Here is a 57,671-nt window from a genome sequence, read left to right on the forward strand (position 1 = left end):
AATGTGGCTTTGAATCCGTAATGCGCCTGGAGCGCGATAAACGCTTCCTGTTCCAGGCGATGCCGGCCCTCCAGAATTTTCTCTACGGCTGTTTTCAAATTGTCCAAGAGGCCTTCGACCGGCACACCTCCCAGAAATTCAAAAGCGTGTACAAAGCCATCCAAAAAAGCCTCCTGTTTCTGATGGGCATAGGCTCGGACAAAACGTAAACGGCTAGATGAGAGCTGGAGACAAAACAAAAAGATTCTCTGCGTCCGCCCGCTCAGGATGATATCCGCCTCACCCCAGTCGAACTGGAATTGAAGGCCCAATTGAAACTCAAGGGGGATGAACACCTCCTTCTGTTTTTGCCTTCTCCGAGCAACGAGTTTACGAATGTTAGAGGCAGATCCTTTGAAGTTGTATTCTTCGACCAATCGTTGATAAACTCTCGCCGCCGTATGTTTCTGTTTGACCCAGTGTTTTTGATCCTCAAGGAGCCACTGATCGATGACGGGCAGAATGCGTTGAGTTTCCTCTGAGTATTCTTTCTTCCCGTACGAACGTTGCCGAACCGCAAGGGTCGGAGGCTCCTTCTGTTTGAGATATTTACTCACCGTATTTCTTGAAATCCCTAAATTTCTCGCAATCTCACGTTGAGAAAGGCCTTCAACCTCCTTCATAATTTTGATACGATCATAGAGAGCCATATCGATCATCCTTTTTTCCCTCTCCCTTATGTAGAATTGCTGGTTACTTTTCTATCATAGGAAAGATGGGCTAAAAATTGGAAATCATGTGGCTCATTTCTATGCGATCATTTTGCCTATAAATGGCTCAATTCCAAGTTATCAAAAACATCTGTACGGTAAATAATCCCCACTTGTAAAAACTACGATGATCCGTATATCATTTATTTTTAGATGCATAGCAACGTTAGCCATCATTATTGTTTGTCACAGAAGAACTGGATAAGCTTATCTAAAGCTTTACTGATAAAAATATTACCTTCGGAGATATTGTCACCATGCCCACCAGAAGAGTATTCAACTTTGCAGATAATGCAGGGAATTATTTTGCGATCTTGGAAAGAAAGTTAGGCGTCAAATACTCCAACTTTTTTGACTAAGTATGGGTTATATATTTGACGCTTACCTTAAGACGAATACAACTGGAATCCTCATCGAATGGCGAACAAGCTGTAACTTTTTGGGATAATCTTATCCCGTCAGTTTTATTCTAACACTTTCAGTGAATAATATTGGTTAGAATGTGTTAGAATATGTGTTAGAAAAGTGGGAGGAATTCAAGATGAATTTCACAGAAGGATTAACACTCGAATTGAAACGACAAGTTATTGATGATATTCGGAAAACAGTCGTCGCTTTCGCCAATACGGATGGAGGGGCAATTTATATAGGAATTGGGGATGACGGTGAAGTTATCGGTATACAGAATCCGGATAGAGAAATGCTAAGACTGACCAATTTGATCCGAGATGCGATTAAACCTGACGTTACACTGTTTACGTCCTGCAACATTGAGAATATAGAAGGAAAAGGCGTGATAAAGTTAACCGTGCAGAAGGGAACGGAAAGCCCTTATTATCTTTCAGGAAAAGGAATGCGTCCGGAAGGTGTATTTGTCCGCCAGGGTCCTTCTTCTGTGCCTGCTACCGAAAGTGCCATAAGAAGAATGATCATGGAAACTGATGGTGACAGCTATGAGACCATGCGATCACTTAATCAAGATTTAACTTTTGAAGCTGCAAATAAAGAATTTATGGCGAGGCAGATCCTTTTTGGAACCAATCAATATAAAACCTTAAATATAGTCAATGCAGATGGGCTTTACACTAATCTCGGCATTTTGTTGTCGGATCAATGTGTGCATACCATTAAAGCGGCAGTTTTCGAGGGGACAGACAAAGCTGTATTTAAAGATCGCCGTGAATTTGACGGTTCTTTGCTGAGACAACTTAATGAAGTTTATGAGTATATTTCCCAGTACAATCATATTCGGGCGGAATTTTCCGGACTTCACCGTGTAGATCGGAGGGACTACCCCGAAGATGCCTTGCGGGAAGCCCTGCTCAACTCTTTAGTTCACAGAGACTACGCCTATAGTGCAAGTACTTTGCTCAGCATTTTTGATGACCGGATCGAGTTTGTTTCCATTGGCGGTCTTGTCAAGGGGATCTCAATTGAAGATGTGATGCTCGGAGTTTCTATGACACGAAATGAAAAATTGGCCCGTATTTTCTACCGTTTGAAGCTGGTGGAAGCCTATGGAACGGGCGTTCCCAAAATTATCAGGAGCTATGACGACTTTCCTATAAAACCAAAGTTTGAAGTATCCGATAATGCATTTAAGATAACTCTTCCCAACAAGAACGCGGTCATTAAAATAAACCAGTTGTCTGAACAGGAGCAGGCGGTGATGGATCTGATTGAGAAAAAAATAAAAATCAGCAGGAGGGATGTAGAAGGCATCTTGCAGGTTTCGCAAACCATGTCCGGTCGCGTTCTAAAACAGCTTGTTAAGAAGGGATTTCTCCAAACTCTGGGAAGAGGCAGAAGCACTGCCTACATCCGGACAAAGTGAGTTTCGTAATCAAAGACAATGATCTAGGCAGATTGTATGATCATCAGGTAACTCATGTCATTCAAATGACCCAAGTGAGGATAAGCTTTTAGCTTCCTCACTTTTTCTTCCCAACCATAAATAAACATTTGTGCCACATATCCTGCGCAATATCGTTGTTGCGGATCGCCGGCAGTTCTTAAGTATTAAATAAACGTTTGGTCAAACATTCATGATTCAGCATCCCGCTGCTCTTTTCCTCTTAAAAGGAACATTAATCCGGCAGACAGAAGGCCAATACCACCGATGGTCAGCCAGCCGGAAGCGATAGAAAACTTCATTATGAACTGGCCCATCAGTAAAGGCCCCAGTGTGTAGCCCGCTCCGGTAATAATCGGAATCAGCGCGCTTACTCTGCCCCGGTGAGACGCCGGGGTATAATTGGCAACAACTATCGGAGAATTAATCGAAATCAGGATCTCCCCCACCGTCATGATGAAGATCGCCAGATAAAAGAGCGGCAATAAATGAATCAGACCGAAAAGGCCGAACGCAAAGGCATAGCAAAGTCCGCCAGCAGCAATTACGCCAATGGGCTTAAGGAACCGCGTCAGTTTGGAGAGGATTGGTGTCAACAGGATCACGATCATTCCGTTAAAGCTCGCCAATGTTCCATATAGTGCGGCCCCATTACCGCCAAACAGACTTACCATCTGCAGCGGCAGCGTAAAGCCCCATTGCGCATATTCAAACTCAAAAAAAAATAAAATCAGAGCAAAATAAATTAAGATCCGCCTTCTTAATAAAACCCGGAACACGGATCCTTCCATATCTTTCTCCAGCGAGCGTTCTTCCCCGAAATCAGCAGATGGAAACCGCCCTTTCGTCTCCCCGATAAACAATACGACAAGTATCATTGATATAATTGTTGTCAGACCGTCCCCAATAAAGACAAGAGGAAGGTAATTCTTAAACAAGATTCCTCCGATGATCGGACCGACTGCGAAACCCAGGTTCCAGCCCATATAACTCAAAGAATAGGCTGATTTACGGTTTCCCGGGGCCGTGATATCCGCCAGTAGCGCATCATAAGCCGGTCCGCAAATCGAGTAGAGGATTGAAGAAGCCATCAGTACATAGACCAGCCTCATGGACGGTTTCATAAAGCCGCAGGCAAAAAGAGCCAGCGCACCCAGGCCTTGTGAAATCAGAATGATATTTTTTCTCCCAATCGTATCGGCCAGTTTCCCTCCCAGAATCATTCCCGGTGCATAAATGACGCTCAACAGAGTAATGTAGAGCCCTGCCGTATCGCTTTTCATCCCGATCTTCTGTGTCAGGATCAGCACAAGCAGCGGCTGAACAAAACTGCCAATGCTGTCAATGAAGCGGGATAGAAAAATAATATAGATTTCTTTGGACAAACCACGATAGGCGCTAAAAAGAAACATTTTAATCTCCATTTCAATGATAAAATTTGAGAAGAGACTGCAGCTGTCACTTATTATATCAAAATATTCAAACAAGAATTTTCAAAGCATTAATTTGTAGCAATCTTAATTTAAAAGATAGTGGAAATCAGAAAACCATTTCTGCACTTCCATTGTCTAATAGATATAGAGATTATGAAGAACGCTGGTGAGCATATGTTGGGAAAACATTTTCACGGGACAAAGCGCCGAAATGATCAATGGATCCTCTGATCTTCAAAATCATTAATTATCCGTCCAGAATTTACGGTAATGTTCAAATAAAAATAAAATAATTTCAGAGATGATAAAAGCAGCCCTTGTGGATACTCTATGAGCATTCACAAGGACTGCTATTTATTTAACTCAAACGATCCGCAGGGCAACTGTTTGAAGTCACCGTTCAGTTTCTCACTTGTGTGTGCCCTGAGAGATTCAAGCTTTTCATATCGCCCGATGCATTATGCAGGTGCTGATGCTTTAAAGTCGGAAAAACACTTTTGTCAAAAACCCCAACCAGCGTTCCCTGAAAAATAAGTGCAAAAATAGTACCGATATTAATCGCATAAACATGCTGCTGTTCAATCCAGCACAGGATGACAATAACGATTGGCGGGGCGAAGGTCAGCAGCTGAGCAATGGTCGCATTGCCTTTAAAGAATCTAAAACGGATAATCTGCATTAAATCATCGCAGGGATGAAGAATCAGATTAACCCGCTGATAGATAGAGATTCCCATTGAAATAAAACATATGCCCACTAAATCCAAGATGATCCGAACAGTCAAAGGCAATTCATTGATCCCGAAACTCAACAACAGTTGAGTGATCAGACCAATCAAATAGCTAAACGGAACCATAAAAATCAGATTGCCCAAAATACGGTGCCATTCGATTTTATGAATGATAAGCGTATTGATAATGACAACGGCCACACCAAAAGCAAAGAGCATCACGTCCAAAGGTATACCCGTGAACTGCGTTACATTGACTGAAGAAGCAGTCCATAAAGCACTCCCTAAATTCAACGAAACGGTTAAAGCATTTCCAAGCGCATTCACAAAAATTGAGATAACAAAATAAACGATACTTTCAGTAATGGGTAACTGTTTTGCTTGATTGATCAACGCTAAAATTTCCCTTCCGAAATCATTTCGGGTTACTGCCCGGCTCTTATTTTAGAACTCTTTTAGAGTACAGTGAACATTTTAATACTTTTCGTTCAATAAAACCCAAAATGATTTGGCAAATTCTCGACGATCAACAAACTTTTAAGGTTCCCTCAAGTTTTTGAATGCACACCATTCATTATCTTCACCCTTAATCGGATGTGAAAGGCTTACAATCAGCCCTTAATCCGTTGCTTTTCACTCCATATGCTTGCTTTCCTCGGACGACCCGCGAGCCTCCTCGTCAATACTTCGCCCCGAGGTCTCGTCCGGATCGCTGTTCAAGCAGGAATCTAATACCTTCCTTTCCAATCAACGAATAGTGAAACCAGCATTGAACTTTACGCAACCTAACCTATAACTAAAGACATGCAGGAAACGAACAGCAACAATAGGAATGAAGAAATCATATTCATATCTGTAACAAAATTAAACAAAATCACTCCGTTTTTTAAGCGCTCTTTTTGATCGTTTATTCGGCTGATAATTCACTGCATAAATACCCGTACATACCAAGATAAGTGCAACTGCATTTTTCCATTCGAAAATATTTTCTCCCAGGAAAATGGCCGATAAGATTGCTCCGGATACCGGAATTAAAAAGTTGTAAATCGCAATTGGGCCTACTTTATTATATTTTAGAAGTATCGTCCAAATAGAAAAGGCGACCGCCGAAAGCAATCCGAGATATAACAAAACAAGTGTGGAAACTACCGTAAAATGCGTCATATAACCCTTGCCCGAAAAACCCATAAGCAAGAGGACAATGCCGCCGATCAGTAGTTGGTAGCCTGTCACAATAACCGAGTCCATCTCCTGGCAAATCTTTTTCCCATAAATAGCTGAAACAGAGAAAGCAAGGGCCGCTACCGTCACAAATCCTTCCCCAATTATTTTAAAGTTAAAGTTCAAAAGGTCACTGCTGAAATTTACCAGTAAGACACCAACAAACCCAAGAATACAGCCCACCGTTTTTTTGAAATTAATGCGATCATCTTTATAAATAAAATGAGCAAAGATGACGCTGAAAAAAGCGGATGTGCCATTCATGATCGAAGCCTTGACGCCAGTGGTATGGGCAAGCCCTATGTAGAAAAACACATACTGCAGAGTTGTTTGCGTTAAACCTAAAAGGACAAGGGACATGATGTTTTTCCATGTGAGCGTGAATAAATGCTTGGACGTACATAAAGCAACAACTAAGACCATCAGCCCGGCAATGATAAACCTGTACCCAGCAAAAGACAGCTCGGAGAACACATTATTCGTGCTTATTTCAAAGAGAGCGTATCCGATTTTAACCCCCGGGTAAGCACTCCCCCATAAGATACAACAGAACGATGCGAGCAGAATGACGGCCTTTTTGTTTGTAAAAAATTTTTCACTGTCCAATTTTGTCAGATCCTTCTTCGTGAGTAGTGTGCTTTGCCGGAATCTTGCATTATGCATTCAATCGAGTATACTCACTCTATTATACGATACAGGACGTATACATTTCAGACGATGTTCATAATATTTATGATGCGGTCCCAAAAACGTGCTACTATAGATTTAATCAACTATCGGATACACAGAATTTTTGTACTTTGACCGTGGATTGAATGGATGGAGGCTAACAACGTTGGAGAACAAGAGCATTATCGTCATCGGTGCCGGCATTTCGGGACTGGCGGCTGTTTATTATATGAAAAAACAGCTGCCACAGGCCCGCGTCACTTTACTGGAAGCTTCGGACCGGATCGGCGGAAAGATCAAAACAGTGCACCGGGACGGATTTGTGATTGAATGCGGCCCTGAAGGTTACATGGCCCGCAAGCCTACACTGACAAACTTGATCAAAGATATTGGCCTTGGAGATCATCTGGTCCATTCAGGAACAGGTACATACTACATCTATGTCAACCATCGTCTCAGAAAAATGCCGGAGGGTTCTGTCATGGGTATCCCGACCAGAATGCTTCCTATGGTGACGACAGGTTTGATCAGTCCGCTCGGAAAGCTGCGCGCAGCTTTGGATTTGCTGATCCCACGAGTTTATCACGATCAGGATCTTTCACTTAAGGAATTTTTTGAAAGGCGTCTTGGATCGGAATTGATCACTAACATGATTGAGCCCCTGCTTTCCGGAATTTACAATGGCAGTCTGTCGGACATGAGTCTGGAGGCGACGTTGCCGCAGTTTGCGGCCATCGAAAAGAAACACAGAAGCCTGATTCTGGGTATGAAGAGCATTCAGCCGCCGAAACAGGCCGGAGCGTCGAAGAAAGCAGAGGGACGGTTTTTATCGCTGTCATGCGGGCTGGATGTTCTGACGGAAAAGCTTGCTTCCTATGCTGATGAAATCAGGCTGAAAACACCTGTCGAGCATGTTGAGCCGGGGAAAGTCACACTGGACGATGGGACTTTTTTGAAAGCCGATAGCATTATTTTGGCGACATCACCAAAACAGCTGGGACCACTGCTTGATTTCCCGGAAGCCTGGAACCTGAGCAATGATAAGCGGACAACAACGGCTACTGTGGCTTTCGCTTTTAAAAAAGATGAAGTGGAATCGCTTGACGGGACAGGTTATGTCGTTTCCAGAAAAGAAGGACTGCATATCACGGCGTGCAGCTTCATGAATTACAAATGGCCTTACACGGCACCGGAAAATTACACGCTGATCCGTACGTACGTCGGAACTGCTGAAGACGCGGCAGTCGTTGAAGAAAGCGATGAAGAGATTGAGAAAAAAGCGCTGACCGATCTGAGAAAGGTCGGAAAGGTCGGGACACCTTTGTTTTCTGTCATCACCCGCCAGATTGATAATATGCCGCAATACACCGTCAATCACAATCAGCGTGTTCAGGCATTTGAACAGGCGCTTGGTAAAATCAGAGGAGTTTACGCATGCGGCGCTATGTTTCACGGCGTCGGTCTGCCGGATTGTGTGGACAACGCGATGCATGTGGCCGAAGAAGCAGCCGATGAGATGAAAGAGAGTGAGAAAGCAGCAACAAATTTATGAATCGGCAAATACCTCTTTGCTGCCTGGTTCGCGGGATGTTCCGGCTATGTTCCATGGTAAAATGTTTTCAAGTCTTTCCTTCGTTGTCAGCCTGTTCCAGCTCCCTGATGCGCAAAAACCAGCTTCTCCTGTGTTTGAAAGTACAAAAAAATCGAGCCATGGTCGACACCCGCATTATTAGCGCTCATTTAAGTTGAAGGTTGAAAAAAACCTTTCTTTGCATAAATCTGTTCGGCAGCAATTAATATAGTTCCGCAGGTTTATTTTCTTTGCCGTTCCGGTTAACAGCCGCAACATCTTCCACGAAACAGGCAAACAATCGGGAAAAATTTTCTATCAATGCTGACAAACGTTGTGATACCCATGTTGGTTGCGTTGCAATAAAGTTTGATTAAAACTCATTTAGTCCGTTTATAACTGTTTGGGCCTTTTCTTTATGTAAATCAGTTTTTCAATATCCTGTAATTCACTGTCGCTTTTCACTGGATAATGTATCCATCCCCCTTCTCCACACGGATAGCGATTTTCCCATAAAGTTTGCGTTTTAGGAAGCATACTTTCTAATTCTTGATACAATCTTTTGAGTTCCTGTTTTCCGATAGTGATCGTAATCGTGAATGACTCCTTTTCAGAAAATAAATAACAGAGCATTTTGCTTCTATGACTATATTTGTAACCCCAACCATAGTTATTTCCAAAAGGAAATTTCAGCTCGCGAATTAAATCATAATGTCCTGTTAGAAAGCTCTCAAATGTATTTAATCGTTATAAACCTATAGTGCGATCGTTTTGTTTATGAGGTATTGATTGATAAACACCAGCCTCAAGAAATTCCTGCCATAGTCCGCCAACTTCTCTTCCCAGATTCGGATTATGATTACTTGTTCGAATCTTCAGTCCCACCACTGATTTTTCTTCCAACTGCACCATCTCATAGTCCATCGTTGATACCTCGCTTCATTCGATGATGAACTCAGTATAGCAGTGGTAATATGACAACTATCTGTCATATTATAAATATTTCTTCAAACCTTCTTCAAATTTTCTTTTTATGATCTCACGAATATGTATTGGCTCTAAAACTTCAGCATAACAGCCATATGACAGGATATAGCCATAAACCCATTCATCCTCGGGAAAAATCACCGCAACCGTAAAATATCCATCTTCATGTTTCCGAATACACGTTGGATCGAATTCATCATAAATCCTGTAAGCAACCTTTTCATCAAACTTTATGACAAGTGTGACGTCCCTTGCATGCTTGGATTTGAAGTATTGTTCAATATCGTTGGCGATTTCTCTTTCAAAGATTTCATTCAATGGTTTGAGATTCTTCATTCGAGTAATTTTGAAAAGCCTCAAATCTTTTTTCATTCGGCAATAACCATAGAGATACCAACTCTGTCCTTTAAAAAGTATTTTTAGAGGTTCAACCGTCCTCTCGGTTTTTTCGCCGTACGAACTAAAATAATCAAAAGTCACAGGTGTTTGATTCAAAATAGCTCTTTTTAACACGGTAAATTTTTGACGTTCATTGCCACTGCTGCCCCAGTGGGAAAAATCAACGTCTATCCAATTCGTACTTTGTTTGTTGAAAAGCGCACTTAATTTATTGAGCACGGAATCTACATCAGGCACTTCCAGGGCACGAAGACTTTGCAGGCTCATCAATACCTCATTCTGTTCCTGATCAGAGAGGAGAGATTTATTCAGCACAAAATTTTCGAGCAGCCGAATGCCACCTCCTTTTCCTTTATTTGTATAAATCGGTATACCTGAAGCAGAAAGTGTATTGATGTCACGATATATCGTCCGCACAGACACTTCGAAATACGCAGACAACTCCTTGGCTGTTACCTGCTTTTTATCAAGTAAAATATAGATGATCGCAAACAACCGATTCATGTGCATAGGACATCACCCAAAGTTATTATATGTCACAAATATTTACAGAGCATTCCATAAAAATGATATTTTTCAAAAATCTCTTCCAAATGCTGGCCCTCATACTTCTAAAATTCAACTTGAACGTATCTAGAACTAGACCATTAGAAATCATTAGAGTACCCTTCCTTTTCTTAGCGTCCAAATCATTGAAATGGCAACAAAGCTAAAAACGCGGACTATCAATTTTTTAAAGAATGACACTTGTTATAGCGTCTGCATCATTGACAAACTGCTGCATAGACATCATTTGCATGATCATCATTCTAAGATACAAGCACTGTGCAGAGTGGGAGTACAGAAGCCCGATAACCATCGACATTGTTTGTTTTAACTGCAGACTGTTTCGTTAATCAAACGTTTGATGAAGGCCGCTTCAATCTACCGAAAGTACTGCTAAACCGGGCGATGAGGCTCTCATAGGAAGGCAGAAAAGATACGTGAGGAAGCAAAAGAAGCGGCATTCAGTCACCGTACTTGAAAGCAATATCGAACCTTACAGACATATACGATATCAGAACCATCTATGTAGAATGTTTGAAGCATCGGGCTGTGCCGATGATTAAAGAATGAACTCTGAAGTAAGCGGGTAAACTGGCAGGACAATTTTGACCGAAAGTAAAAAATTGAAGGCGATTTAAATCCCGACCGTAGCATAACGGACTTAAAACAAAAAAGTTCTTCACCGGTGATCTTACTATCTCAGTAAGGAACTTTTTATCTATAAAGATTTTTTGTCTTTCAAAGCAGCATAGGCAATTGCACATTTAGTGGTAATAATTAGAGGGTTCTGTCAAGAAAATCACGGATCAATTTACCGATCTGAGCAGCATGCGTCTCAAGTGCAAAGTGACCGGTATCCAGTAAATGAATCTCGGCTTGTGGCATGTCACGCTGGTATGCTTCGGCACCTGCGGGAATAAATGAGGGATCGTTTTTTCCCCAGACAGCGAGGAACGGGGGCTGGTACTTTCGGAAGTAAGCCTGAAATGCCGGATAAAGTTTTACATTGTTGCGGTAATCCAAGATTAGATCCAGTTGAATTTCCTCCGCACCCGGACGTGACATATAGGCGATATCAAGAGTATAGCCGTCAGGTGAGACAAGACTTGGCTCAACACCGCTGAGGTATTGAAAGTCCCGAATAGTTTCCGGTGTGAGTGACTCCCGGCAGGCTTCACGATTTTCCGCTGAGGGTAAGGCCCAATAGTTTTTCCAGGCGCCCCATGTTGTACCAAATCCTTCTTCATAAGCATTGCCATTCTGACTGATCACCGCCGTAACCCGTTCGGGATGGGCTACCGTGATTCGATATCCTACAGGCGCGCCATAATCAAAGACATACATCGCATAATGGGCGAAGTGAAGCTTTTCAGTAAACGCGTCAATCACACGGGCAAGATGATCAAACGTATAATCAAACGTATCTCGGGAAGGGGCCTCAGTGTTTCCGAATCCCGGCAAATCTGGAGCGACTACATGATAACGGTCAGCGAGTTCAGGGATCAGGTCGCGAAACATGTGACTAGATGTGGGAAATCCGTGCAGCAAAAGGATATTCGGAGCATCTTCAGGACCAGCTTCTCTATAAAATACTTTAACATCGTCAATCGTTTGTGTGTGATAGGTTACATTCATTCTGTTTCTTTCCTTTCTTTTTTAATCCATCGTTTCCTGATTATGGAGAAACACGTGATAACCGTAATAGTGAACACAATCAGGTTACTTGTCTGATAATTTTACACAGAAACTTTATCGCCTCTTATGAATAAAATACTATTCATTCCTGTAGCGGGCAGCCTTCATCCTGTTGCCGCATCGTTTCATGGAGCACCACTTCCGCTTGCCGGTCCGATCAATGAATAAGAGCATGCATTCAGGATTGGCACAGCATTTCATAAACCGTAGTTGATCATCTTCAATAAGTTTCAGAACATCAACAGAAATAAGAGCAGCCAGAGATTCCCGGCATCCGCCGACGGGATAAGGATGGATATGCTGTGAAATCATTCTCAGTGTCAATGGACATGCATCAATTTTCTGTTCTGAACATTTTACCAGTCGTTCCGATACATCTCTGCCGTTCACCGCATCTTCAAAGCACTTTCTAAGAAAAGAACGGTAATTTTTTAAATCGTCTAATACCGCAAATGATTCTTTACGAATCTTTTCCAGATAATGATCATCAATAAAAGGCACATACCCTTTTGAGGCAAACAACCAGTCGGTAAGATCTGTTTCATTCAGAATATGATCACGTATTTTACCGTGGCTCATTGTTTGCGTATTTACCAGATCCAGTGCTAAGTGACCGGAAATAAGCGGGAACTTTTCCATCATCTCCCCTCCTGCTTTCAATTTATATTAAAAAGAGCTATTTGTCAATCAATTATGACTAATAACCTCTTGATTGATTATATGCGGTTATTCTTAAAACCTATCTGTTAATGAGATCCTGCACTGCTATTTTGAAGCGCGGACGCATGTTGTCCATCCGGTTTCAGCGGATGGATCAGAAAGCGAATCTGTGTGACGGATCTACCTGTTTTCAGGGTCTGGTAGGAAATACTGAATTCACCGGTTTGATTAACGTCCTCCAGAGAAGGCTCAATGACCCTTCTCTTCAAGTCCACCCAACGTTCCAGCTTTCCCTTTTCCACATCGGTCAAATAGCGAAGCTGATCCAGCGTCAGAGTGAGTTCAGGCAATGTCTCATGGATCTTGAACAGCTCGTACAGTCTGGAGCTATACTTGCTTTTTAAATGATTGTCCATGTCCATGGCTTTATAATCCATTGTCTGAAAAATATCATGCAGACAAACAATGTACGGATACAGGCTGGAGCTGAGGACGACGATAAACTCAGATTTTGCCTGATCGAATGCCGCGCTCTGAATCCAGCTCGTCAACACATCTTCTTCCCGCCCTGTATCGTTTGAAGTAATCCAAAAAGGATAACTCCTGATTTTCAGCAAGTTCGCTTTAAGAGTCTCAATACCATTCGTTTGATCCGGCCGGCCAAATGCCGAGCGAATAGACGATTCAGAAAACTGAACATACGGCCGGTCCGTTTGAACGGTGCAGTTTTTTAAAAGATAAAAAAGCAACCGATTTTCTTCCAAACCCATTTTCTGATGCGTCATTTTGAAAAGTTTCTTGGCTCTGACCAACCAGTAGACTCTATCTTTTATTGGTTTTAAATGCATTTTACCAGTGAATGATTCATTTTTCAGATTCATTATGATTGTTTCCTTTCCCAATCTGTGCTACTCTCTAAAAGTGACAAATAAATTATATATAATATATTTGTCACTTTTAATCAAACGGCGGGAGTGATTTGAACATGTACTTAGCATGGAAAGAGATGCACCACAGCAAAGGCCGCTTTTTCTTCATGATGGTGATTATTGCCCTTTTATCCTATCTCGTTCTGTTTGTCTCAGGACTTGCAAACGGCCTGGCATCGGACAATGCATCCGCTATTGAAAAATACGGAAACAGGACATTTATCCTGCAAAAAGACGCTGATAACCGGATCAATCGATCCGCTCTGACTTCCGGTACGGTGACCACGCTAAGGGACAAACTTGGCCGCGAGAATACCGTCTTGCTGGGCATTCAAACAACGACAATCAATCAAACCGGGAAAGAGCAGAAGATCGATGCGTCGTTCTTCAGTGTAAATCCGTCCGGGTCATTCAAGCCTGAGTTAGCCGCAGGCAGACAGCCTTCAGTTAACTCTACGGTTGATATTATCATAGATCGCTCCATCGCGAAAAGCGGCATCCATCTGAACGACACAATCATGGAGCAATCCAGCGGACTTAAATTCAAAATAATCGGTTTTACAAAAGCAGCAACCTATTTGCACACGCCAGTTGCCTACGTCAATGCCAGGCAATGGAACATGATGATGCAAAAGGAGACAGGTGGAAATGCACGGGCCAATTCCGAATATACTGCCGTCCTGACGCCTGATACAAGCCATGAAATCGATCGGCTGACCCGGAATGCCGGACTCAGCCAGAAAATAAGCGGTGCCTCTCTGTCAACGATCATTCAGTCTCTCCCAGGTTACTCTGCCGAGCAGGGTTCATTGCTGATGATGATTAGTTTTCTCTTCATCATTTCAATCTTTATCCTTGGCATATTCTTTTATATTATCACGGCACAAAAAAGTGTACAGTTTGGCATTTTGAAAGCAATTGGCACAGGAACAGGCTATCTGATGCGCAGCCTGATCTTTCAAACCCTGCTGGTGCTGCTATTCAGTCTGGCAGTCAGTCTGCTGCTTACCTGGCTTACAGCAGCAATTTTACCGGCGGGTATGCCTTTCTCGCTACCAGTTGGGACGATTATAAAAATATTAGCTGCTTTTATCGGCGTCAGCGTATTCAGCATTGTGATTTCGATTTACCAGGTGATAAAGATAAACGCGCTCAGTGCGATCGAAGGGAGATAACGGCACAATGGATAAAGAAAACATTCTGACTTTCAATCATGTCGGTAAAACTTATCCGGATGGAGAAATGCCTCTTAATATTTTAAAAGATATCACATTCAGCTTAAAAAAAGGTGAATTTATCGGACTTGTCGGCCCGTCCGGAGCGGGGAAAAGCACCCTTCTCTCACTTGCGGGAGCGTTGATCTCCCCCAGCACCGGAGACATTATCCTGAATGGTGCGTCCATCTCTTCCATGTCGGCAATGGAACAGACTGCGTTGCGGCTGAAAGAGGTCGGCTTCATCTTTCAGAATGCCCATCTTGTCCCCTATCTGACCGCCCGGGAGCAATTGCTTTTTGTCGCAAGGTTGCTTAAGGAACCTAAAAAAAGCCGGATCAGGCGGGCTGATGAATTGCTTGACAAGCTTGGACTTTCCAGTCGATTTCACTATTACCCGGATAAATTATCAGGAGGAGAGAAGCAGAGAGTAGCCATTGCCAGAGCAATGATGAATCAGCCCTCATTGGTCCTGGCCGACGAACCAACGGCCAGTCTGGATTACCAGCGGGCAAAAGAAGTAGTTGAATGGCTTCATCAGGAAGTGACAAATCACGAAAAGGGCGTCCTGATGGTCACCCATGATACACGAATGCTCGATTTATGCGATCGCGTGATCCGTTTGGAAGACGGGCATATCACAGCGATTTCTTAGGATGCTTGCTGATTCACACTGATCTAACAGAAAAGAGACAAAGCCATTGCGGCTGACCCGTTTTTTTTCTAGTGAATCTGCCCCAATAAATTTTGACATTAATCTTATTAAACCAGCATAATAGTCACCTTTGGTTTTGATCATTTTACAGTTCATTTGTCTTTGGAGGCTGAAAGTCCACTTTCTCTTATTTTTATGGAAGTGGACTTTCAGCAGTTATTGATCAAAAATTATAACAACGGCTAAATGCTGGACAAAATACTTCTACAATTATATCACTGTAAGGTTTAGATCAAGTTTACATTCCTTCTTACATATGTTGATAATAACTCAACTGTACATTGGATAGGAGGGATGGCGTACCATGTCTCAGAATTCAAATATCGGGACATTAATTCGGTCATTATTGAAGAAACATTCGCTTTCGATGCGGCAGCTCAGTGCGCGAACCGGAATCGATACAGCAACCATTTCTCGCATCGTTAATGGCAAACAGCAGGCAAAGTTAAGCCACTTACAGCAATTTGCTAATCACCTGGATATTCCGGTAAAAAAATTAGTGGACGCCACCATTTTTGATGGTACCCAAACGGCCGCAGATGCTCCGGCAGATATCTATCACTCCGTTGGTTCAATTCAAAAAGTTCTCGGGTCATCCTCTTTTTTTGATCAAGAATTCACTGCCGAACGTGTGAGTCAAGAATTAGTGAAGTACGAACAGTATGCAAAAACAGCCGAGGGAGACCAGATCATCCATGATGAGTTTGGTTCAAAGGTAAAGCAAGTCAATGGTACCGGACCCTTTATTGAGCAATTACAGCAAATGTTTGATCAATACTGTCAGGAGAAAACTTCAGTCGCGGTGCGCGCCATACTGGGAAGCGCGCTCCTGTATTTTATTTTATCTACAGATGTTATTCCGGATTATGTATTCCCAATTGGCTATTTAGACGACGCGATTGCCGTACAACTGGTACAGCAGCACCTGTCACAGATGGATCATCCGGTATAAGTTAACCCCCATTAAACTGAGCACGTTTTGCCACGTGTTGAGAAACGTTTCTTTTTCTTCAATGCGTGTTGTTAGGGCCAGGCACATCCCTCAACACCTGGGAATATCCTACTTAAAAATATCAATTTATTTAATGGGATGTGTTAAGCAATGGATAAAATGCAAGCAACGTTGACCTCATCAGATGCTCATCAATCTAAGTTTCGAGAAATTGTTACAAACAGGAAGAAAGGTTGGAAACGGTTGGCTTTGCTCATTTGGGCCCTCATGGGACCTGGTCTGATTGCAGCCATGGCGGATAATGATGCCGGTGGGGCGATTTCTTATGCCGTGACAGGCGCAGAATTTGGCATCGGCCTTTTTGTTCCTTTAGTTTTATGTCTCGCCCCTCTGACCTTTACAATTCAGGAGATGAGCATGCGCCTTGGAGCTGTGACTCAGGAAGGATTCTCAAGGCTGGCCTTGAAGCGCTACGGGCGATTCTGGGGTTACTACCACATTACGACCCTTGCTTTTGAAAATCTGCTGATTCTTGTCACTGAATTTATCGGGATGACGGCGGGACTTGTTCTCTTAGGCCTCCCCCTATGGCTGAGTACCGTTCTTTGCTTATTGCTGGTTGTCATCTTTGCTCTTTTTACCGGATACTGGACAAAAGAACGTGTGGCACTGTTTGTGGCATTGCTTAATGTAGTTTTTTTAGTGGTCGCAGCGATGACCCATCCGAGTCTGGCCGCCATCGGTCATTCTTTTGCAGCGTGGAATGTTCCAGCAGCCCTTCAGGGTGGTGTGATTTGGTACATGATCGCGACCATTGGAAATGCGGTTGCTCCGTGGATGGTCTTTTTTCAAGGAAGCGGCACTGTTGACAAGGGTGTAACATCACGTGAACTTTGGCTTGGGCGAATAGACACAGCAATCGGCATCCTCCTCCAAGTGATTATTGCAGCGGGGGCTATTATTGCCGGCGCAGCTCTCTTTGGGCATGTGCAAAACATCAGTAATGCAGGACCGTCTGATATGATCAGAGCGCTCAATAACGTCGTAGGACGATGGCCGGCGATCCTGTTCGGGTTCGGGCTGTTCAATGCCGGTTTTCTGGCTTCAATAACGGTTTCTCTTTCTTCTTCCTGGAGCATTGCGGAGCTGTTCGGCTGGTCTAAGAGCCTTAATGACAAAGTATGGGAAGCGCCGAAATTTTATGCCGTTTATATCGGCAGCCTGGTTCTTGCAGCGTTCGCTATTCTGATTCCGAACTTGCCGCTCAATTATTTCTCAGTGGTCGCACAGGTTATCGGCGGCATTCTGATGCTGCCCCTGCTCATTTTCATGGTCTTAATGACCAGTGACCGGGAATTGATGGGAACGCATAGAACTAGAATATTCGGTAGAATATGGAGCTGGGTCATGGTTAGCTTGCTCATCGGATTGACTCTAGCCAGTTTTTGGCAAACCTTTTTTTAAAAAAGCAGAAGTCTTGTAAAGTGAAGACATAACTGCTGCAGACGAAGCCAGATTTTCATCTCGCATGAGTTTAAATCGGATTTTTTGACAGATGTTTTTTAGTAAAAAGCTTGTGTTGACATTCTGGCAATGTTTCTTTGGTATAATGTCACTTTTGTAGATAAATAAGGTTTGTAAGTAATAAGCGAATTGCTAAATCACCAAAACCGAGTTGTCACAGGATATGAAGATAGGCATATGGTGTAAGTGAGCTTTAAAGTATTAGAAATCACTTACAAGGAGATCTAATCTGAATGAATGAATTCTATTCCTATGATCAGCCTCAGGATCTTGAAAATATCGATCAGCCTTATTATCCAGATGACTTAACCTCCTATCATGATCGTCAGACTGGTATGCCTACTATGCCTTATCCGATGCAGCCACCACCAGCCACACCTTATCCGTCGCAGCCCTACCCGGCACAACCCACATCGCCCGCGCCTTACCCGGCTCCATCCCATCCGGCGGCGCCTTATCCATCGCAGCCGTACCCGACTTCTCCATTTCCGGGATATCCACCGTATCCCTCTGCACCGCCTCATTATGGTGTGCCGCGCCCAAGGCCGCCCTATTGGGGAGCACCAACCGGCGTACCTCGTTTTTTTTAAGTAAAAAGCACTTTTTAGCATGAAAGCAGAGTAACAAACGAGTGCTTGCCCGTGATTTTTATCTAAACAAAAGTTCTTTACTGGTGGGTTTAGTCATCCTAGTAAAGAACTTTTTCCAATAATTTGAGCTTGTTCTAATATTGTTTCCAGAAAAGAAGTGGTGTCAAATGGATAAAGAACATGATGTAACTTATATGATATTTTTTGGACACTGGTCGTATGCCCGTCCAACTTCATTCGAACTATGTGCATCAGAACCATATACAAAACCGATTCCTATGGATTTCGCCAGCTTTACAATGTCCTCCGCTGGATAGATTTCTCCACAGTAAGGTTTATAGAGACCTGCTGTATTAAAATCCAGCTCATAGCCGCCGCTCTGCACAGCGTCGAGTATTTGTAAAATCTGATTTTTCCCTTCAGATGAAAAATCTGTATCTTCTTTATCAAACTTTTTTCTGAACTTCTGGCACAAGGTAATGTGTCCGATTCGTTTTGGCTTGTAAGGGCCTAAATCTGCAGTAACTGATTTCTGAAGATAACTCAGATAGACGGATTGGGCCTCTCTAAATCCACCGTAAAAGCCCACGATTCCATCCTGATAATCATCACTGCTGTAATCAATGGAACGCCATCCCCCCTTGCCCGGCAAAAAATGCAATGACAATATGCTGTCCCCGATCCGATCACTGTATTCATTCAGAAAATCCGTTGTCCAGTTTTCAAAGCCGGGCAAATAGTCAACCTCAAAGCCAATATTTATCTTTATCTCAGACTGATATTTCAGCTTCAGGCGATCCATTTTTTTAAAATATGCGCCCACATCACTGAGGCGAATACCTGCCGTGTCAATAGCCCTTCTGATTCCGGAACACCTTTTCATAAATTCAAGCGGCAGCGGTGCATGTTCCGTAATCGAGTATTCATCAAATCCCTCTTCAATCGCACGGATAATAAACCGTTCCGTATCCTCGTGAGTCCCATGAGGACAAAATTCGGTATGTGTATGTCCGTCTTTCTTCAAAGTCAGGCCTCCATGTTTCATTTCCTTTTGCCTATAAACCAAAAGTCAGGCAAGGCCAACAAGATCCCTTTTGTCGACATACAACGTTTTTTCCTCGCCAACTTTGGAATGGTTCTGAGTATCATTGATTTTCTCCATATACAGAGTTACGTCTTCTATTTGGAATGTATAGCGTACGATATTGCCGAGAACGTTAATGTCTGAGACCTTGCCCGCAAGTTCGTTACTTTTTAACCCCGGTTCTGTGTACACGGCTTCAGGACGCAGCGCGTAGGAATTGCATCCTGTTGTCAAAGTCCCTTCCCCGAACAGCTTTTTAACCTGTCCCTTTGACAAGACATTATAATTTCCAATAAAATTAGCGACAAATTCATTTTCGGGATGCCTATATAAATGTTCAGGCTCACCGAACTGCGAGATAGCCCCCTGATTCATCACATAGATCCGGTCGGATATATACATCGCTTCTGCCTGGTCATGGGTGACAAAAATCATCGTCATACCCAGACGTTTCTGAAGCTCACGAAGCTCCTTTCTGAGCTGCTGCCTAATCTGCGCGTCAAGTGCGCTGAGCGGTTCATCCAGCAGCAGAATTTTCGGCTCAACAACCAGAGAACGAGCCAGCGCCACCCGCTGCTGCTGACCGCCCGACAGTTCATGCGGGTAGGCCTCTGACTTTTCACTCAGGCCCACCATGTCCAGTGAACGAATGACCTTTTGCCGTATGACTGATTTTGAATACTTCTTCATTTTCAATCCGAAGGCGACATTGTCGAATACTGAAAAATTGGGGAACAGGGCATAAGATTGAAAAACCATACCCACTTCCCTTTTTTTCGGACTAACATGTGTCACATCTTGCCCGTCAATCACGATGCTGCCGTCGTCGATTGGAAGCAGGCCGGTAATCGCTCTTAACAATGTTGATTTTCCGCAACCGCTCGGGCCAAGCAACGTAACCAACTCACCTTTCTCAAGCGTAATATTTAAATGGTGCAGGATCCGTTTATTGCTTATTGTTAAGGAAAGCTCCTTAATCGTTAAAAAGTTCATTCGAAGCACGTCCTTTCGTCTGCGTAGCTCTACGGACCTTTTTATCGCGATCAGATGATGACACATAGGGTTTGTGCGACGTGATTTTCACAATAATTGCACTGATAATAAGAAGCAGTAAAAAGTACGATACAACTACTGCGCTTGACAGATGACCATTGATCTGCATCACTCTGAGCATATAAATCCGTATGGTTTCGAAATCTCCTCCGAGCAGCATGTTGGTAATTTGAAATTCTCCTAAAAACGTAGAAAAGGTCAACAAGCTGCCGACCATGATGCCAATTCTGATGTTCGGCAGCAGGACTTTGACAAATGCCTCCGGCTTGGAAGCACCCAGAATTTCTGCCGCTTCCATCAATGTTCTGGCATCTACTTCCCTTAAACCGTTGTGGATGCTTTGGTACATAAACGGCAGAGAATAGATAAAGATTCCTCCGGACAGAACGACAGTAAGCGGAATAAAGCCGGACGAATATGTTTTGAGAAGGCCTGTGGCCAGGACGACACCCGGAATAGCATAGGGCATCAGCACAGTCGGTTTCAAATATTTTTCAAGATCGGGCAGATAAAGAGTAATTATGACGATACTTGGCACAACAATGATCAATACGGCGATCAGCGTGCCAAATGTCAGCAGACAGGATCGGACAATCGCTTCAATAAAACGCGGATCACTGTACAATTGTCCATACCACTTAAGTGTCAACCCAGAGGGGAAAATCGATTTTCCCCATTCTGTCGAAATAGAATACACAGCCGTCAGTAAAAATGGCACACACATAAAGGCAACAAAAAGTGTCAGGATCAGATTCGACAATGTTTTTCTCCTGATCATGACATATCCCTCCGAACGAGCCGCAGAAAGTACTCATCGACAATCAGGATAGCAATCATCGTCATAGCAAATAAAACAGCCATGGCGCCGCCAAGCTGTGGCTGGGCGAAAATATCTCCAGAAACCATAGCAGCAATTCTTGTAGTAACAAGATTGATGTTGCTTCCTACAAGAGCATAGGCGGTTTCGTAAGTCCCCATAGCGTTGGCAAATAAGATAATGAACGTACCAAAAACACTTGGCATGATATGCGGCAACCCAATGCGTATCCAGAATGACGTCGGACCTGCCCCGAGCAATAAAGCTGCTTCCTCCCATCTGTCGTCGATGCCTTTGAAAACAGGATAGAGAAACAATGCACCGAGCGGAACCTGAAAATAGATATAGGTTACAGCCAAACCCTGCCAGGAATATAAATTAAAGCTGCTCAGAAGAGGCACACCGATTTTTGACAACAGCAGAGTCAGAACACCGGCGTTTCCAATTAAAATAATGAAGGCAAACGCAAGCGGTACTCCCGCAAAATTTGCAGTCATATTGATGAACAGCATCATCCGATCCTGTACCCTCTGGTCTGACCGTGCAAGCGCATGAGCTACAAACATAGCCAGAATAATTCCGACCAGACTGGACACGATTGAAATAATAAAACTATTTTTAAAAGCTTCGTAGTAAAAAGGCTGTGTCATGATGGTCAGATAGTTCTGAAAGGTCCAGCCTGTATCGTCCTGATTGGCGAAACTTGCCCGGATCATGATCACCAGCGGTACGGCAAGGAAAAGGATAAGAACACCAAGAAACGGAAAAAGGCAAGCAAAAGCCTGCCTTTTTATTTTTTTGTTCAATTTTTCACACCCCCCGGCTTATTCATTTATTTTCATGCATTCCTGGAAAGTCCAGCATTTTCATATCTTCTGAAGGGACAATACCGAGCAGGTCGCAAATCAGCGGTGCAATCATCAACTGCGGCAGATCTTCTTCAGCCTGTCCGGTCTTCACCTTGTCTGAAATAATGTATAGCGGGACGCGACGCACAGCCTCTCTCGTACCACCGTGATGGCCATATTCATCTATCCCATGATCAGCCGTGACGATAATCTGATAACCGGCTTTTATCCACAGTGGCAATGTTTCCGCTAAAATAAGATCGGCTTTATCCACACTTTGCCGATATTCTTTCGAATCGGACGTGAACTTATGCCCCGTATCGTCGATGTTCATGGAATGAACGTATAGAAAATCCGGCCGATATGTCTTTAACAGATAATGTGCGTCCATAAACAGATGAGAATCCGGATACTGATCTTCAAAATAGAACATACCGTGCTGGATGGCCTTCTGTTCATTGTTTTGCAGGCGATCCTCGAAAAAGTCGAATGGAGCCCGATTGAACAGTTCGCTGACCCAATAATAGGCAGCGGCAGCCGTTTTCAGTCCCTGCTCGGATACCAGGCTGAAGACACTTTTCTTATTTGACAGCCTCACGCTCAAGTTCGTTACAATTCCATTTTCACATGGAGGAGTCCCTGTCAGCAATACCTCATACATCGGGCGTGAATTGCTCGGCAATTCTGATCGAACAGGGCAGCGGAAGGCCATTTTCTTTTCCACCAAATGTTCAAGGAAACCGAGCTCCTCAATTGCCGTATCATAGCGGCAGCCGTCCAGTGTGACCATAACTAGTTTACTGTTTGACATTGGCCAGTACCTGTTGCTGCCAGAGTTGAGGAAGCGTCTGAGCTGTTTTATCCCAAACACTCATATCTTTCAAAGGAACCACATTTTTATATTCAGAATCCGGAAGAAGTTTAGCTTTGATGCTTTCCGGTATTTTTACATCACTGCGGATCGGGCGCGCGTAGCCTTTTGCCAGATTTATCTGTCCTTTATCGGAAAGAATATATTCACGGGCAAGTTTTGCAGCATTCGGATGAGCGGCATTTTTATTGATAACAGTGGAATAACCGAACATTAAAGATTTATCTGTCGGGATCGAAACAGTAAAGCGGTTTTTATCAATCTGATCACGATAGCCAAGTCCAAGAAAATCCCAGATAATGGCTACATCGATTTCACCTTTTTCCAAGTTGGGAATCGTTGCATCGGTCATCGAAAGACGTCCCTGCTGCGCAATTTTTTTAAAGAAATCAATGCCCGGTTGAATGTTGCTTGGACTGCCGCCATTTGCTTCGGCGGCTGCCAGAACAGTCATTTGCGACATGGCAGCTTTCGTCACGTCACCGATTGAGATTTTATAATTACCCTTGAGCAGGTCCGCCCAGGTCTTCGGAGGGTTCTTCACATTTTTGGTATCCGTCATAAAGGCGATCGATCCGGTGTAGCTGACTGCGTAATAGCCATCGTTGTCCTTTGCCCAGCTTGGAATACTGTTCCAATAGGACGTTTTGTAAGGTACGGTCAACCCTTTTTGTTTGGCCAATACTGCAAAGTTCATTCCAACGTCACCGATATCTGCGGATCCGCTCGATTTTCCTGCCTGAAACTTGGCTAATTCTTCAGCACTTGACATATCGGTATCGGTATGTTTAATTCCATATTCACTTGTAATACCCTTCCAAGTATCGGCCCAGTCGGCCCAGGAATCCGGCATACCAACACTGGTAACAGCTCCCTCTTTCTTTGCAGCACTTGTAATTGAAGAAAGCGACTGATTGCTACTTCCGGAAGTACTGTTGCTTGAGCCGCACGCTGACAAAATACTTGCAATCATAATTCCCACCAGAATGATAGAGACACAACGTTTCATTTTCATTGCCATTCTCCCTTTTTTGTTTTATATTTGTTTTGTTGCTTTAACACTAAAAATAATACATTCAAATTGTAAACAAACATGTAAATAAACATTAAGATGTTGTAAAATAGCATCATTACATTTTCTATACTCAAAATGGAGGTGTCCGGGATTGAATGAGACCGCGGAACATAGAAAGGAGAACATCTTAATTGAATTAAATAATAACGGGAAGGTTTTTGTCGCTCATCTTGCCGCAACATTGGAAGTGACACCTGAAACAATCAGGCGCGACCTGTCTGATCTTGAAAAAAAACATTTGTTGAAGCGCACCCACGGAGGTGCCATCCCGTTTACCGGTCATTTAATAGAGCCAATATTTGAGAAAAAGAGAAAAATGGAGCTTAATGAAAAACAGAAGATCGGGAAAAAAGCGGCAAAAACGATCAAGAGGGGGGATACCATCGTCATTGACACCGGCACGACAACACTGGAACTTTGTGCCGCCATTGAGAATGTAACAAATATAACGATCATCACAAATTCACTTGCAGGTGCTTCACTGCTCACAAAACGACTGGAACAGAAATATTTTTCCGGTCAGATCATTATCCTCGGCGGTGCCGTCAATTCAGCCCAATACTCTATTGTGGGCAGTCTGACCGCACAAATGCTGATGCCTTTTAAGGTAAATAAGGCCTATATATCCTGTGGGGGAATTTCGGAACAAGCTGTCAGTGACTACAATATTGAAGAAGTTAATATTTCCAAAATCATGATGTCCCTTGCCGATGAAAACTTTGTACTAGCCGATCATACGAAACTCGGCAAGCAAGCCTTCTATAAAATTAACGAATTGTCCCACTTTGACAACATCATTTGTGACGTTGGTCCTGATGAAAAATGGAGAGAACAATGCAATCGTAATCAGATCTCCTGGATTTAGGCATGAACCCGCCCTCTGGTTTTCAAATTTCATAACAAAAGAGTTCCTTGCTAATGGATTGATAGTTTCCATCTTTAGTAAAGAACTCTTTTCTGCGTACAGATTGTTCTAAAGAAAACTAACCGGCGCATTGGTATAATAGTTAGCAGTTAAGCAAATCCAGAGACCCAACACAGCAATCAAGGAAGCAAGCAGAATCATTCCACCAAAACAGATTGCGTATAAAAGCGTGCTGCCGCGGGAACCATCATTAACGCAAAAGCCCAGCAGCACCTCTCAATCTGGATCATCATACTGGCAAAAATTCAAACTGTTAATCCTGTTTTTTGGCGTTTCAGACTTTTGATTGTTTTTAAGGCCCGGCGATGCGTTTTCTTATTCGGGCTTTTCAATTCTCTTCTTGCTCTTGAAATTTCAGTTTTTTGCGGCATGTCCTTTCCCTCCTTGGTATAAATATCCAGATACACTGGATGCAGTATCGGGGAGAAAGAAAACACGTTATCTCTCCAACTCCGCCATCATTGATTATTTGCCGGTTTGTGTTGCTTCAACTTGTTTCAATTCACCCATCATCCATGTTTTATAATTTTTCCCAGTCGGCAGTGTTTCCGTTACATTGATCACAGGGACGCCGTATTGCTTGCACAGTGTCACCATTTTGTCCACGGTCGGATCGATATTCTGAATATTGCAGACAAAGAAGGCAATTCGTTTTCCCTTGATATCCTTCTGCATGTCGGCGATATCTTTCGGGGACGGATCCGATTCCTGATCGACAGCAAGTGCAAAGTGATTATCAGCTACTTTATAGCCCAGTGCATCTAGCGTATAATCGAAAACCGGTTCGGAAACATCAACGGACTTGCCGTCTGAATTTTTGCTCAGGTGAACAATCTCATCTTTTACGGGCTTGATGCTTACAATAAACTTTTTGGCATTTTCTTTAAAAAGAGCGGCGTTTTTAGGATCAATTTGCCCCAGTTTAACAGCCACATCGTTTGCCAGTTTCGGCATTGCATCTGGTTGATACCATAAATGCTCGTTATCCCCATCTTTTTTGTTCATCAGATCTTCTCCGACACGAATGACGGCTTGGTTGCTACCGTTCTTAATCAGGTTATCCATCCACCCGTCATACCCAAGGCCGTCATAAACAACTAATTTTGCCTGATTCACCGCTTTTGCTGCTTCCGTAGTCGGTTCATAACTATGTGGATCCACGCTGGGTTTATTAATTAAAGACGTGACATTGACTTGATTGCCTCCAACTGCTTTAATTACTTCCCCATAAAAATCTTCTGCGGCAACTGCATTAATCTTAGCGGTGCTCCCGGAACCCGCCGCATTTGAATGACCGCATCCAGTTAGAATTCCTATTAATAAAACAATGCAACCCATTAATAAAACAAATCTGCTGACAAACTTTTGTTCTCTCATTCTCCTGAACTCCCTATGTCACCGACATCTCTATTGTATTGAAACTATTTTATTTGATAGCGTATTAGCAAATAGAAATCATTACGATTTAACTTGTCTAATAAATAATCAATTTTATTTTAAAAACTCTCCTCAAGTTTCGACCAGTTGCTGTTAAATTCCGACTCCGTCAAAAGGCAACGTTCCAGATCCTCAATAATGTCATGCGGCTCTAACTCCGTCCCAATGAAAACAAGCTTTGTATGACGGTCGCCGTATGCATTGTCCCATTCCTGCAGCACTTCAGGGTGAGAAGAAAGAATCTGCTTCTGCTCCTGAATGGGCAGAGAGGCAACCCAATAGGTGACAGGTTCCAGGGAGACGGATGGTCCGGCCTGCGACAACAGCATCGCCGTGCTGTTCCGCGTCGCACACCAGGCAATCCCCTTGGCCTGGACTATATTCTCAGGGAGATCATTCAGAAAACGGTTCAGGCGTCCCGTATGAAAAGGATATCTTCGGGCATAGACGAATGAAGATATCCCGTATTCCTCGGTCTCCGATGTATGATGATCCGTTCCATTCGTCAGCTCCTGAATCCATCCGGCTGCAATGATTGCTTTCTGATAGTTGAAGAGGGATGTATTCAGAATTTCCTTCGGATCCACTTTTCCCTGCACAGTGCGTATTATTCTTGCTTCAGGTTGCAATATCCGAATGACGTGTTCTAGTTTAGAAAGGGTTCGTTCGCTGACTAAATCGCATTTATTAATGATCAGAACATCACAGAACTCAATCTGATCAATTAGAAGATCGGCAATTTGCCGATCATCGTGCTCACCGATCCCCTGCTTGCGATCAACCAGGGAATCTCCAGACTGAAAGTTTACCATAAAACGATAGGCGTCTACGACAGTCACCATTGTATCCAGGCAGCAGGACCGGGTCAGGTCAATACCACTCTCTTGATCAACATAGGAGAAAGTTTGGGCGACAGGTACCGGTTCGCCAATACCCGTCGATTCAATCAAAACATAATCAAAACGGCCTTCCTTTGCCAAGTGGTCCAGTTCAATAAGCAAGTCTGTTCTCAATGTGCAACAGATGCAACCATTTGACATCTGGACAAGTTTTTCATCTGTTTTTGAGAGCCCGCCTGCTTGTTCAATCAAGGCAGCGTCAATATTCACTTCACCCAGATCATTAACAATCACAGCCACTTTAAGTCCCTGGCGATTGTGCAAAATATAATTCAGAATTGTCGTTTTACCTGAACCCAGATAGCCACTCAAGATCGTCACCGGAATTTTCTTCGCCACAGATCAGCCTCATTCCTCTTGGAAATCTAATAAGTTTACCAGCTTGCTTTTCTGACACCTGGAATCTGTCCTTTATGCGCATACTCCCTGAACGCAATGCGGGACATCTGAAATTTTCTCATATAGCCATGCGGCCTTCCGGTTAATGGACAACGATTGTGCAGCCGCGTCGGGGATGAATCACGCGGCAATTTAGCCAGGGCTGCATAATCACCTCTTGACTTCAGCTCACGCCGCAAACCCGCATATTGAGCTACGATTTGCTCACGTTTCTTTTCTTTGACCATTTTCGATTTTTTGGCCATCAAAAGATACCTCCCTTACTCAATTAAAATGAATCGTAATAATTACGATTTGCATTTTTGATTAAACCATACTTTTGTCCTTTATGCAAGAGATAAGGGAATATGTAATAAAAATGATGCAGGCCGAGATAAAAAGTGACGCATTCATTTTTAATCGTTACAACCCTCTTAAAATGCATAGCGATCCCGCTAGTACATCAATTCTTAATTAGACTGACCGATTCAGATGAAATAATGATTTTAACTCCTAATCTCTTCGCAATTTTAGTCAAAATATCCAATGGGATATGATCATAACCGTTTTCGATTCGGGAAACCATACTTTGTTTCGTGGAAAGCAGATCCGCCATCTCCTTCTGAGACAACCGTCTACTTTTGCGTAGTCGAACGAATTGATCGGCAAGATCGCAGCGACTATTTTTCGAGATGGAATTTCCCTTAACTTTTAAATAATCTTCCCAGGGTCTTTTTGCTTTAGCGTTCCCCGCATTTCTAAATTCTGAAGGAAAGTTCATTCTCAACAGTCCTTTCATTACATTATATAAAAGCCCCCAGTGACGAACGTTGGGGACTTCTACGCTATGAATCAATAAGAATATTTAGAGCTGCTCATCAATTAGGCAAATGTTTGAAAGAGTAAAAAGATGTTAAGGCAGATAACTATTCCGGCGACTACCCATGCCAGAGACGTTGTCAGCCGGCGGTTAACGAGCTGACCCATGATTCTTTTTTTACTTGTAAAGATAACAAGTGGAATAATTGCCAGTGCGATCCCAAAGGACAGCACAACCTGACTCATCACCAGTGCATTCGTGGCGTTCGCTCCCGTCACAATAATAGCCAGCGGCGGAATCATCGAACAGACACGCCGAATAAAAATCGGAATTTTTTTATGGATAAAACCCTGCATCATAATATCTCCGGCCAACGTTCCGACTGACGAACTGGAAAGCCCGGCAGCCAGCAATCCGATGCCAAATAGCAAGGAAGCCCCAGGTGCAATGTAGAGGCCAAATTGTTTGAAAGCCACATTCAGATCGGAAATGACGATGTGTCCGTGGAAAGTTGAAGCAGCGACTGCAAGCATAATCGCGTTGACTAAACCGGCAATAACCATCGCAATCAAAATATCGATCAGTTCAAAATGGAAAATCTTTTTCCTTTCTCCCGGCGTCTGGCCAATCACTCGTCTGCTCGTCAAGCCTGAGTGCATGTAAATGGCATGGGGCATCACAGTCGCCCCCAAAATACCGGCAGCAAGCAAAATACTATCTGTTCCTTGAAAACGTGGAACAAAACCGGCCATCAGAGGCCTGAATTGCGGTAATGAGAAGGCAATTTCGCAACTAAAAGCAATGACAATAATAAAGACCATGGTGGCGATGGCCATCTCAAGAGGGCGAAAACCTTTGACCTGAAAAACTAGAATAAGTAATACGCTGAGGGCGGTCAAAATAGCTGCAGGAATCATTGGCAAACCAAAGACGAGATGAAAACCCAGTGCTGCGCCGATAAATTCAGCCAAATCGGTCGCCATGACCATGATTTCTCCCTGGATCCAATAAAAGACTGCTACGCCAGGTTTCCATTCATCACGCAGGATTTCCGGTAAATTCCGCGAAGTTGCAATCCCAAGTTTCGCCGATAGGGTCTGAATTAGAATTGCCATCAGATTGGATACAATGACAACCCACAGCAACAGATAGCCAAATTGTGAACCGCCCTGAATGTTTGTCGCATAGTTTCCGGGATCAATATAAGCTACCGCAGCAATAAAAGCCGGGCCAATAAAAGGTATTGCCTGCTTCCATCCCTTCTTCTGCCCAATCGCCGTCTGAAAGGATTCGGACTGCTCTCCCCGTTTTCTTTTTGGTAGTGTCCCTACTGTCGCTACACCATCGACTGCAGAAACGATCGACTGTCCATCTTCCTTGTATGACATTTTATCGGACCTCCTCTTCGCTTGATTCATTTTTGTTTCTCTAGGGAAACTTTACTTCCTGTATTTAATTTACGCCCATCTGAGGTAAATGACAACCCTAAAATCGAAATTTTTTTCTTTTTTTGCGTACAAAAAAAGCAGTAAACGACGTGTTTGCTGCTTTTACTTCTAAATGGATCCGTGAATCATTTGCGGCCTAATTAACCACGCAACATACGCAGTCCATTAAGAATAACAAGAATCGTGCTGCCCTCGTGGCCTACGACGCCGATCGGCATGGATATTAATTGCAGAAGGTTGCTGCACATCAATACGCCAATCATCGACAGTGCAAAGGCAATATTGATTTTCACAATACGGTTCATCCGTTTCGATAATCGGACGGAGTCAGCTATTCTTTGCAGGTCGTTCTTCATCAAAATGATATCGGCTGTATCGAGTGCTGCATCGTTGCCTCCGCCCATGGCAATCCCTACAGAAGCCTGAGCAAGCGCCGGGGTGTCATTGATTCCATCACCAACCATGCCCACAGAACCATACTTTTCACTTAACTTTTTGATTTCATTGACTTTGTTCTCCGGCAAGCAATTAGCGATAAAAGCGCTGACACCCGTCTCTTTTTGTATCTCTGCAGCTGTTTTCTCGTTGTCACCAGTCAGCATAATTGTCTGAATGCCATAGTGATGGAGTGTTTTGATGGCCTCTACCGAAGACTCCCTGATTTGATCTCTTAATGCGAAAGCGCCAATAATCCGGCCTTCAGAGGCCACATAAACAAGGGTATGGTCTTCAGGCAACTCGGATTGATTTCGCTTGAAGAAATCCTGCATGGTCGCGGCGTCAAGCATCTCCGCTTTACCAATAATATAAGACCGGCCATCGACCTCTCCGGTAACCCCAAATCCCGGCTTCACTTTGACATGTTCCGCTTCCGGTATTCCCGATTTTCCATACTTTTTTGCGTATGTGACAATCGCCCTTCCAAGCGGATGGGAAGCATTATTTTCAATGGCAGCCACTGCGGCCATAAACACCGAATCGTCAAGATCACTCCGGTTCATCATCTGTGTCACTTCTGGCATACCCTTAGTCAGCGTTCCGGTTTTGTCAAAAGCTAATGCTTTAACACCCGCCAGCTGCTCCAGATATACACCACCTTTAATGAGAATACCCTTTCTGGCTCCATTAGCCACGGCAGACAGAACCGCCGGCATTGTTGAGGCTACCAGTGCACACGGCGAAGCTACAACGAGCATGACCATGGCACGATAAATCGTATCACTCCAAGACCAGCCGAAGATAAAATGTGGTAAAAACATCATGAACAGTGTAATGACGACAACAACTTTAACATACGTCCTTTCAAACCGTTCAATAAACAGCTGAGACGGTGCCTTTTCACTCTGTGCCGTTTGGACGAGTTCAACAATTTTGCTGAAAAGGGAATCCTCACTTCTTTTTGTAACGGAGACCAGCAAATTACCGTCTATATTGACTGTCCCAGCCATAACAGCATCATTGATTCTTTTCAGAACAGGAATCGATTCCCCAGTCATCGATGATTCGTCAATCGTCGTTTCGCCCTTTGTAATCAAACCATCTGCAGGGATTCTTTCACCAGGTTTAATGCGAATCTTATCCCCCGGATTCAACTGATGGACTGATATCGTCTGTTCCTGATTATTGACCACAAGCCTTGCTGTTTCCGGCTGCAAATCCATCAACGATGAAATAGCAGAAGAACTCTTAGCCATCGAATAATGCTCCAACGCACCGCTCAGGGCAAAGATAAAAATTAAAATAGCTCCTTCCAGCCAATGATCAATACTTGCCGCACCGATCGCTGCAAATCCCATGAGCAGTTCAACATTCAATTGTTTGTTTTGAATGGTGTCTATAATACCGGCTTTAATCTGGTAATAACCCCCGATCGCGTAAGCAAAGAGGTAGACAAGCCAAAAGTTAAATCCTGTCGCCTGACCAAGAATATAGCCCAATAAGGTCAGTGCTCCTCCGATCAGGGCTGCAATAAGTTCGCCATGATGAATCAAAATCTGCTTTATTTTTTCAACAAACGAATGTCGTTTAGCTTCTATTTTCAAATCTGTTTCCTGAAGCATAAAAAATCAATCCTTTCATTGATTATTGAGAATAGGTATCAACTATCAATCTATCTATGATGAACAATGCTTCTGATCATTTGCAGAAACAAAGAAACATTCTTAATAGAAGAGCTATTTTTTAGTGATCTTATACTTGAATTTTATCATCATTTTATGTAATTTCAAGCATTTTGTTCTCATTTAATTATTGTAGTTGATAATGATAATTGTCATCATTTATAGAAGATATGATAATGATTATCGTTGTTATTTGCCTTTAAAACCGAAATTTATTAGGAAATTCAATGATTAATCCTTGTCATTATCCCTTGTTTTCAACAAACTAATTACTATATTATATATAATGTAATAATTAGGATAATAAGAATCCAAAAAAGTTACGTGATGATGCATTCCAAAATCCAGGATTTATATAAGAGTACTATATTTTCTATTATTCCTTGATAATAATTATCGTTTCCTCTGATATTTTCTGAAATTGTATCCCCAATTCAAAGATAGTCTTTTACATTCTGGAATTTTGTGCTGCTATCTGCCTGATTTTTCATGGGGGGGGCTGGCAACAGAATGGGAAGATACTGACGATGGAAGCTGCTTACACGATTCTGGCAACCCGTGAAGTCCAGGCGTTCTGGGCGCAGGTTTCATCATACCCTCTCACGTACAGTCATCCGGAAGAAGGACTGAGAGAAGGTCATCGTGCTGATGGGATACGTGCGAAAGCAATTTGGAAGTCGAAAAGGAAATCACTCAGATGAAACAGGCGAAGCAGTATCTGCTGAGCCATTGGGATCGGTTGTTTGATTAGCGAAAGACCGTAGCCCCCTCATGCCGGCAAGCTGGGTGCCATGGAATCCAGCCAATGACGGGTGACTTTCCGCATGAAGAAACGAGGCATACAAAAAATAGCGAAAAACGGGAGGAGAAAAATGTTCCTCTCGTTTTTCGCTACAGACTGACTTTTTGGAACAGCCTCTTTTTCATTTGTTCTTATCATTCTTAAAAATGTCGCTAAAAATGTCTAATACGTAATTAAGTATTATATAACCGATTCCAGTCCGAGAAAATAGTTGCCATTGTGCTTGGTATCAACAATGATCAGAAGAAGAAAGATCAAAGTCATAACAATTCTAATAATCCAGTAGACGCTTCTACTCGTCCTCTTTAAATTTCCTTTCTCCTTTTACAATAAGTGTGGGAAAGAGTTTTTTAAAAGATGGTGTCTAGCACTATCGCTATATGTGAATCTATATTGTTGTTTCGCAGCAGTAAAATGTGAGTGCCATTCAAAAATGTCTTTATTCAGAGGAGAGATGCCATAGGTAGATCGAGGCCACTGAACCAAAAGGTGAATAACGGCACCGATACGTCTCAAACTGCTGTTTTGTAATGGCTTTAAGTCCGTACAAACGGCACATGCCACGCTTAATGGCAATGTCCCCCCAGCTGACCACATCCGGGCGTTCCATAGAATGGATTAATAGCATTTCTGCTGTCCAGCGCCCCACTCCTTTCAATGTGCAGAGGTGCTCGACAACTTCTTCATCCGGGAGTGTCCGTAATTCATCAAGGTCAAATTGCCCGTCCGCGATTAACCTAGCATTTTCGCAGATACAGACTGCCTTCTTCATTGTCATGCCGCAACGCTGAATAGTATCCTCACTTTCGCTGGCCAGGTGTTCGGCCGTGATTTCACCGAATTGCGCCTGCATCCTCATCCAGATTGTCCATGCGGATTTCGTCGAAATGAGCTGTCCGATGATCGCATAGATCAGCGCGGCGAAAAGGTCCGGAATGGTCTCCCTTTCCACACACCCAATTCTTTTCATTGCCGTGCCAAGCAAGGGATCTGCCTTACTCAGGTAGCGGACCGCTTCATCACCATAACGGAAATATGCCGTTTCAACAGTTTGCATATTCAGCAGCTCCAAACGAATTTTTTCTATCCGGGCTTCCAACTTATGTGCAAACCCTCCTCCAATGCCTTTTACAAGACACATTTTTTAAACTCCTTGCCTCTCCAGCAGCAGTAAATGTTCCTTCATCTTCATTCCGCCGCGGTAGCCTGTAAGCTTGCCATTTTTACCAATGACACGATGACATGGAATAACGATCAGCATCGGATTTTGCCCAATCGCACTTCCAACCGCGCGCACTGCCTTCGGATTATCAAGTGCAAGGGCAATATCCGAATACGTCTGAACTTGTCCATAAGGAATTTCTTTAAGTTGCTCCCATACACGCTTTTGGAAGTCGGTACCTTCTAAATCAACTGGAAAATGAAAGACTTCTCGATCTCCTTGCAGATACTCGGTTATTTCCTTTGCCTCTTCACGTAATTTCTCTCCATTCTCCAGCCATTTCACATTTGGAAATCTCCGGTCGACCCACTTCTCCATTTCGCTAAGACTTCCATCCTGTGAACCAACAAAAACCAGCCCTTTGTCAGTTGCCGCAATGTACAGCTTTCCGATCACTGTGGCAATCCTGGTCCAATATAATATATTTTTACTCTTCACCATGTTTTCACTTCCTTCGCTTTTTGCCGGCACTCATAAGTGGTAGACTTTTACTGCGCACCGTTAACAATCAAACTTGGTTCCAATGGTTCATCGTTTAAATAGTGTCCCATTTTCACCTCTCTCTTTTGACTACTTGCCTGAACTCAGAAGGCGTCTGATGCACTATTTTCTTATACTATAAGAAAATATAAAATTTCAGCGGATTATAGTATAAGCGCAACTAAGCCTCTGTCTTCGCCTAAAGGCTTGCCAATCGGCAAGTTTTCTTTAAAAGTCGTGGCAAACTGGGCGGGATTCCCGATCCCCACAAGTCTGCCGATCTCGATAACGCTTTTATCCGAGTGCCGGAGATGCCATATTGCTTTATCGATGCGCACCCGTAGAAGATAGTCCAGCGGCGTCATTCCGCTTATTTTTTTAAACGTTCTGTGCAAGTGGAACGGACTTCCGTGACACTCCTCCGAAATTTTATTTAATGTCAGATTCTCTCTGTAGTTCGCGTCAATGTAATCCTTGATCTGCTGTGTCCATTCGTCATTTGGGACAATGTCACCTGCCGGTCTGCAGCGTTTGCACGGGCGGTAACCCGCATCCAGCGCATCTTCAGCTGATCGGAAAATTGCTACATTCTCCTTTTTTGGCAATCGCGACTTACAGGAAGGGCGGCAGAAAATTCTTGTCGTTTTCACCGCGTAAAAAAAACACCCATCATAAGCCTTGTCATTTTCCGAGACGGCTTTCCACTCTTCATCTGATACCGTGCTCTCTCTGACATTTTTTTCTGTCGTCATTTTCTGGCCCCCCAAACATCCGTGCTCATGCATTACCATGATTATAGTCTAATTGTGCGCCAAACAGCGGTTTTTAAAGTAAAAGAGCAAGATTAAAAAAGTAAACGTTGCCTCTCGCTTCAAGATTATTCTGCGGCTAAATCAGAATCCCGTTATACTTAAAAGGGATTATGAAGGATGAATAATCAGTTTCTATAAGAGGCGGGAGAAAAAATGAAACGACAGTACTTTCAATCTGGCGACATTCGACTATCTTATTTGGATTTCGAAGGGAGAGATAAACCAATACTATTATGCTTGCATGGCCACTTTGGTAACGCCGCCGCATTTGCGCAACTCGCAGAAAAATTACCTGACTGGCATGTCTATAGTCTTGACCAAAGAGGCCATGGATGGAGTCAGCACGCAGAAGATGGTTATGGTTATCGGAGGGAAGATTATATTCAGGATGTATTAAATTTTATGGACAAAGTGCTGCAAAATAAACCGGTTGTCATCCTCGGACATTCATTGGGCGGTGTAAACGCCTATCAGGCAGCGGCAAGAAGAAAAAATCCTGTTCATGGATTAATCATTGAGGACATTGGGGCAGTCGTTAATGATGACCTGTCTTTTGCCCGCTCCATCGTTGATTCCACGCCGACATTAAGCGCGCTCGGAGAAAGTTTGAAGAAATTTGGAATCAATGATTACCGCTACTTTATTGAAAGTGCGTATGAAAATGAATCAGGTTGGCACTTTCGATTTGATAAAGAAAATCTTCCCGTTTCCCAAAGTCATTTAAATGGTGATTGGTGGACAGATTTTCTCGCAACAGATTGTCCTGCATTTTTACTGCATGGTAAACATTCACATGTTGTTTCTGATGAACAAATCATCGAAATGGCGAAAAAGCGTAAAAACACAACCTATCAATTCTTTGAAAAAAGCAACCACACCATTCATGACTGTGAGCCGCGAGCTTTTAACGAGGCTGTTTCAAATTTTTTAAGACAAATTTAACTGTGAGCCATTACATCGAAATGGGTAACTCGGCTAAATTTAAGTGCACCATTCTTCGTCACTGTATGCTGATGAAATTGATAGACAGGTTATTCCTCCGGCTCTCAGGGGCTTTCTTTTTTGAAAAAAGCCATGTTGCCACAATCTCTCCGATCCTTTGTTTTTTACATAAACCAAGCTATTCAAACGTTTAATTAAAACAGGGGACAGTGTGACAAATGCATTGACTACGGGAGCCGAGCACAAGTGGGCGGTTGATAATATTCATAAAGTGGGTCAGTTAAATCCCAAATTCAAAAGAATTGCCAATTTATCTATTCTTAGATTGGAATACACGCATCAACTGCCATTAAAAAATTGTTTGATTTATGCGATGATGTACTTCATTCCAAGTTTCCGATATAATATTCGGTCGCCCTATGGTTCCCTGGATAAAAAAGCGTAAAGTATTAGTAGGATAAGGTTTTTGAATTGATCAGTAGCACCTAAAATGGCAACGAGGCTACTGTGTCCTTCTTTTCATTCCGTGTGCTCATAAATGTTGTTTCCCCTATCTCTGTCTCAGCTCCTTATGCTCTTCTTTTATATTAGAGAAGCTTATTGGTACACTATTTTACCGGCAAGAGATCAACAGATGGACTTCAGAAAACGCTGAAGTAGCACCGAATCCCAAAAGAGATCACTAACTGAGAGTCAAAGGACTATTTGACGCTCATTAACTTAGACTTTTCTCTTCATGACTCTACAGTGACAACAAAGTCGTATATTGTCAGGTTACATTAATCGTATCAGTGCTTGACAGAGATTACCATTTGTGATTAAATAACCACTAATCTTTATATTCGTAAAAACGTTGATAGAATCAAGTAATGGTTGTCAATTAAGTCTCAGAAAGTCGGCGGCCGATGTGAGCCGACACATTGATGAACATGAACTACCCTCTTGAGTGCTGCTGTGAACGGAAAGATTCATTCTTATTCATTAAGAATTTCAATTAACAGCAGCCGGTGCCCAACCGTTATGATCGGGAAGAGCGGAAAATCTTCGGGTTTTCAACTAGGGTGGTATCGCGCCACGTCGTCCCTATTTTTAGGGGCGGCTTTTTTTTATCATTAATTAATTGGAGATGAATCATATGAATGAATGGGAAGCTTTATCTTTTTCAAAAAGGGAAGAAATCGAAGAACAATTCGAAGTACTGAGTCGGGGAACTGAACAAATTATTCCGGATAATGGTTTAAAAGAAAAATTAATCACATCAATTGCTTCCGAAACTCCGCTTCGCGTAAAACTTGGACTGGATCCTTCAGCTCCTGATGTACACATTGGTCATACAGTAGTGTTGCATAAGCTGCGTCAATTTCAGCAGTTCGGCCATATCGTCCAGCTTGTGATCGGTGATTTCACAGGAAGAATTGGTGATCCAACGGGAAAATCGGTTACACGCAAACAGCTGACCGATGAGGAAGTCAAAGCAAATGCCAAAACATATTTTAAACAGTTCAGCAAAGTGATTGATATGGAAAAAGCAACAGTTAACTACAATTCGACATGGCTTGCGCCGCTTCACTTTGCAGATGTGATCCGACTGGCTTCAAAAACAACCGTCGCCAGGATGTTGGAGCGCGATGATTTTGAGAAGCGGTACCATGCAGGTCAATCCATCGCCATTCATGAATTCTTCTACCCGCTCATGCAAGCCTATGACTCCGTTGCCTTAAAGTCGGACATTGAACTGGGCGGAACTGATCAAACATTTAATTTATTAATGGGAAGGCACTTGCAGGAAAGCTATGGTCTGGACAAACAAGTGGTGATGACGATTCCCTTGCTTGAAGGCCTGGACGGGATCAAGAAAATGTCAAAGTCTCTTGGAAATTACATCGGCATCGATGACGACCCGGAAAGTATGTTTGGCAAAGCGATGTCCATTCCGGATCCTCTAATGATAAAATATTTCGCTCTTGCTACAGATTTGTCTGCAAATGTTTTGGAAAAAATAAAAACTGCTTTAAGCGACGGTTCTCTTCATCCAAGGGATGCAAAATTAAAACTGGCCTGGACGCTTGTCAGAATGTACCACGGACAATCTGAAGCAAATAAATCCAAAATAAATTTTCTTTCGGTTTTTCAAGAACATGCCCTCCCAGAACATGTTGAAGAGGTTCCGTTACAGATAAGCCAGGAAAAAATCTGGATTATCGATTTATTAGTTACGAGGCTGCAATTATTTAAAACGAATGGAGAAGCCAGGAGAATGATTTTAGCCGGAGGCATCAAGATTAATCAGGAAAAAATAAATGATGTGCATCTAGTATTTAAACCGGAGGACGGTATGATTATCCAAGTTGGAAAAAGACGTTTTATTAAAATCAGGTGCTGACTGATCAGGTCATCCATTGCAACGGACTCTGTCATTACTACTAAACCTGGTTTTGCCGACATTGGCATCAAAATTAAATGCAACAAACTCTCAATTACAATGGTTTGTTGATTCATACAACTTAATCTTTGCTGCGACACTGATACCTGCAGGTCTGCTGGGCAATCGTTTTGGCCGTAAAAAATGCTTATTTTGTCCTTGGACATATTCGGCTTGTCGTCCATGCTTTGCGCCTATGCAACGTCGCCGGCGATACTGATTGTTTATCGGTGTACGCTTGCTCTTGGCGCGGCGACGTTGATCCCAACATCCATGTCAATTATTCCTGTACTATTCGCCAAAGGAACAGCCTTATTAAGTTTAACCACCGCTTCCGGCATCCAGCAGAAAGAGAAATGTGAATAGCGGCCCTTGTTCCTAATAAGAAAATATATCAGAACTTGGACAGATTTATCAGAACTCAGTAAAATATATCAGAACCCAGACAATTTTATCAGAACTCAGCGAAATATATCAGAACTCAAGTCATTTTATCGGAACTCAGTAGCGGATAGTCTTTTTTTTTAAGTTTCCTAGAAAATAGTTGATTAACCCAGTTTTTCGATCACTGCTTTGGTTACAGCTGCCGTCGATTGAGGATTTTGGCCTGTGATCAGATTACCGTCCACTTCATAATGGGTGGACCAATTGGGAGCAGCAACAAAAATAGCTCCCAGATCACGTATCTTACTTTCCAATAAGAATGGCAGGAATGGTTCCAGTCCTATCTCAGCCTCTTCTTTGTCCGTAAACGCGTTAACACGTTTTCCGGCGATAAGTGGCTGACCATTGGATAGTGTTGCACCAACTAATCCTGCAGGTCTGTGACAAACCGCAGCCACGATCTTGTCCCCTTCATAGAAATCGCGCAGCAATTCCTGAAGTTTTTTATTTTCAGGAAGGTCAAACATCGCTCCATGTCCGCCTTAGCAGGAAAATGGCATCGAAACGATCATAAGATGCATCTTCAAGTCTCGATGTGTCTTGCAGATACTTTCCTACATCCAGGATCTCCTGCGGTGTATGCTCATCTACACTGCCGGGATCAACGGTGCTTTTCCCGCCATGAGGACTCGCAATTGTGACAGTGTACCCTTTCTTCTTGAATTCAATGTATGCTTCAGCAAACTCGGATAACCAAATACCCGTAGTTTTACCTTTTGTCATTTCTGTATGATTCGTGACAACCATTAGAATATTTTTTGACACAATCATCACCTCCTAAAAAGTTTTTTATTATTTTGTCATTCTAATCCCGGATATTATATAAAACAAATTATGTTTTTATCTGGACAGTCAAAAGTTTTAAACCACTAAGAAATCAGTAACTCGTCATGTACCTCAGGTGTTTCCTGCTTTTCTTGAATTATTTGCGTTATGGTTAAATGCTGATTTTGTGCAAACCGTTGAAAAATCGTCTGACGTAAATAGGCCATAATCGTTGCCTCTGAGGCTGCTCTCTTGGACGGTGTCCGTAAAAAACGAAAAGCTTTGTTTTGTCGTTTGTTTTCCTTGCGCAACGCAATCATTTGAAGTAGGCCCATTGCGATGCAACTGCACATCATAAAACCTTCGATGGCTTTGACGGTTTGACAAATTCGTTTTTGCACCGGTGATAATCACAACAAACCATTGAAACGCAGCGAATCTATGGAAACGGGAACGGAACAACAGAAGTACGGAATCAATATATTTTAACATGGCCCTAGTCAATCACACTGAGACAGGGTAAACTAGAAACACGATAACCCTAGGTGATTTTTCTCCTCGCTTGTGGTAAAGAGAGGATACCATAAAATCCCATTTAGGGGTTATCCTTTTGTTTATTTACACAGAACTTTTCACTCTCCAGTTTTTATAAACTACCGATAAAAATATTTATACATATGCGAATGACAGAAACAAATAGAAAATTCTCCTCAAGGTACCAAAAATATTTCCCTATTAATTCACAGTGGTAAAGTTTAGTAATTCACTTAGGGTCCGGCCATGATTAAATTATTTGCCCGTCTCCCTTTTTTCTTTTAAAAGCTTTTGAAATTCCCTTTCTAATTCTTCAGAGGGTTCAATACTTAAGCGACTGAGTACTGCCGTTACTTTTGTTTCAAGCAAGAGGCGCTTCTCTTTTTCGTCATCCCGATTCTTTTTCGGTTTGTCGTATTTCCATTGCCGGTAGGTTCCTTCAAACACCCGGATGGTTTGACTGCGGATTTCCAAGATCCGCGTCGCAATATTCTCGATGAATCGGCGATCATGGGAAACGAAAATGACACTCCCCTCATACTCTTTAAGAAGCGACTCTAAAGCGCCAACTGCCTCCATATCAAGATAGTTCGTTGGCTCATCCAAAATTAATGTATTAATATCACTTAAAAACACTTTCGTCAAAGCAACTTTGACACGTTCACCGCCACTCAAAACCCCGACCACCTTATACACATCCTCTTTGAAGAAATGCATGCGGGCAAGCACCGTGCGGATCAGCGTTTCCTCCTGTTTTGATGTCGCGCGGACATTCTCGATGATCGATTTCTCTTCATCCAATATATTTAGATTTTGACTGAAGTAACCGATTTTCATTGCCGGAGAAGTCATGATTCCAGGCTCTTGGTTGATGATCTTCTTGACAAGCGTCGTCTTCCCGCTTCCATTAGGACCGATAATCACTAACTTGTCACCACCACGAACGAGAAAACTCGTTTTGCACCAAAGTATTCGTTCGCCAACCCGGCCGGATACATCCTCTGCGCGGAGAATAATTCGATTCTTAAACGTTTCTTCATTTGGCAGATTCATCTTAAGCGGCTGAAGCTCTTTCACTTTTTCTACCTTTTCCAGTTTTTCCAACCGCGTTTCAATGGCGTTCGCCGTTTTCTGCAGCTTCTTTTGTTTTTTCGTAAAATCTTTTCCCTTTGAATCCGACAAATTGACATTTTTCGGCTTTTTCGTTGCCCGCTGAGCTTTTTTCTCTTTTAATTTCAATGCTTCTTCTAACTGCTTCTTCTTTGTCTCATAGCTTTCATAAGCCGATTGTTGCTCCGCACGCTCTGTTTCTTTTTGCGCGGTATAATTGCTAAAATTGCCTGTATACACTTTGATCTTACCTTCATTGATTTCCCATATTGTTGTGCATAGTGCATCCAGAAAGGCCCGGTCATGCGACACAATGACAAACGCACCCTGCCACTCGTTCAGTTTCTTCTCCAACCATTCAATATGATCCGTATCAAGATTTGTCGTTGGTTCATCAGCAAGCAGCAGTTCCGGAATGCTCACAAGCGCCTTTTGAATGTATTCCTGAGTTACTTCCCCACCGCTTTTTGTTGTATCCGTTCGTTTTAACTGTGGCAACAGCGTACATCGTGCCCGCCGAATCACCGTTCCTTCTTCCGGAACCATCTTTTCAGCAAAAATGTTCAACAGCGTCGTTTTCCCGCATCCATTTCGGCCAACTAATCCAATTCGATCCTTTTGATGAATGTGCAGCTGATCCACATCGAGTAATAAACGATCCTTTACATAATGCTTTATATGAAGCGCTTCTAACAAGATCATCGAATCATCCCCCGTTCTTCATTTTTCGGGGACAAAAAAATGCCCCTATCTGCTCATTCAGAATAGGAGGCATTTGCTGTAGGCGAACACCAAAAAAGCCGATTTTTTGGCTGGCCTCCGATGACCAATCCTATCCTGAAAACACCGATCTGAAAACATAGCTACAGAATAATTCTGCTAGGTATACATATCTTCAGTTATCGGATTTCGAAAATAGGATTAGTTTTTCATCGGCCTTTGGTTCACCCTTCCGTTCATTTCAATTACATTTAATTTAAGCAATACGTTAAGAATTGTCAAATGTTCCGCGATAACGGGTAATTTTAGTACAGCGGTTTTAAATGTGAGGCCTGGTCACTTCGTATCAAACCCCTCTTAAACTCTGACTTCTGCAAAAAAAATTCTTCGTATAGAGCCTGCACTGCTTTTTTCTCAACAGCTTCCTTCACACCGAACATCATGCTTGTTTCAGAAGAGCCTTGATTAATCATTTCAATGTTTATTTTCGCTTCGGCTAATGCTTTTGACGCTCGTGCTGCCGTTCCAATTTTTTGGCGCATACCTTCACCAACAAGCATAATGAGCGCCAGATCATGTTCAACCCTTACCTCATCCGCATCAAGATCATCGATAACTTTTTTAACAATGCTTTTCTCAATTTTTTCATTCATTTGGTTTTGTCTTAAAATAATTGTAATATCGTCAATGCCCGAGGGAACGTGCTCAAAAGATAGGCCCAATTCCTCTAAGGTTAATAAGATTTTCCTGACAAACCCGATTTCTTTATTCATTAAATATTTGCCTACATATATACTGCAAAATTCTTCATCACTGGCTATTCCGACTACAGGTCCATCTGTATTTTTCCTGATGTTCACGATTTTGGTGCCGGGTGCATTCGGATTATTCGTGTTTTTCACATTGACCGGAATGCCTGCGCGAAAAGCCGGAATAAGGGCTTCATCATGAAAAACAGAAAAACCGCCATAAGATAACTCTCTCATTTCGCGATAGGTAAGTTCGCGAATTTCTTTCGGCTGATGAACAATGTTTGGATTCACTGTGTATACCGCATCGACATCCGTAAAATTCTCATATAGATCCGCTTTAACACCATTTGCTAAGATCGAACCGGTAATATCCGAACCGCTGCGTGAGAAAGTTACGACATCGCCATCCGTGTTATATCCAAAAAATCCAGGAAAAACAATAATGCCGGATCTGTTTTTCAACTCGTATAGACGTTCATACGAATCAGGCAACACCTGGGCATTCCCCGGATCGTTACTTACTAAAAGACCCGCTTCTTTCGGAGACACATATTGTGCTTCTAGACCTTTATGTTTGAAAATGGCCGCAATCAGCTTGGCATTATTATCCTCGCCGCTTGCCTTCACTGCCTCTATAAACGATGCCGGGTTGCTTTTATCACCGTTAAGCAAGGTTAAAAGATCGTCTGTAATTTTTTCAATAATATCATTTGAGAGATGAAGTTCTCGTGCGATGCTTTTATATCTGCCTATAATGGTTTCGAAAAGATCACTTGCCTGTTCACCTTTAAGATATCTCTTGGCACAGCTGATTAATAGATCTGTTACTTTTATATCATTTGAATAGCGTTTCCCCGGAGCTGAGACGACCACAATTTTTCGTTCAGGATCAGATGCGACAATACGATAGACTTTCTCTACTTGCGCTCCTGAGGCAAGTGAGCTTCCTCCGAATTTAACTACTTTCATTCCGCAACCCCTACTGTTTTGTAAATTACTGCAAATTTATTCTTAGTATTGCTTATTTCGGAGGAAGAATCAAACCTTTTTTACCTTTTTTACACTTGAAGTCTGAATTTTTTTCGCAACTTTCATTAAGGTTTTCATCCGGCTCTCAATAATTACAAACACGTATATTGTTATGTTAAACTCATGATGAATTTTTCAATCCGATCCATGCCTTCCTTGATTTTCTCCATGGAGGTGGCATAGGAGATACGGACGTATCCGGAGGCGTTAGTACCAAAGTTATCTCCGGGTACCACGGCAACGTGCCGCTCGTCCAAAAGACGATCACAGAATTTCTTGGCTGAAAGGCCCGTGTTTTTTATGTTCGCAAAGATGTAGAAAGCACCCATGGGCTTTATGCAGGAAATAGAGTTGATAGAATTAATGCGTTCATAAATATAGTTGCGCCGCTTTTCATATTCTTTCACCATCATTTCCCTATACTCTGTCCCATTAGAGAACGCCTCTATAGCGGCATACTGGGCGGAGGAGTTAACACAGCTCCAGACTTCTTCGGTAATTTTGGCCATTTCATTAATAAGGCTGACAGGACCCGTAGCAAAGCCTACCCGAAATCCGGTCATGGCATGGGTCTTGGAGCAACTGTCCACAATCAAAGTACGCTCCTTCATACCAGGTAAAGAAGCGATGCTGGTGTATTCCTGAGCATCGAAAAGGATGTGACGATAAACTTCGTCACTGACAACGAAAAGGTCATTCTCTTTGGCGATTTCTGCGATTTCACGGAGAGATTCCTTATCAATGACACTGCCAGTGGGATTGCTGGGAGAGTTCAAAAGAATGACCTTAGTTTTGGGTGTGATGGCCTTCCGTACGTCATCGGGTGAGATAACGAATTCATTTTCTTCCGCCACGTCAACGCAGACAGGAGTTCCTCCACAGAGCACAACCTGCTGGCCGTAATTCGTCCAGTATGGTGAACTGAGAATGACTTCATCGCCAGGATTCAGAAGAGTAGTAAGGCCTAGAAAAAGAGCGCCCATGCCGCCGGTAGTAACGAGACAGTTCTCTATATCATAAGAGATGCCGATCGTCTTCTCTAAGTAATTTATATAGACCTCTCTGAGTTTGGTCAGGCCCGCGCCAGGTGCATATTTTGTCTCTCCTGCATCAAGGGACCGTTTGGCTGCTTCAATGATATTAGGGGCGGAAAAGAAGTCGGGTTCACCAACCGCAAAAGAAATGACATCATCAATACGGGCAGCACGGACCATCATTTCCCTGATGGGCGAATGCTGGATTGCTGTCACTTTATTAGCGTATTTCACTATTTAATCCTCCTGCTTTAGAACTACCAGAATATGATTCCATTTTACTGATAACAAAAATACCTTTTTTTGTTAGTTTAATCCTCTTCAATCATATCAATAATGCACAAAAATGCTATATAGAATGAAAAATTTGTCTTTAGCCTAATCGATAATTTCTTTGTTAATTATGTGTTTTAATTCAATATTGTGTCAATTGTGTTGCAACATATTATAATGAATCTATGTCGGGAATTCGAGCGTTTTGTAAAACATTGTCGATGCATCTGCATCTACGCGTAAAACTTTAATCCCTGAGTGAAAAAGGGGAGCATGAAGTTTTTTCAATCTCAAATTTGTTTTTCTCTAAGAGAGTTTCTGCCAAAGGCATCGTTTTCTATCTATTCTCTCAATTGTTGGACCCCCTATCTCATTCCTCGAGAATGGAATCAGTTATAAAAAATGAAATGAACATTCATAAAAAGGAGTGAGATCATGAAAAAATACCGCTGGGTCATGTGGCGGAAACTGCTGATTATATTAGTAATTATCGCGATCATCATCGGGCTCCTCTGGGCAGGAGGATCAGGTGCACGGAATATCGCCTTTACTATATTAAACTTGCTGTTCCAATTATTTTTTGCCGTACTCATGATTATCATTCAATTTGTTGCACTCTTTTGGTTCCTTGCCAGAGGCCGGACATACTGGATCATGCCCGGTGAAACCGGATCAAACTGGAATGACTACCGGGGCAACCCCGAAATTGTTGAAAATGCCAAACGAATCGTCACCTTGCTCAAGGGCGTTAAAGATTTCAAGAAAATGGGTGGTGAAGCGATACGGGGGATGCTGCTTTGCGGGCCTCCGGGGACAGGGAAATCTTATCTTGCACAAGTGATCGCCAATGAAGCTCAGATCCCTTTTGCTTACGCTTCAGCGCCAAGCTTTCAAAATATGTTCTTTGGCGTTGGTAATTTAAAAGTCATGAGCCTCTACAGAAAAGCCCGGAAACTGGCAAAAACTTATGGCGCCTGTATTATTTTTATTGATGAAATCGATGCGATCGGCATGTCACGGCAAGCAAATGGAGGAGGCAGCGGCATTGGTGCAATGTTTGGTATGGGAGGTTCCGGCCTGCTTAATGAGCTGCTGCTGCAAATGGATCCGCCGAACATTGATCATTCGCGCTTCGCCAAGCTTCTCCGTTCGCTTGGACTCCGGCACAAAAAGGCAGAGCGGCGGGCCGTTCTGACCATTGGTGCCACGAATTTGCCTGACGTGCTTGATCCTGCCCTGCTCCGCCCCGGCCGATTTGATCGGAAACTCTGGGTCTACCCCCCTGACTACGATGGCCGGGTGGATGTGTTCGACTATTATCTTAAGAAGGTCAACCGAGATGATACGTTGACACCGCAAAAAGCGGCATTAGACACCATCGGCTACACACCCGCTCAGATCAAGCACATTGTTAATGAAGCGATTATCATTGCTCATCAGCGCGGCGCCAAAGATGCTGATTACGAAGATTTCAGAGCTGCCATGGAAACTTATGAGTGGGGCCTTCAGCAGCCTCTTCGCTCAATGAGCGCCGATGAAAGACGTAATGTTGCCTATCATGAGGCCGGACATGCGGTTGCCCAGTACTTGCTGAAGCCTCATGAACGCGTCTGGAAAGTCACCATTATCCGCCGCGGCGGTGCGCTCGGTCTCGCAGCAACAAAACCGACACATGAGCGATATAATCAAAGCGACAGTGAAATGCTGGCAGAAATTCAAGTCTGCCTCGCTTCCCGCGCCTCCGAGGAAACTTTTTTAGGAAAGAAACTAAATGGTGTAACCTCCGACCTGCAGCAGGCTACCGAGCTTGCGGGTGCCTATCTTGGAGCAGTTGGGATGGGGGATGAGCTGTTCAGCTGGCTGTCCACGGGATCTCTATCTGATGCACTGAAACAGCTCCGTCCAAAGATCAATGTCCTGTTAAAGGATCAAATGGATCAAGTCAAAATTTTAATAAAAGAACAAACGGACTTCGTTCACGCCATTGCGGCAGAATTACTGAAACGCGGAGATCTCACAGGAGAAGAAATTGAAGAAATCTATATCGGACTGAACGGTCACTCGCGACCTGAAGTGCCTGAGATCAAAACATTGGTAAAAACTTTTGATGATGAAAAATTATCCAAAGAAGCCGCTGAGCAGGAATAAACAACAAAGCCGATTATTTCTCAAAGAGGGAGAGATAATCGGCTTTTCTTATTCAAGCTGAATGTTGAGCTTATCAAATAGGCTCTTAGTCCTTGTATAAAGCTATCTTCTTAATTTGATTTTTGAATATTGATTATTCAACATGTCTCTGAATTTAACAAGTTTGTCCTGTGAACCAATAAACCTTTTAGGGATTATAATGGCTGTTTTTCTTGTTATATATAGTAAGAACATGTCATTATGTTCCCTGATTTACCTGATTTCAGACCAATCATATTGGGTAGAACTAGTTGGGTTAGATATTGTAATTCCAGTATCTTTAAAAATATAATGACTTGTCATTGCACAGACTTTTATTATCTTTGTACCCTCGTTTCGTACGTCTGTTTCCAACAAACAAAGCTGAACCAAACGAAATAGTAAGTAATATTAAGATTACTATCATACCCAACAAATTATATTGAACGAAGTATCCAATACCCATCCAAAATATAAAGTAACTTATCATTCCATAAATAACGGCTCTGAATTTATAATGCCATTGATATTTTTGAAACTCTTAAAGGGTCAATGTACCACTAAACTCCAAAGAATTCTCCACTTTTATGCCTCCTCAATTTTTAAAAATTATGAAACATTTGGATAATATTTCAACTATATCCAGTAATCAATGTTTCGCAACTTGAAAGATAGAAAGTGCCCCAATACCTTACCGGTTCTACGTTTTCCCCGAATTAATTAGCTCAGATTGCTGCTTTTTGTCAGCTATTTTCGATAGCTGTCGGGCAATTTTTCAGAAACCTTTCGACGATCGGATCAATAACTTTCTCCGACAGACCGGGTTCGTCCTCGAAAGCCTCTTGAAACAAGTCGATGAGTTATCCAATCGCTTCGGTAAAGGTGGCATCTGCAAGTTCATCGACCATGAGATAAAGCAGATCGCCAGGGTCCGGTCGTCCTCTTGCTCGCAGTGCTGCACCGCAAGTTTGGATCCCTCTGCCTTTAAAGAAGCAGAGCCCGTAAAATCATTTCCAAAAAAAGCGTATCCAAAATTTGATATTCCTTCTTTACACTTGGCGCTTCGGCCTTTCGTATACTGAAGCAGTCACTTCGGCCGTCTGCTTATCATTTTTGGAGCCGCTCCATGCCTCGATTGAGCCGTTACCGCAAGTGGACCCCGAGCCGCTGGATCAAATAACCGAAGCAAAAGCTCAAAAATGGATCCTGTGCAGCTGCATCGCGATGGGACTGTTTCAACTGCTTGCCTTATGCAATGGGAACGAACGAAAACACAAGATTTTCCGCTTTTTACGGACACCGTCCAAGGGAGCATGCTCAGAAGCGACGATGATGGCTCATTTACGCCAAATGATTTTTCAACGGTTTGCCCGAAACCGGCATTTAACCCTAACGCAAATAATTCAGGAAAAGCAGGAAACTCCTGAAATACAAGACGATTTACTGATTTTCTTAGCGGTCTAAAACTTTTGACTGTCCAGACATATACTATGCGAATATTACTTTTTAGAGAATATCTTATCAGTTGCTAATTGCTTAAATGTTTTAGCATCCTCTTCTTTATCAAAAAATCTTTTGGGTATAGCTATTGCTCGTAATGCTGAAAGATTAAGCAAATACATTTTTTATGTTCGTGAATAGAACGGAATTCAGACCAACCATAAAACAGTTTAGAATTTTTAGTGTTAATATGTACGCCATCATTATCAATTGAAAATTGCCGTTCATTTTTCAACATTGGGTCCGTTCTATATTGAATTGAATAAAATATGACTGTTATAATTTTAATGAGAATAAATAAGCCTATAGTTTGCAGTAAAGAGAGTATTAAGGCATTTATCCAAGGTGTATTCCTTTCAAAATTTAAGTAATTAAGCACAACCAACAAAAAATATAAAAACAAAAATATCGTTCTTAGCTGATAGTACCTTACTTTTCTAAATTCCTTAGATGTCAACTTTCCACTGAAATTAATGTCCATGTTTTCCATAAAATGATCCCTACCTTATTTAATAAATTTGGCTTCCAAAAATGTGGTCTAAACCCACCGTCCTTAATCAGTATTCGAGCAGTGTATTTCCTTAATTATGGAGCAACATTAACTGTCTTGTCATGAAATCTATGGGTGGATAATGGAATGTGTGCATGAGTAAACAGCAAGTTTATTTAGCCATTTCATAAATAATTAATCAGATTAATTAATTTTTAACAAAGAGAACGATTAACACTATCTTTTCTAATATAATTATCGTATCTCATCAGCAAAGAAGGCCAATTATGCGAAATTTTAGAATTAAAAAACGTGATACGGTAAATAAAAGCAAACTCTTAAAAGTGAATACCAAAATATCTTGGGCTATTACTGCTCTTTTAATTGTATATCTTATAACCCATAATTTTATATCATTACTCTTGTTTTTCTTAATGGCATTTATATATTTCTTCAATTTTTCAATTCTTGTCATTAAAGTTATACTAAAAAAAAGAGCTAGGGAAAGATCACAAAAGTAATTAAATAAGCTAGAAGAGCTCCAAATAATATGGCTCCAATACTGTAAATGAAAAGAGATATTATCGAATGAGTTTTTAAGATCTTCAGTATTGTACTTTTCCGGAAATAAATTCTTAGAAGAATGAACAGTAATAGCGCAGGTACAGCCTGTAATAGATGTGGTAAATGCATGTAATTCATTAGAGAAATGTTTTGTACTAACATCAAAAACAAAGATGAGATAAAAATTAACAAAGTATGTCTAAACATTCGTTCGCTGCCTTTCCAATTGGAATGTATGTTTCTATTAATCACATTTCATCCATACCCAATTTTTCACTCAGTATTTTTTATACTGATACCCCACCCCTCTCAAGTATATTTTACATGTAACTAAAAAAAGCGTTCAAGAGTGGATTATCTCTTAAACGCTTCTTCGGATGATATTTTCTTTAATATTATGCCGATTATGCTGCTAAAGTTAATAACAAAGGTGCAAGGGCTGGTATGCCACTCCAGAATTAACATCTGTATTACCATACTGAACACCTGGATTAAGATTATAAATTGACGTTACATCAGGGTATGTTGCACCTGTAATGGTTGAACTCTGTTTGAATTTAAAGGTTAATTGTACTTCTGCTTCAGTTGTAAATGTTGTTGTTACAAGAATATCCTCAAATTTCCCAGATAATGATACGACTAAATACTCGTCTTCCGATGTATCTGGTTGCTGGACTTCAATTTCGATACTCCCTGATTGGATGGCTTTTGCAAGGTCACTAATATATTGTTCTGGATTAGTCACGTTTACATTTGCACCACTACCTATATCATTTAGTCCAGAGATAACATCGAATTCCGTACCTAACGTTTCTCCATTTGTTACAGAAATGGTAACTGCATTGGATCCCTTTGTCTTTAAAGAAGCAGAGCCCGTAAAATCAATTTCCAAAAAAGGTGTATCCAAAATTTGATATTCCTTTTCAAGTTCAAATTGAATGGTCGCAAAATAGCTTGACAGGTTATTAACTGCTTGAATAAATTTATTAATAGCAGTTGTTTGTGCATTAGCAATGTCTGAAGACGACGGTGTATTAGGATTCAGGGAATTAAAACCTTTATCTACACCTGAATAAGCATCCATGTCTACCGGAAAATAGCCTGCAGTGGAATTACCAATAGTAATCGTTGTAAACTGATCAAATGACCATCCAGTAGGAATGTTAAAACCAAGATTACCGCTCCAACCAGTCGACATGTCCGCAACAAAGTAGCCACTAACATATTGAGAGACATTCAGACATACGTTTCGGTCTCCATAGACACCAGCTTGATAGGTGGGAACCGTTTGTTCTGAGAATGCATCAGATATGCCATGGAAGTAAGGAACTACGTTCGAGGTAATATCACTTTGCAGAGCATCGTAATCTACTGCAAAATAAATTCTAGTTCCTTCTGGAATTCCTAAAGCTTTTGCAGTATTAAAAGCAACATGTCCGTCCTCATAACCCTGAGAATAATTGAAATAACTTTCTTGGTAACCACCATCTTCATAAATCGGAAAAACACTTAGTCCTGCACCAAAGATGGACTGTAGTTCACTGGTAGTCATAGCTTTGGAAACACCATTTGCAGTACCGGTTAAGTATCGACCTACATAATTAAAACCGGCGCTTTTCACAACTTGTGATGTTGCATCGTTTAGGATGGTCGCACAATCACATGCTAAAGCGTTTCTTGAAGTATCACCAGCGCTCGTCATCAATCCCTTGATGGTTGTCATATCGGCTACTCCAGTGACTGGAAGAACCATTGCTGTCTGAAAAGCGGTAACCGCAGATTGAACATTGCTGTCATAGACCCCATTGAAGTTCTTAGGGTCATAATTAGTACCATTACAATAAAGGGCATACTCGAGAATCTTCACAAAGTTTGTCCTAGAGTCGTTTAAAGAAAGAGTAGGGCAGTCGCTAGTCGTAGTTGGCCCGAATGTGCCTGTTGCCTCAGAAACGGAAAGCCCCTCTTCACACTGCAGGGCATAAATGAGCGCGGTATTGGTCTCTCGACTGTAAAGACCGTTTGTCTGCAGCAGCCCTGTGTAAGCATTATATTGGTTATTCAAACTCTGCTGGATTGTTCTTATATTCGGATCACCATTTGCATCAAGGACAAAGGGATCCGTATTTAGAATGGCCTGCATGATCATCGCAGTCACGATACCGTCTTGAGTGATCCCTGCATCTGATTCAAACGCTTCAACTGCGGCCTGCGTGTCCGTGTAGAAGATTCCTGTAAACCCGCCTGGATTATAACCTTTACACCAGAAACCTCCCTGTAGAATATATTCCTTATTTGTTGGTGTCGTTAAGTCATCTGATGAGCGAATAGACATGGGAGTGAAGGCTGCTGTTGTTTCGGGACCAAAAGTGCCGGTTGGCGTAGCAATTCCTAATTCAATCTGCAATCCAGCGATCAGTGCCTGTTCCACCTGCTGCCCAGTCTCTCCGTTCTCATCAATTAAACTACCGCCAAAAACGTTCGTGTACTGGGTGTTCTGTCCATAAGTTTGGTTCAGCCATTGCTGAACTTCGAGTACCATTTGATCCATAGTAAAATAACTTCCTTTCTTTTTTTAAATAAATTGATGGAAATCTTGATTAATCAAAAACAGTATGCTAGTGTTTATTTACTAGTTTTTGTATTTGTGGTTTCGGGGTCTTGCTCTTCGAGATTGTTTAACCTACTCGTTATCACCTTGGGGAATGAAATGCCCAGGACAGTTAGATTTTCGATGATAGACAGGCTTTCGTCACAAATCGCAATAAGCGTCATGACCGTCTGAAAAATGGGTGTTCCACGGTTGACTAATGTATCCAGAATGTACGAAAGTATGAGCGAAAGAACTGTTCCTGATTTCTTTAAGAGCCCATTTCTTATAGCGCCTGACTGAAGTTTTTTTTGTTTCATTGCTTTTAATAAACCCGAAATAAAATCAAGAGCCATAAGCAGCAAAAGAAATTCATATATACTGAAGGAATCAAGAGACGTATTTATAAAGAGCACCTCCTTAAGTTAAAGTGTTGTCATCACTTGCAAAAAGCCTAAAGCTAATGCCAACTTGATAAGCGCATTTCTTTTCTTTCGGTAGTACGTTCTTTGTGAAAGCGCCAAATCGTTTTGTATTTCAAAGTCGTACATGCTTTGAAATGACAAGTATTTGTAAAATATAATCTTTTTTTGCTCAACGTCTAGTGAATTAACTGCATGAGAAATGTCAATTAGCGCTTTTCTCTCATGATTTCTGATTTTTTCAAGACAATCATTTCTCAGTTTAATTTGGTCGCCCGTAATAACAAAAGGGGTTTTTGTTATTTTTGCAAATATATAGCGACAATTAAGTAGGAAGTTCTTCACCGTGCCAATAGAATTTTCTACTTTTTTCTTGTTTGTTTCTTTCATCGAATCACCTGATGTCATTGCTTAATTTTCAATGTTTGGCCTGCATAAATTTTGTTTGGATCTTTAATTGAGTTTAATTTTTGAAGCTCAATTAAAGGTACTCCAAAGCGCTCGGCCAGTTTGCTTAACGTGTCCCCTTTTTTCACCACATACTGATCGGACCGACTTGTTTTTTCTAATTGATCCCAAAGATAAAGCCGATGGGTTTCAATAATACTCTCTAATTTCTGAGTACAATCAGGATCAGTAGCGTATCCGTCTTTTTTGATTAGCGTACAGACTAAGTGATAATCCGTTTCCCCAAGAAGATTACTGTATCGTTTATTTCCGCAGAGGAATTTTGCATCGTCCAGAATGCTTTCTGAAAAAGAACTGTATGCTCTGAATTTATCCAATTCCTGATATGCACCTTTTGGTCCATATTCATGGGTTGATACCGTTACGATCGGTCCATGCCATGAAGCATCTGCTTTTATACCAAACAAGTTATTTGATATTGCTGCAGAACCCCAGCTACTCTCTAAAACTGTTTGTGCGTGCTCCCGTAAGTGAGGGAAGTACTCTGTAATTACTCCATCCCATTTCAGCTCCTTGTTTCACAAGATTTAAGAATGTACTTTGTCTTGTCATTTTGATCACCTCCTTTTTTACTATCTTCTTGGGATACTCATAGAATACAACAGCTGTGATGCTTCGCTCTGTCAACTCATTGCTAAATTAATGCCATCTATATTATTATAGGTATATTATAAGAACATATGTTCCTTTTTGCAAATTAAAAAATAATGATTATTATCCCACTATCAGTTAATGGGGAAAAATCCTGAAGTATCAGTTTTTTCGCACCTTGGTATAAAAAAGCGAGAAGGCAGGTTATAACTACTACTGAAGAAGCCAAACATATTGATTAATCAGTCATTGAGTGCGTTCATCTTCATCTCGATTTGTACTTCAGCTGTCAACTATAGATGCGCAAAAAGAGAGAGAAGAATTCCGTTTCAGGAAATGGGGCGTCCGGATCTTTTCTAGCGTAGATTCGGTGGTTCACCTAATAGGATCGCTGCTCATGAAGAAAGATGAAAACTGATTGGAAGGACCGTGTTAAATCAAGATAGAGGAGTTTAAAGGGGCCCTTTAAACAGAGGAAAGACGTGTTTCTGCCTCTTATGTACACTGGCAGCAAAGCATTATCTACCACTGTCATGTAAAAAACGATTATACTATTTAGTACATACTAACTTTAATATAGCTAGGAGGGGTTAGACACATGTCGTTATTTAAGAAAAAAGTCAAACCATTCCCCAACCTGAAAGCTGCCATCAAGGCTGGCATTGCCGCCGGAATCGTTTCCGGACTGGTCAAATTTGGATGGGAAAACGTTCTGCCGCCGCGTACTCCTGAGCGTGATGCAACAAACCCGCCTCAGAAACTCCTACAGCAAATGGGGCTCCCTGAATCGGCAACCCATGATACATATCGGTATTCTGGCCATGACCTGCCATGGGTCAGTTATGCCGTTCACTTCGGCTTTTCCACATCGTTTGCTGTACTCTACGAAGTGCTCGCCCAGTATGAACCGAAGATCAAGACCGGTGGTGGGTCCGTCTTCGGTCTCGCTGTTTGGGCAGCCTTTCACTTAGGTGTTATGCCGGCAATGAAAACTGTGCCGCCAGCCAAAGATCAGCCAGCTGAAGAACACATTTCCGAAGCGCTGGGACACGTCGCCTGGATGTGGACCAATGATGTCATCGGTGACGAAGTTTACCGCCGGCTGACCGAACGTAAAGAATGATGCAATACGGTACCAAGCGACGGTGACCGTTCGGTACCTTCCTGGTTAACGAAAAGAAGGTGACTTATGAAAGAAAAATGGCAAACAACCTGGCCAGAACGCATCAGCTACGGACTGAGTGATGCTGCCGACAATCTGGTCTTTCAAATGTTAACCACTTACCTGCTGTTCTTTTATACCGATGTCTATGGTCTGGATCCCGCTGCAGTAGCGGTTCTGTTTATTGTTGCCAGGATCGCTGATGTTGTGGAAAGCTTTATCATCGGGGTAATGATCGACCGAACCCACTCCCGCTGGGGCAAGAGCCGGCCATTTTTTCTTTGGTTCGCTCTGCCCTACGTCGTGTTTGCTGTTCTGACCTTCATCACGCCAGCTTTCTCGCAAACGGGAAAGCTGGCATGGGCTTACGTGACTTATTTGGGCCTGGGTTTCTTTTATACAGCAGTCAACCTACCGATTACGTCCATTCTGCCGACCTTGTCACAAAATGCTCGGGAATTAACCATGCTCGGTGTGATTCGTCAGTTTTTTGGCAGTTCCGTTCAAATCATTGTCGCGGTCTTCACCCTGCCGCTGATCGCTTTCTTTGGCCACGGGGATCAGCAGAAAGGATTCCTGATGACCATTGGCCTGTTTGGGCTGATCTCATTGTTTTTGATTATCAACACGTTTTTTCATGTCCATGAGCGGTTCAGCAATCCCGCAATTGCCCACCAGCCATTTAAGAATGTGATGAACATGCTGCTTAAGAATCGGCCATGGATAATCATTTCCGTCGTGATTTTTCTTTACTGGCTGACTACTGCAATTAAAAATCAGACAACAATTTATTATTTCAAATACACGCTGGATCATGAGGACTTAGTCCCACTGGCCAATAGTTTTACTTTGGCCGCCCTGATCGGGGTCGTCCTGATCATCCGGGCGGCCAGACAGTTCGGTAAGAAACGGACGATGCTGATCGGCATTGTCACTGCTTTTATCGGTCAGGTAATTCTGACGATCGGTGTTTATATCCATCTTCTGGCGGTGCTGTTTGCCGGAATTTTTGTTAATTCTGTTGGGCATGGACTCATTATCGGCCTCGTCTCCATTATGATTGCCGACACAATTCGCTACGGCACCGCCATGGGCATTCAGGCAGAAGGTATCTTAGCATCAACCGACGATTTCGGCGTCAACATGGGACTTGGCGTCGGCGGCATGATCACCGCCGTGCTGTTCCACCTGTCCGGATATGTTTCTAATCATGCTCAAAATGCGAAAACCCTATCAATGATCAATTTGAATTACGCTTGGATTCCGCTTGGACTTTATGTCGTCATGTTTCTAATCTTATTGGCCTATGACGAGCAAAGGATCAATGAGGCCGTGGCTAATTAATACTAGTGCATAAATTCTCTTAACTTTTCTCTGAAAATGTTCCCGAAACCGATATATAAACACCCCATTGCAAATCATCATGTGGTAATCTAATCCTAATGAAAAAATATTTTATAAGGGGAGATAAAACTGTGGTAGACTCCGTTACTCTGGTCAGTTTTTCACTGGTGGCTTTAGGCATTGTATGCGCACCCGGACCCAATATGATGTATCTCGTATCCTGTTCTCTCACTCAGGGTAAAAAGGCAGGTTTTTTTTCATTATTAGGTGTCGTCACAGGTTTTATCGTTTATGTGATCGCAACAATTTTAGGACTTGATTTCATCTTTAAAACAGTTCCTATGCTCTATTCAGCCATCAAAATCGCAGGCATCATTTATTTACTGTGGATGGCATGGAGCGCCGTAAAGCCGGGAAGCGAGTCGGTTTTTGAACCCCATGACGTTCCCCATCATACTCTGAAAAGATTATATTTGAACGGATTAGCAACAAATTTATTAAATCCAAAAATAGCGGTTCTTTACATTTCTTTGTTACCTCAGTTTGAACATCCTCAAAACGGTCCATTAGCTTTTCAAATCGGCGTGCTTGGAACCACACAGATTATCATCAGCTTTTCAGTAAACTTACTAATCGTGTTATTTGCGGGCCAAGTTTCCCAAATACTAAGGGAGAGACCGGTATGGAAAAAAATTCAGAAATATTTCATGGCAACAGTTTTAGGCCTTTTGGCGTTAAACTTGGCATTTGTCAAAAATAAATAAATTTTGTTTCTTCCCTATGCCACCCGGGAAAAAACCTGATGATCCCTTCTTGAGCTAGACAG

Annotated in this window: 51 protein-coding genes, 3 pseudogenes and 1 other annotated feature; of the genes and pseudogenes, 16 read left to right on the forward strand and 38 right to left on the reverse strand. The window is 42.3% G+C overall.

What is annotated here, in order from left to right; genetic code table 11:
* Positions 1-698, reverse strand: a 698-nt coding sequence (istA, locus tag COP04_RS01025; RefSeq protein WP_157800392.1) for an IS21 family transposase, incomplete at its 3' end; no start/stop codon positions are given.
* 592 nt (positions 699-1,290) lie between these two features.
* Here istA and COP04_RS01030 point away from each other — a divergent pair.
* On the forward strand, positions 1,291-2,583 hold the full coding sequence (locus tag COP04_RS01030; RefSeq protein WP_100486303.1) for an RNA-binding domain-containing protein: 1,293 nt from the start codon (positions 1,291-1,293) through the stop codon (positions 2,581-2,583).
* Positions 2,584-2,792: 209 nt separating this feature from the next.
* Here the strand turns inward: COP04_RS01030 and COP04_RS01035 are convergent, their stop codons facing one another.
* The 3 genes from COP04_RS01035 to COP04_RS01045 form a co-directional block, all read right to left on the reverse strand.
* The gene (locus COP04_RS01035) at positions 2,793-4,013 is read right to left on the reverse strand and encodes an MFS transporter (RefSeq protein ID WP_100486304.1); all 1,221 of its coding nucleotides are present in this window, start codon (positions 4,011-4,013) and stop codon (positions 2,793-2,795) included.
* A 421-nt stretch (positions 4,014-4,434) separates the two neighbouring features.
* Entirely contained in the window at positions 4,435-5,157 is a 723-nt protein-coding gene (locus COP04_RS01040; RefSeq protein ID WP_239984722.1) for a YczE/YyaS/YitT family protein, read from the reverse strand.
* Between the two features lie 471 nt (positions 5,158-5,628).
* Positions 5,629-6,591 (reverse strand): DMT family transporter, encoded by a 963-nt coding sequence (locus tag COP04_RS01045; protein WP_100486306.1) that lies wholly within the window; start codon positions 6,589-6,591, stop codon positions 5,629-5,631.
* A 229-nt stretch (positions 6,592-6,820) separates the two neighbouring features.
* On the opposite strand from COP04_RS01045, the gene hemG reads away from it, so the two are divergent.
* On the forward strand, positions 6,821-8,206 hold the full coding sequence (gene hemG, locus COP04_RS01050) for a protoporphyrinogen oxidase (protein WP_100486307.1): 1,386 nt from the start codon (positions 6,821-6,823) through the stop codon (positions 8,204-8,206).
* A 411-nt stretch (positions 8,207-8,617) separates the two neighbouring features.
* On the opposite strand, the pseudogene COP04_RS20630 reads toward hemG, so the two are convergent.
* The 7 genes and pseudogenes from COP04_RS20630 to COP04_RS01075 form a co-directional block, all read right to left on the reverse strand.
* Positions 8,618-8,956: pseudogene (locus COP04_RS20630) on the reverse strand (DUF3788 family protein); the annotation flags it as partial.
* Positions 8,957-8,971: 15 nt separating this feature from the next.
* On the reverse strand, positions 8,972-9,148 hold the full coding sequence (locus COP04_RS19300) for a GyrI-like domain-containing protein (RefSeq protein ID WP_157800114.1): 177 nt from the start codon (positions 9,146-9,148) through the stop codon (positions 8,972-8,974).
* 69 nt (positions 9,149-9,217) lie between these two features.
* On the reverse strand, positions 9,218-9,877 hold the full coding sequence (locus COP04_RS01060) for a helix-turn-helix transcriptional regulator (RefSeq protein WP_239984940.1): 660 nt from the start codon (positions 9,875-9,877) through the stop codon (positions 9,218-9,220).
* A gap of 87 nt (positions 9,878-9,964) precedes the next feature.
* Positions 9,965-10,120, reverse strand: a pseudogene (locus COP04_RS20160) (helix-turn-helix transcriptional regulator); the annotation flags it as partial.
* Positions 10,121-10,933: 813 nt separating this feature from the next.
* Positions 10,934-11,791 carry an alpha/beta fold hydrolase gene (locus COP04_RS01065; RefSeq protein WP_100486310.1) on the reverse strand — a complete coding sequence of 286 codons (858 nt, stop codon included), beginning with the start codon at positions 11,789-11,791 and terminating at the stop codon, positions 10,934-10,936.
* Between the two features lie 138 nt (positions 11,792-11,929).
* Entirely contained in the window at positions 11,930-12,490 is a 561-nt protein-coding gene (locus tag COP04_RS01070; protein WP_157800115.1) for a CGNR zinc finger domain-containing protein, read from the reverse strand.
* Between the two features lie 107 nt (positions 12,491-12,597).
* Entirely contained in the window at positions 12,598-13,413 is an 816-nt protein-coding gene (locus COP04_RS01075) for a replication initiation protein (RefSeq protein WP_100486312.1), read from the reverse strand.
* 83 nt (positions 13,414-13,496) lie between these two features.
* Here COP04_RS01075 and COP04_RS01080 point away from each other — a divergent pair, with 83 nt between their 5' ends.
* The 4 genes from COP04_RS01080 to COP04_RS01095 all read left to right on the forward strand — a co-directional run bounded on the left by COP04_RS01080 (position 13,497) and on the right by COP04_RS01095 (position 17,785).
* On the forward strand, positions 13,497-14,615 hold the full coding sequence (locus COP04_RS01080; protein ID WP_100486313.1) for an ABC transporter permease: 1,119 nt from the start codon (positions 13,497-13,499) through the stop codon (positions 14,613-14,615).
* Between the two features lie 7 nt (positions 14,616-14,622).
* On the forward strand, positions 14,623-15,309 hold the full coding sequence (locus COP04_RS01085; protein WP_100486314.1) for an ABC transporter ATP-binding protein: 687 nt from the start codon (positions 14,623-14,625) through the stop codon (positions 15,307-15,309).
* A 364-nt stretch (positions 15,310-15,673) separates the two neighbouring features.
* On the forward strand, positions 15,674-16,321 hold the full coding sequence (locus tag COP04_RS01090; RefSeq protein WP_100486315.1) for a helix-turn-helix domain-containing protein: 648 nt from the start codon (positions 15,674-15,676) through the stop codon (positions 16,319-16,321).
* 150 nt (positions 16,322-16,471) lie between these two features.
* A complete protein-coding gene (locus COP04_RS01095; protein ID WP_100486316.1) occupies positions 16,472-17,785 on the forward strand; it encodes an NRAMP family divalent metal transporter in 1,314 nt (437 codons plus the stop codon).
* 840 nt (positions 17,786-18,625) lie between these two features.
* On the opposite strand, the gene hisJ is transcribed toward COP04_RS01095, so the two are convergent.
* Genes hisJ through COP04_RS01130 form a run of 6 tightly spaced genes read right to left on the reverse strand, consistent with a single transcriptional unit; the run spans position 18,626 to position 24,123 of the window.
* On the reverse strand, positions 18,626-19,459 hold the full coding sequence (gene hisJ / locus COP04_RS01105) for a histidinol-phosphatase HisJ (protein WP_100486318.1): 834 nt from the start codon (positions 19,457-19,459) through the stop codon (positions 18,626-18,628).
* Positions 19,460-19,504: 45 nt separating this feature from the next.
* On the reverse strand, positions 19,505-20,512 hold the full coding sequence (locus tag COP04_RS01110; protein WP_100486319.1) for an ABC transporter ATP-binding protein: 1,008 nt from the start codon (positions 20,510-20,512) through the stop codon (positions 19,505-19,507).
* The gene (locus COP04_RS01115; protein ID WP_100486320.1) at positions 20,493-21,350 is read right to left on the reverse strand and encodes an ABC transporter permease; all 858 of its coding nucleotides are present in this window, start codon (positions 21,348-21,350) and stop codon (positions 20,493-20,495) included. Before COP04_RS01115 ends, COP04_RS01110 begins: the two co-directional genes overlap by 20 nt.
* Positions 21,347-22,195 (reverse strand): ABC transporter permease, encoded by an 849-nt coding sequence (locus COP04_RS01120; protein ID WP_239984723.1) that lies wholly within the window; start codon positions 22,193-22,195, stop codon positions 21,347-21,349. Before COP04_RS01120 ends, COP04_RS01115 begins: the two co-directional genes overlap by 4 nt.
* A 22-nt stretch (positions 22,196-22,217) precedes the next feature.
* The gene (locus COP04_RS01125) at positions 22,218-23,048 is read right to left on the reverse strand and encodes an alkaline phosphatase family protein (RefSeq protein ID WP_100486321.1); all 831 of its coding nucleotides are present in this window, start codon (positions 23,046-23,048) and stop codon (positions 22,218-22,220) included.
* Positions 23,035-24,123 (reverse strand): ABC transporter substrate-binding protein, encoded by a 1,089-nt coding sequence (locus tag COP04_RS01130; protein ID WP_100486322.1) that lies wholly within the window; start codon positions 24,121-24,123, stop codon positions 23,035-23,037. Before COP04_RS01130 ends, COP04_RS01125 begins: the two co-directional genes overlap by 14 nt.
* 151 nt (positions 24,124-24,274) lie before the next feature.
* On the opposite strand from COP04_RS01130, the gene COP04_RS01135 reads away from it, so the two are divergent.
* Positions 24,275-25,048: a DeoR/GlpR family DNA-binding transcription regulator gene (locus COP04_RS01135; RefSeq protein WP_100486323.1), complete on the forward strand. Its 774-nt coding sequence runs from the start codon at positions 24,275-24,277 to the stop codon at positions 25,046-25,048.
* A gap of 305 nt (positions 25,049-25,353) precedes the next feature.
* Here the strand turns inward: COP04_RS01135 and COP04_RS19830 are convergent, their stop codons facing one another.
* The 7 genes from COP04_RS19830 to COP04_RS01170 form a co-directional block, all read right to left on the reverse strand.
* Positions 25,354-25,479 (reverse strand): putative metal homeostasis protein, encoded by a 126-nt coding sequence (locus tag COP04_RS19830; protein ID WP_162297066.1) that lies wholly within the window; start codon positions 25,477-25,479, stop codon positions 25,354-25,356.
* Positions 25,480-25,573: 94 nt separating this feature from the next.
* The gene (locus COP04_RS01145) at positions 25,574-26,485 is read right to left on the reverse strand and encodes a metal ABC transporter solute-binding protein (RefSeq protein WP_100486324.1); all 912 of its coding nucleotides are present in this window, start codon (positions 26,483-26,485) and stop codon (positions 25,574-25,576) included.
* 119 nt (positions 26,486-26,604) lie between these two features.
* A complete protein-coding gene (locus COP04_RS01150; RefSeq protein ID WP_100486325.1) occupies positions 26,605-27,783 on the reverse strand; it encodes a GTP-binding protein in 1,179 nt (392 codons plus the stop codon).
* Between the two features lie 35 nt (positions 27,784-27,818).
* Positions 27,819-28,088 carry a 30S ribosomal protein S14 gene (rpsN, locus tag COP04_RS01155; RefSeq protein WP_100486326.1) on the reverse strand — a complete coding sequence of 90 codons (270 nt, stop codon included), beginning with the start codon at positions 28,086-28,088 and terminating at the stop codon, positions 27,819-27,821.
* A 197-nt stretch (positions 28,089-28,285) separates the two neighbouring features.
* The gene (locus COP04_RS01160; RefSeq protein ID WP_157800117.1) at positions 28,286-28,603 is read right to left on the reverse strand and encodes a helix-turn-helix domain-containing protein; all 318 of its coding nucleotides are present in this window, start codon (positions 28,601-28,603) and stop codon (positions 28,286-28,288) included.
* Positions 28,604-28,704: 101 nt separating this feature from the next.
* On the reverse strand, positions 28,705-30,030 hold the full coding sequence (locus COP04_RS01165) for an Nramp family divalent metal transporter (RefSeq protein WP_100486328.1): 1,326 nt from the start codon (positions 30,028-30,030) through the stop codon (positions 28,705-28,707).
* 200 nt (positions 30,031-30,230) lie between these two features.
* Positions 30,231-32,150: a heavy metal translocating P-type ATPase gene (locus tag COP04_RS01170; protein ID WP_100486329.1), complete on the reverse strand. Its 1,920-nt coding sequence runs from the start codon at positions 32,148-32,150 to the stop codon at positions 30,231-30,233.
* A 587-nt stretch (positions 32,151-32,737) separates the two neighbouring features.
* On the opposite strand from COP04_RS01170, the gene COP04_RS19305 reads away from it, so the two are divergent.
* Complete coding sequence (locus COP04_RS19305; protein ID WP_157800118.1) at positions 32,738-32,911, forward strand: hypothetical protein; 174 nt, start codon at positions 32,738-32,740, stop codon at positions 32,909-32,911.
* A gap of 540 nt (positions 32,912-33,451) precedes the next feature.
* Here COP04_RS19305 and COP04_RS01175 read toward each other — a convergent pair.
* The 3 genes from COP04_RS01175 to COP04_RS01185 form a co-directional block, all read right to left on the reverse strand.
* Positions 33,452-34,153 carry a DNA-3-methyladenine glycosylase family protein gene (locus tag COP04_RS01175; protein ID WP_338062820.1) on the reverse strand — a complete coding sequence of 234 codons (702 nt, stop codon included), beginning with the start codon at positions 34,151-34,153 and terminating at the stop codon, positions 33,452-33,454.
* Positions 34,154-34,156: 3 nt separating this feature from the next.
* Positions 34,157-34,675 carry a methylated-DNA--[protein]-cysteine S-methyltransferase gene (locus tag COP04_RS01180; RefSeq protein ID WP_100486330.1) on the reverse strand — a complete coding sequence of 173 codons (519 nt, stop codon included), beginning with the start codon at positions 34,673-34,675 and terminating at the stop codon, positions 34,157-34,159.
* Positions 34,676-34,878: 203 nt separating this feature from the next.
* Complete coding sequence (locus COP04_RS01185; RefSeq protein WP_100486331.1) at positions 34,879-35,466, reverse strand: bifunctional transcriptional activator/DNA repair enzyme AdaA; 588 nt, start codon at positions 35,464-35,466, stop codon at positions 34,879-34,881.
* A 258-nt stretch (positions 35,467-35,724) separates the two neighbouring features.
* Between COP04_RS01185 and COP04_RS01190 the strand changes: the two genes are divergently transcribed.
* The 3 genes from COP04_RS01190 to COP04_RS19310 all read left to right on the forward strand — a co-directional run bounded on the left by COP04_RS01190 (position 35,725) and on the right by COP04_RS19310 (position 39,256).
* Complete coding sequence (locus COP04_RS01190) at positions 35,725-36,468, forward strand: alpha/beta fold hydrolase (RefSeq protein WP_204988005.1); 744 nt, start codon at positions 35,725-35,727, stop codon at positions 36,466-36,468.
* Positions 36,469-37,312: 844 nt separating this feature from the next.
* Positions 37,313-37,556: a binding site (T-box leader), on the forward strand.
* Positions 37,557-37,603: 47 nt separating this feature from the next.
* Positions 37,604-38,851 (forward strand): tyrosine--tRNA ligase, encoded by a 1,248-nt coding sequence (gene tyrS / locus COP04_RS01195; protein WP_100486333.1) that lies wholly within the window; start codon positions 37,604-37,606, stop codon positions 38,849-38,851.
* Positions 38,852-39,043: 192 nt separating this feature from the next.
* Positions 39,044-39,256, forward strand: a complete 213-nt coding sequence (locus COP04_RS19310) for a hypothetical protein (protein ID WP_157800119.1) — start codon at positions 39,044-39,046, stop codon at positions 39,254-39,256.
* A gap of 182 nt (positions 39,257-39,438) precedes the next feature.
* Here COP04_RS19310 and COP04_RS01200 read toward each other — a convergent pair.
* The 5 genes and pseudogenes from COP04_RS01200 to COP04_RS01220 all read right to left on the reverse strand — a co-directional run bounded on the left by COP04_RS01200 (position 39,439) and on the right by COP04_RS01220 (position 45,512).
* Positions 39,439-40,099: pseudogene (locus COP04_RS01200) on the reverse strand (type 1 glutamine amidotransferase domain-containing protein).
* 104 nt (positions 40,100-40,203) lie between these two features.
* A complete protein-coding gene (locus tag COP04_RS01205; protein ID WP_100486334.1) occupies positions 40,204-40,452 on the reverse strand; it encodes a hypothetical protein in 249 nt (82 codons plus the stop codon).
* Between the two features lie 436 nt (positions 40,453-40,888).
* Positions 40,889-42,445: a Vga family ABC-F type ribosomal protection protein gene (locus COP04_RS01210; protein ID WP_100486335.1), complete on the reverse strand. Its 1,557-nt coding sequence runs from the start codon at positions 42,443-42,445 to the stop codon at positions 40,889-40,891.
* A gap of 323 nt (positions 42,446-42,768) precedes the next feature.
* Positions 42,769-44,184, reverse strand: coding sequence for an aspartate kinase (locus COP04_RS01215; protein ID WP_100486336.1), 1,416 nt, complete (start codon positions 44,182-44,184; stop codon positions 42,769-42,771).
* Between the two features lie 170 nt (positions 44,185-44,354).
* Positions 44,355-45,512: a pyridoxal phosphate-dependent aminotransferase gene (locus COP04_RS01220; protein ID WP_100486337.1), complete on the reverse strand. Its 1,158-nt coding sequence runs from the start codon at positions 45,510-45,512 to the stop codon at positions 44,355-44,357.
* A gap of 474 nt (positions 45,513-45,986) precedes the next feature.
* Between COP04_RS01220 and COP04_RS01225 the strand changes: the two genes are divergently transcribed.
* The gene (locus tag COP04_RS01225) at positions 45,987-47,699 is read left to right on the forward strand and encodes an AAA family ATPase (protein WP_100486338.1); all 1,713 of its coding nucleotides are present in this window, start codon (positions 45,987-45,989) and stop codon (positions 47,697-47,699) included.
* A 102-nt stretch (positions 47,700-47,801) separates the two neighbouring features.
* Here COP04_RS01225 and COP04_RS20635 read toward each other — a convergent pair whose 3' ends face one another.
* Complete coding sequence (locus COP04_RS20635; protein ID WP_420852774.1) at positions 47,802-47,951, reverse strand: YcxB family protein; 150 nt, start codon at positions 47,949-47,951, stop codon at positions 47,802-47,804.
* Positions 47,952-48,752: 801 nt separating this feature from the next.
* On the opposite strand from COP04_RS20635, the gene COP04_RS01235 reads away from it, so the two are divergent.
* A complete protein-coding gene (locus COP04_RS01235) occupies positions 48,753-49,181 on the forward strand; it encodes a hypothetical protein (RefSeq protein WP_100486340.1) in 429 nt (142 codons plus the stop codon).
* 35 nt (positions 49,182-49,216) lie between these two features.
* Here COP04_RS01235 and COP04_RS20640 read toward each other — a convergent pair whose 3' ends face one another.
* The 5 genes from COP04_RS20640 to COP04_RS20165 all read right to left on the reverse strand — a co-directional run bounded on the left by COP04_RS20640 (position 49,217) and on the right by COP04_RS20165 (position 54,257).
* Positions 49,217-49,339, reverse strand: a complete 123-nt coding sequence (locus tag COP04_RS20640) for a YcxB family protein (RefSeq protein ID WP_157800121.1) — start codon at positions 49,337-49,339, stop codon at positions 49,217-49,219.
* 1,350 nt (positions 49,340-50,689) lie between these two features.
* Positions 50,690-52,819: a glycoside hydrolase domain-containing protein gene (locus COP04_RS01250; protein WP_100486343.1), complete on the reverse strand. Its 2,130-nt coding sequence runs from the start codon at positions 52,817-52,819 to the stop codon at positions 50,690-50,692.
* A gap of 74 nt (positions 52,820-52,893) precedes the next feature.
* Positions 52,894-53,274 (reverse strand): phage holin family protein, encoded by a 381-nt coding sequence (locus COP04_RS20645; protein ID WP_100486344.1) that lies wholly within the window; start codon positions 53,272-53,274, stop codon positions 52,894-52,896.
* A 9-nt stretch (positions 53,275-53,283) separates the two neighbouring features.
* Complete coding sequence (locus tag COP04_RS01260; protein ID WP_157800124.1) at positions 53,284-53,670, reverse strand: ArpU family phage packaging/lysis transcriptional regulator; 387 nt, start codon at positions 53,668-53,670, stop codon at positions 53,284-53,286.
* 14 nt (positions 53,671-53,684) lie between these two features.
* Positions 53,685-54,257, reverse strand: a complete 573-nt coding sequence (locus tag COP04_RS20165; protein ID WP_338062862.1) for a glucosaminidase domain-containing protein — start codon at positions 54,255-54,257, stop codon at positions 53,685-53,687.
* A 680-nt stretch (positions 54,258-54,937) separates the two neighbouring features.
* On the opposite strand from COP04_RS20165, the gene COP04_RS01270 reads away from it, so the two are divergent.
* The 3 genes from COP04_RS01270 to COP04_RS01280 all read left to right on the forward strand — a co-directional run bounded on the left by COP04_RS01270 (position 54,938) and on the right by COP04_RS01280 (position 57,609).
* Complete coding sequence (locus COP04_RS01270; RefSeq protein WP_100486347.1) at positions 54,938-55,462, forward strand: DUF1440 domain-containing protein; 525 nt, start codon at positions 54,938-54,940, stop codon at positions 55,460-55,462.
* A 66-nt stretch (positions 55,463-55,528) separates the two neighbouring features.
* Positions 55,529-56,845 carry an MFS transporter gene (locus tag COP04_RS01275; protein WP_100486348.1) on the forward strand — a complete coding sequence of 439 codons (1,317 nt, stop codon included), beginning with the start codon at positions 55,529-55,531 and terminating at the stop codon, positions 56,843-56,845.
* A gap of 131 nt (positions 56,846-56,976) precedes the next feature.
* Positions 56,977-57,609 carry a LysE family translocator gene (locus COP04_RS01280; protein WP_157800393.1) on the forward strand — a complete coding sequence of 211 codons (633 nt, stop codon included), beginning with the start codon at positions 56,977-56,979 and terminating at the stop codon, positions 57,607-57,609.
* The last annotated feature ends 62 nt before the right edge of the window (positions 57,610-57,671 follow it).

It is taken from the genome of Sporolactobacillus pectinivorans (assembly GCF_002802965.1).
Classification (GTDB): Bacteria; Bacillota; Bacilli; order Bacillales; family Sporolactobacillaceae; genus Sporolactobacillus; species Sporolactobacillus pectinivorans.

Coding starts and splice junctions, on each gene's coding strand:
- tyrS (WP_100486333.1), top strand. CDS start 37,604: ATGAATGAATGGGAAGCTTTATCTTTTTCAAAAAGGGAAGAAATCGAA.
- COP04_RS01110 (WP_100486319.1), bottom strand. CDS start 20,512: ATGAACTTTTTAACGATTAAGGAGCTTTCCTTAACAATAAGCAATAAA.
- COP04_RS01260 (WP_157800124.1), bottom strand. CDS start 53,670: ATGAAAGAAACAAACAAGAAAAAAGTAGAAAATTCTATTGGCACGGTG.
- COP04_RS01065 (WP_100486310.1), bottom strand. CDS start 11,791: ATGAATGTAACCTATCACACACAAACGATTGACGATGTTAAAGTATTT.
- COP04_RS01165 (WP_100486328.1), bottom strand. CDS start 30,030: ATGTCATACAAGGAAGATGGACAGTCGATCGTTTCTGCAGTCGATGGT.
- COP04_RS01145 (WP_100486324.1), bottom strand. CDS start 26,485: ATGAGAGAACAAAAGTTTGTCAGCAGATTTGTTTTATTAATGGGTTGC.
- COP04_RS01070 (WP_157800115.1), bottom strand. CDS start 12,490: ATGGAAAAGTTCCCGCTTATTTCCGGTCACTTAGCACTGGATCTGGTA.
- COP04_RS01095 (WP_100486316.1), top strand. CDS start 16,472: ATGGATAAAATGCAAGCAACGTTGACCTCATCAGATGCTCATCAATCT.
- COP04_RS01170 (WP_100486329.1), bottom strand. CDS start 32,150: ATGCTTCAGGAAACAGATTTGAAAATAGAAGCTAAACGACATTCGTTT.
- COP04_RS19300 (WP_157800114.1), bottom strand. CDS start 9,148: ATGGACTATGAGATGGTGCAGTTGGAAGAAAAATCAGTGGTGGGACTG.
- COP04_RS19305 (WP_157800118.1), top strand. CDS start 32,738: ATGGAAGCTGCTTACACGATTCTGGCAACCCGTGAAGTCCAGGCGTTC.
- COP04_RS01115 (WP_100486320.1), bottom strand. CDS start 21,350: ATGATCAGGAGAAAAACATTGTCGAATCTGATCCTGACACTTTTTGTT.
- COP04_RS01125 (WP_100486321.1), bottom strand. CDS start 23,048: ATGTCAAACAGTAAACTAGTTATGGTCACACTGGACGGCTGCCGCTAT.
- COP04_RS01180 (WP_100486330.1), bottom strand. CDS start 34,675: ATGGTGAAGAGTAAAAATATATTATATTGGACCAGGATTGCCACAGTG.
- COP04_RS01175 (WP_338062820.1), bottom strand. CDS start 34,153: ATGTGTCTTGTAAAAGGCATTGGAGGAGGGTTTGCACATAAGTTGGAA.
- COP04_RS01225 (WP_100486338.1), top strand. CDS start 45,987: ATGAAAAAATACCGCTGGGTCATGTGGCGGAAACTGCTGATTATATTA.
- COP04_RS01030 (WP_100486303.1), top strand. CDS start 1,291: ATGAATTTCACAGAAGGATTAACACTCGAATTGAAACGACAAGTTATT.
- COP04_RS01275 (WP_100486348.1), top strand. CDS start 55,529: ATGAAAGAAAAATGGCAAACAACCTGGCCAGAACGCATCAGCTACGGA.
- rpsN (WP_100486326.1), bottom strand. CDS start 28,088: ATGGCCAAAAAATCGAAAATGGTCAAAGAAAAGAAACGTGAGCAAATC.
- COP04_RS01250 (WP_100486343.1), bottom strand. CDS start 52,819: ATGGATCAAATGGTACTCGAAGTTCAGCAATGGCTGAACCAAACTTAT.
- COP04_RS20640 (WP_157800121.1), bottom strand. CDS start 49,339: ATGTATTTGCTTAATCTTTCAGCATTACGAGCAATAGCTATACCCAAA.
- COP04_RS19830 (WP_162297066.1), bottom strand. CDS start 25,479: ATGCCGCAAAAAACTGAAATTTCAAGAGCAAGAAGAGAATTGAAAAGC.
- COP04_RS01085 (WP_100486314.1), top strand. CDS start 14,623: ATGGATAAAGAAAACATTCTGACTTTCAATCATGTCGGTAAAACTTAT.
- COP04_RS01210 (WP_100486335.1), bottom strand. CDS start 42,445: ATGATCTTGTTAGAAGCGCTTCATATAAAGCATTATGTAAAGGATCGT.
- COP04_RS01205 (WP_100486334.1), bottom strand. CDS start 40,452: ATGTGCAGTTGCATCGCAATGGGCCTACTTCAAATGATTGCGTTGCGC.
- COP04_RS01130 (WP_100486322.1), bottom strand. CDS start 24,123: ATGAAAATGAAACGTTGTGTCTCTATCATTCTGGTGGGAATTATGATT.
- COP04_RS01080 (WP_100486313.1), top strand. CDS start 13,497: ATGTACTTAGCATGGAAAGAGATGCACCACAGCAAAGGCCGCTTTTTC.
- COP04_RS01035 (WP_100486304.1), bottom strand. CDS start 4,013: ATGTTTCTTTTTAGCGCCTATCGTGGTTTGTCCAAAGAAATCTATATT.
- COP04_RS01270 (WP_100486347.1), top strand. CDS start 54,938: ATGTCGTTATTTAAGAAAAAAGTCAAACCATTCCCCAACCTGAAAGCT.
- COP04_RS01185 (WP_100486331.1), bottom strand. CDS start 35,466: ATGACGACAGAAAAAAATGTCAGAGAGAGCACGGTATCAGATGAAGAG.
- COP04_RS01060 (WP_239984940.1), bottom strand. CDS start 9,877: ATGAGCCTGCAAAGTCTTCGTGCCCTGGAAGTGCCTGATGTAGATTCC.
- COP04_RS01215 (WP_100486336.1), bottom strand. CDS start 44,184: ATGAAAGTAGTTAAATTCGGAGGAAGCTCACTTGCCTCAGGAGCGCAA.
- COP04_RS01090 (WP_100486315.1), top strand. CDS start 15,674: ATGTCTCAGAATTCAAATATCGGGACATTAATTCGGTCATTATTGAAG.
- COP04_RS01160 (WP_157800117.1), bottom strand. CDS start 28,603: ATGAACTTTCCTTCAGAATTTAGAAATGCGGGGAACGCTAAAGCAAAA.